General features: G+C 68.4%; 42 protein-coding genes and 5 pseudogenes. 20 read left to right on the forward strand and 27 right to left on the reverse strand.

From position 1 onward, the window contains the following. Window positions 1-462: 462 nt before the first annotated feature. From AB0D94_RS19775 to AB0D94_RS19790, 4 genes are all read right to left on the reverse strand, one after another. Complete coding sequence (locus tag AB0D94_RS19775; protein ID WP_362053240.1) at window positions 463-720, reverse strand: hypothetical protein; 258 nt, start codon at window positions 718-720, stop codon at window positions 463-465. A 370-nt stretch (window positions 721-1,090) separates the two neighbouring features. After that, window positions 1,091-1,609 carry an RDD family protein gene (locus AB0D94_RS19780; RefSeq protein ID WP_362053243.1) on the reverse strand — a complete coding sequence of 173 codons (519 nt, stop codon included), beginning with the start codon at window positions 1,607-1,609 and terminating at the stop codon, window positions 1,091-1,093. Window positions 1,610-1,754: 145 nt separating this feature from the next. Continuing rightward, window positions 1,755-1,892 (reverse strand): hypothetical protein, encoded by a 138-nt coding sequence (locus AB0D94_RS19785; RefSeq protein ID WP_362053246.1) that lies wholly within the window; start codon window positions 1,890-1,892, stop codon window positions 1,755-1,757. Between the two features lie 424 nt (window positions 1,893-2,316). After that, entirely contained in the window at window positions 2,317-2,472 is a 156-nt protein-coding gene (locus AB0D94_RS19790) for a hypothetical protein (protein ID WP_362053249.1), read from the reverse strand. 132 nt (window positions 2,473-2,604) lie between these two features. Between AB0D94_RS19790 and AB0D94_RS19795 the strand changes: the two genes are divergently transcribed. From AB0D94_RS19795 to AB0D94_RS19805, 3 genes are all read left to right on the forward strand, one after another. Further along, window positions 2,605-2,775: a hypothetical protein gene (locus AB0D94_RS19795; RefSeq protein ID WP_362053252.1), complete on the forward strand. Its 171-nt coding sequence runs from the start codon at window positions 2,605-2,607 to the stop codon at window positions 2,773-2,775. 115 nt (window positions 2,776-2,890) lie between these two features. Next, the gene (locus AB0D94_RS19800) at window positions 2,891-3,553 is read left to right on the forward strand and encodes a hypothetical protein (RefSeq protein ID WP_362053255.1); all 663 of its coding nucleotides are present in this window, start codon (window positions 2,891-2,893) and stop codon (window positions 3,551-3,553) included. A gap of 360 nt (window positions 3,554-3,913) precedes the next feature. Further along, the gene (locus AB0D94_RS19805) at window positions 3,914-4,789 is read left to right on the forward strand and encodes a hypothetical protein (RefSeq protein ID WP_362053258.1); all 876 of its coding nucleotides are present in this window, start codon (window positions 3,914-3,916) and stop codon (window positions 4,787-4,789) included. Between the two features lie 376 nt (window positions 4,790-5,165). On the opposite strand, the gene AB0D94_RS19810 is transcribed toward AB0D94_RS19805, so the two are convergent. Then, complete coding sequence (locus AB0D94_RS19810) at window positions 5,166-6,644, reverse strand: RICIN domain-containing protein (protein WP_362053261.1); 1,479 nt, start codon at window positions 6,642-6,644, stop codon at window positions 5,166-5,168. A 290-nt stretch (window positions 6,645-6,934) separates the two neighbouring features. Between AB0D94_RS19810 and AB0D94_RS19815 the strand changes: the two genes are divergently transcribed. The 4 genes and pseudogenes from AB0D94_RS19815 (at window position 6,935) to AB0D94_RS19830 (ending at window position 12,800) form a co-directional block, all read left to right on the forward strand. Beyond that, window positions 6,935-9,361, forward strand: coding sequence for a helix-turn-helix transcriptional regulator (locus tag AB0D94_RS19815; protein WP_362053264.1), 2,427 nt, complete (start codon window positions 6,935-6,937; stop codon window positions 9,359-9,361). A 977-nt stretch (window positions 9,362-10,338) separates the two neighbouring features. Then, complete coding sequence (locus tag AB0D94_RS19820; protein WP_362053266.1) at window positions 10,339-10,671, forward strand: hypothetical protein; 333 nt, start codon at window positions 10,339-10,341, stop codon at window positions 10,669-10,671. Window positions 10,672-10,738: 67 nt separating this feature from the next. Next, window positions 10,739-11,521: pseudogene (locus AB0D94_RS19825) on the forward strand (ATP-dependent DNA ligase); the annotation flags it as partial. Window positions 11,522-12,653: 1,132 nt separating this feature from the next. Beyond that, window positions 12,654-12,800, forward strand: a complete 147-nt coding sequence (locus AB0D94_RS19830) for a hypothetical protein (protein ID WP_362053268.1) — start codon at window positions 12,654-12,656, stop codon at window positions 12,798-12,800. A 25-nt stretch (window positions 12,801-12,825) separates the two neighbouring features. Here the strand turns inward: AB0D94_RS19830 and AB0D94_RS19835 are convergent, their stop codons facing one another. The 5 genes and pseudogenes from AB0D94_RS19835 to AB0D94_RS19855 form a co-directional block, all read right to left on the reverse strand. Continuing rightward, window positions 12,826-13,134 (reverse strand): hypothetical protein, encoded by a 309-nt coding sequence (locus AB0D94_RS19835; protein WP_362053271.1) that lies wholly within the window; start codon window positions 13,132-13,134, stop codon window positions 12,826-12,828. 18 nt (window positions 13,135-13,152) lie between these two features. Then, complete coding sequence (locus tag AB0D94_RS19840) at window positions 13,153-13,335, reverse strand: hypothetical protein (protein ID WP_362053274.1); 183 nt, start codon at window positions 13,333-13,335, stop codon at window positions 13,153-13,155. A gap of 666 nt (window positions 13,336-14,001) precedes the next feature. Beyond that, window positions 14,002-15,006 (reverse strand): NADP-dependent oxidoreductase, encoded by a 1,005-nt coding sequence (locus tag AB0D94_RS19845; protein WP_362053364.1) that lies wholly within the window; start codon window positions 15,004-15,006, stop codon window positions 14,002-14,004. Window positions 15,007-15,342: 336 nt separating this feature from the next. After that, window positions 15,343-15,516: pseudogene (locus AB0D94_RS19850) on the reverse strand (aldo/keto reductase); the annotation flags it as partial. Window positions 15,517-15,576: 60 nt separating this feature from the next. Beyond that, window positions 15,577-16,269, reverse strand: a complete 693-nt coding sequence (locus AB0D94_RS19855; RefSeq protein ID WP_362053277.1) for an SDR family oxidoreductase — start codon at window positions 16,267-16,269, stop codon at window positions 15,577-15,579. 115 nt (window positions 16,270-16,384) lie between these two features. On the opposite strand from AB0D94_RS19855, the gene AB0D94_RS19860 reads away from it, so the two are divergent. Both AB0D94_RS19860 and AB0D94_RS19865 read left to right on the forward strand, forming a co-directional pair. Continuing rightward, window positions 16,385-17,005, forward strand: a complete 621-nt coding sequence (locus AB0D94_RS19860) for a TetR family transcriptional regulator (protein ID WP_362053280.1) — start codon at window positions 16,385-16,387, stop codon at window positions 17,003-17,005. A gap of 718 nt (window positions 17,006-17,723) precedes the next feature. Then, window positions 17,724-18,455 (forward strand): STAS domain-containing protein, encoded by a 732-nt coding sequence (locus AB0D94_RS19865; protein WP_362053283.1) that lies wholly within the window; start codon window positions 17,724-17,726, stop codon window positions 18,453-18,455. A gap of 126 nt (window positions 18,456-18,581) precedes the next feature. Here AB0D94_RS19865 and AB0D94_RS19870 read toward each other — a convergent pair. Continuing rightward, window positions 18,582-19,061, reverse strand: a pseudogene (locus AB0D94_RS19870) (ATP-binding protein); the annotation flags it as partial. Window positions 19,062-19,536: 475 nt separating this feature from the next. Here AB0D94_RS19870 and AB0D94_RS19875 point away from each other — a divergent pair. Next, window positions 19,537-21,156 carry a helix-turn-helix domain-containing protein gene (locus tag AB0D94_RS19875; protein ID WP_362053286.1) on the forward strand — a complete coding sequence of 540 codons (1,620 nt, stop codon included), beginning with the start codon at window positions 19,537-19,539 and terminating at the stop codon, window positions 21,154-21,156. A gap of 119 nt (window positions 21,157-21,275) precedes the next feature. Beyond that, window positions 21,276-21,506: a hypothetical protein gene (locus tag AB0D94_RS19880; RefSeq protein WP_362053289.1), complete on the forward strand. Its 231-nt coding sequence runs from the start codon at window positions 21,276-21,278 to the stop codon at window positions 21,504-21,506. 339 nt (window positions 21,507-21,845) lie between these two features. Here the strand turns inward: AB0D94_RS19880 and AB0D94_RS19885 are convergent, their stop codons facing one another. After that, window positions 21,846-22,322: a hypothetical protein gene (locus AB0D94_RS19885; RefSeq protein ID WP_362053292.1), complete on the reverse strand. Its 477-nt coding sequence runs from the start codon at window positions 22,320-22,322 to the stop codon at window positions 21,846-21,848. A 124-nt stretch (window positions 22,323-22,446) separates the two neighbouring features. Between AB0D94_RS19885 and AB0D94_RS19890 the strand changes: the two genes are divergently transcribed. Together AB0D94_RS19890 and AB0D94_RS19895 are read left to right on the forward strand one after the other, a co-directional pair. Continuing rightward, window positions 22,447-22,857, forward strand: coding sequence for an SDR family NAD(P)-dependent oxidoreductase (locus AB0D94_RS19890; protein ID WP_362053295.1), 411 nt, complete (start codon window positions 22,447-22,449; stop codon window positions 22,855-22,857). Beyond that, the gene (locus tag AB0D94_RS19895; protein WP_362053298.1) at window positions 22,785-22,955 is read left to right on the forward strand and encodes an SDR family oxidoreductase; all 171 of its coding nucleotides are present in this window, start codon (window positions 22,785-22,787) and stop codon (window positions 22,953-22,955) included. Before AB0D94_RS19890 ends, AB0D94_RS19895 begins: the two co-directional genes overlap by 73 nt. 258 nt (window positions 22,956-23,213) lie before the next feature. Here the strand turns inward: AB0D94_RS19895 and AB0D94_RS19900 are convergent, their stop codons facing one another. From AB0D94_RS19900 to AB0D94_RS19915, 4 genes are all read right to left on the reverse strand, one after another. After that, on the reverse strand, window positions 23,214-23,588 hold the full coding sequence (locus AB0D94_RS19900) for a hypothetical protein (RefSeq protein WP_362053301.1): 375 nt from the start codon (window positions 23,586-23,588) through the stop codon (window positions 23,214-23,216). 363 nt (window positions 23,589-23,951) lie between these two features. Next, window positions 23,952-24,626 carry a PAS domain-containing protein gene (locus AB0D94_RS19905; RefSeq protein ID WP_362053304.1) on the reverse strand — a complete coding sequence of 225 codons (675 nt, stop codon included), beginning with the start codon at window positions 24,624-24,626 and terminating at the stop codon, window positions 23,952-23,954. Beyond that, the gene (locus AB0D94_RS19910) at window positions 24,623-25,807 is read right to left on the reverse strand and encodes a pyridoxal-phosphate dependent enzyme (RefSeq protein WP_362053311.1); all 1,185 of its coding nucleotides are present in this window, start codon (window positions 25,805-25,807) and stop codon (window positions 24,623-24,625) included. The genes AB0D94_RS19905 and AB0D94_RS19910 overlap by 4 nt, the downstream gene beginning before the upstream one ends. Window positions 25,808-25,888: 81 nt before the next feature. After that, entirely contained in the window at window positions 25,889-26,068 is a 180-nt protein-coding gene (locus AB0D94_RS19915; RefSeq protein WP_362053314.1) for a hypothetical protein, read from the reverse strand. Window positions 26,069-26,489: 421 nt separating this feature from the next. Between AB0D94_RS19915 and AB0D94_RS19920 the strand changes: the two genes are divergently transcribed. Both AB0D94_RS19920 and AB0D94_RS19925 read left to right on the forward strand, forming a co-directional pair. Next, on the forward strand, window positions 26,490-27,911 hold the full coding sequence (locus AB0D94_RS19920; RefSeq protein ID WP_362053317.1) for a hypothetical protein: 1,422 nt from the start codon (window positions 26,490-26,492) through the stop codon (window positions 27,909-27,911). 188 nt (window positions 27,912-28,099) lie between these two features. Then, on the forward strand, window positions 28,100-28,621 hold the full coding sequence (locus AB0D94_RS19925; protein ID WP_362053320.1) for a heavy metal-responsive transcriptional regulator: 522 nt from the start codon (window positions 28,100-28,102) through the stop codon (window positions 28,619-28,621). Here AB0D94_RS19925 and AB0D94_RS19930 read toward each other — a convergent pair. Next, entirely contained in the window at window positions 28,598-28,786 is a 189-nt protein-coding gene (locus tag AB0D94_RS19930) for a hypothetical protein (RefSeq protein WP_362053323.1), read from the reverse strand. The two genes, AB0D94_RS19925 and AB0D94_RS19930, sit on opposite strands and share 24 nt — an antisense overlap. An 83-nt stretch (window positions 28,787-28,869) precedes the next feature. Between AB0D94_RS19930 and AB0D94_RS19935 the strand changes: the two genes are divergently transcribed. The 3 genes and pseudogenes from AB0D94_RS19935 to AB0D94_RS19945 form a co-directional block, all read left to right on the forward strand. Continuing rightward, entirely contained in the window at window positions 28,870-29,190 is a 321-nt protein-coding gene (locus AB0D94_RS19935; protein ID WP_362053326.1) for a hypothetical protein, read from the forward strand. Window positions 29,191-29,321: 131 nt separating this feature from the next. Continuing rightward, window positions 29,322-30,292: pseudogene (locus AB0D94_RS19940) on the forward strand (bile acid:sodium symporter). 139 nt (window positions 30,293-30,431) lie between these two features. Then, window positions 30,432-30,533: pseudogene (locus AB0D94_RS19945) on the forward strand (S24 family peptidase); the annotation flags it as partial. Window positions 30,534-30,867: 334 nt separating this feature from the next. Here AB0D94_RS19945 and AB0D94_RS19950 read toward each other — a convergent pair. The 6 genes from AB0D94_RS19950 to AB0D94_RS19975 all read right to left on the reverse strand — a co-directional run bounded on the left by AB0D94_RS19950 (window position 30,868) and on the right by AB0D94_RS19975 (window position 37,212). Beyond that, window positions 30,868-33,645: a hypothetical protein gene (locus tag AB0D94_RS19950; RefSeq protein ID WP_362053329.1), complete on the reverse strand. Its 2,778-nt coding sequence runs from the start codon at window positions 33,643-33,645 to the stop codon at window positions 30,868-30,870. Between the two features lie 500 nt (window positions 33,646-34,145). Continuing rightward, window positions 34,146-34,694: a DUF6262 family protein gene (locus tag AB0D94_RS19955; RefSeq protein WP_362053331.1), complete on the reverse strand. Its 549-nt coding sequence runs from the start codon at window positions 34,692-34,694 to the stop codon at window positions 34,146-34,148. Further along, a complete protein-coding gene (locus AB0D94_RS19960) occupies window positions 34,691-35,206 on the reverse strand; it encodes a hypothetical protein (protein WP_362053334.1) in 516 nt (171 codons plus the stop codon). The genes AB0D94_RS19955 and AB0D94_RS19960 overlap by 4 nt, the downstream gene beginning before the upstream one ends. A 101-nt stretch (window positions 35,207-35,307) precedes the next feature. Next, on the reverse strand, window positions 35,308-35,823 hold the full coding sequence (locus AB0D94_RS19965; protein WP_362053337.1) for a hypothetical protein: 516 nt from the start codon (window positions 35,821-35,823) through the stop codon (window positions 35,308-35,310). A gap of 116 nt (window positions 35,824-35,939) precedes the next feature. After that, entirely contained in the window at window positions 35,940-36,347 is a 408-nt protein-coding gene (locus AB0D94_RS19970) for a hypothetical protein (RefSeq protein WP_362053340.1), read from the reverse strand. 409 nt (window positions 36,348-36,756) lie between these two features. Further along, window positions 36,757-37,212 carry a hypothetical protein gene (locus tag AB0D94_RS19975; protein WP_362053343.1) on the reverse strand — a complete coding sequence of 152 codons (456 nt, stop codon included), beginning with the start codon at window positions 37,210-37,212 and terminating at the stop codon, window positions 36,757-36,759. A 683-nt stretch (window positions 37,213-37,895) separates the two neighbouring features. Here AB0D94_RS19975 and AB0D94_RS19980 point away from each other — a divergent pair. Continuing rightward, a complete protein-coding gene (locus AB0D94_RS19980) occupies window positions 37,896-38,264 on the forward strand; it encodes an RICIN domain-containing protein (protein WP_362053346.1) in 369 nt (122 codons plus the stop codon). Between the two features lie 353 nt (window positions 38,265-38,617). Here AB0D94_RS19980 and AB0D94_RS19985 read toward each other — a convergent pair whose 3' ends face one another. The 4 genes from AB0D94_RS19985 to AB0D94_RS20000 all read right to left on the reverse strand — a co-directional run bounded on the left by AB0D94_RS19985 (window position 38,618) and on the right by AB0D94_RS20000 (window position 44,139). Further along, window positions 38,618-39,631, reverse strand: a complete 1,014-nt coding sequence (locus AB0D94_RS19985; RefSeq protein WP_362053367.1) for an ATP-binding protein — start codon at window positions 39,629-39,631, stop codon at window positions 38,618-38,620. 86 nt (window positions 39,632-39,717) lie between these two features. Beyond that, entirely contained in the window at window positions 39,718-41,766 is a 2,049-nt protein-coding gene (locus AB0D94_RS19990; protein ID WP_362053349.1) for a Mu transposase C-terminal domain-containing protein, read from the reverse strand. A gap of 59 nt (window positions 41,767-41,825) precedes the next feature. After that, window positions 41,826-42,590 (reverse strand): TnsA-like heteromeric transposase endonuclease subunit, encoded by a 765-nt coding sequence (locus AB0D94_RS19995; RefSeq protein ID WP_362053352.1) that lies wholly within the window; start codon window positions 42,588-42,590, stop codon window positions 41,826-41,828. Between the two features lie 154 nt (window positions 42,591-42,744). Continuing rightward, complete coding sequence (locus tag AB0D94_RS20000; protein ID WP_362053370.1) at window positions 42,745-44,139, reverse strand: DNA-binding protein; 1,395 nt, start codon at window positions 44,137-44,139, stop codon at window positions 42,745-42,747. Between the two features lie 995 nt (window positions 44,140-45,134). On the opposite strand from AB0D94_RS20000, the gene AB0D94_RS20005 reads away from it, so the two are divergent. After that, entirely contained in the window at window positions 45,135-45,602 is a 468-nt protein-coding gene (locus AB0D94_RS20005) for a hypothetical protein (RefSeq protein ID WP_362053355.1), read from the forward strand. Window positions 45,603-45,917: the final 315 nt, after the last annotated feature.

Below are 45,917 nucleotides of genomic sequence, written 5' to 3' on the forward strand. Positions count from 1 at the left end.
TGCTGGGGGAGCCGTGCGGGGTGACCCACGGGTTGGGGGACCCGGCGGCTGGTGCCGCGGACCGGAGCTGCAGGGCGGGCCGCCACCCTCGCCGGGGTGGCGGCCCGCACTGGTGCTCTCAAAGTAGGACCTGAACCTGACGGTCAAAACCGTCAAGTTCTCTCAGGACTCCTCGGGGTCGGGACTCCAGACGGCCTGCCCGCCGCCGCGCCACTCGATCAGCAGCGGATCGTCCAGCCGGACGACGTCGGGGTCCAGGCCGGCCCGCCGCAGGAACTCGAGGAGGTCGCCGGATTTACCGAGCGTTGACGTGTTCGGATGGGGTGTGAGCTGGGGCTTTGCGTCACGTAGGCGTTCATGACGTTGGGAGCATCGACGCGCCTGGACAGTCGGAGCGCGCGAAGGCCCCACCAGCGGAATCTGGCGGGGCCTTCACATATGTGGTTGCTCTACTGACCTGAGTCAGTGGTTCGGAGTCAGGTAGAACGGCTGGCTACCGTCAACGCCCTCGAGATTCACCCGGCGGATGGCGGGGCTGACCGGCCCTGCGGTGCCAGCGGTGCCAGCGGTGACGAGGGCGAAGGCGCGGGCGAGGTCGCCCAGGGCAGCGGACGCCTGGCCGGGTTGCGTCTCCACCACACGCTGAGCTTCCTGGTCGATGGCCTCCAGGAGCCTGTCGCGGGCGTCGGCGACCGCGGGTGGCTGCTGCACCTGGATCACTGCGGGGGTCTGTGATGGGGCTCGCTGAATCTCCCCACCCGACGCTCGGGGGTCGGCCAGACCTGCTCACCGGGATTCCCCACCCCAGGCATGGCCGACCTAGACCGCCGCTAAGGCCCGCCGCCGGCCTACAGCGACGACGCCTATGGCCCACCCCAGCCGCGGCGGCGAGGTCGTCCAGCAGCGTGATGTCACCTCGGCCTCGGGTACTGGTCCTCGGTGCGGAGCGCTAACCGGCCGCTGCCCGTCCGCTCCGTACGAGGGCGAGCGGCGCCAACTGGTCGAGCTGGTCCGCGCGGGCCTGGTGGTCAGCCTCAGCCAGGCCACCTTCTCGCTGCCCCCGGCGTCGCCGTCCGCCCTGACCTCGCCGTCACCGGCGGTGGATCACCGCGCTGCCCGAAGCCTTGTCGTGCATGCCGCGGCGGTCCTTGCTGAGGTTGATCGAGGAGACGTTGGCGACACACAGCACCGGGATGCCGGTCACCACGAGGTTCGTGAGGTGCCGGGCGACGGCCGAGCCGTAGCCGATGCGCTCGCGGGTCTCGAAGTGCACTACTTCGAGGCGTAGGGCCCGCTTGCCCGGAGTCGCGCCCCAGCGTGACACGCTGAGCGGGGAATAGAGCAGGAAGAAGGCCGTGACCCAGAGGGCGGCGGTGGTTCGCCAGATCACACCGGCTTCACCGTCGGCGACAGCGGCGGCCGTGAGAATCCGGTCGAGACCGACCAGCGGAACGAGAATGACCGCGACAGCGATGACCAGGTCGATGGCAGTTGCCGCGCAGCGCGGCAGGAGACCCGCCGGAGAACCGGGACGGGCGTCCGGAGCCGCCTGGAGCCGACCGAGGTCGCTGCCGGAGGCCATGGAGTTGAACATGTCGATTTCGCGCATCGGCGGAATCCTACATTCCGTTGGTACGGAGAGTTCCCCGGCGGGGGCCGCCGTGGCCACCGCGGGGAATGCGATGGCCGCGGCGGCGTGATCATTTTTGCGATCGGTTCTTCCTGATCAATTCTTCTTGATCAGTCGTGCTTGGTCAGGCCGTCCGTCCAATCCCAGCCAGCAGCAACTGACTGAGGAACGAAGAGCAGCCCTGGGGAAAATTCGAGATCCGCATCATCTGCTGTACTCCCTCGTCTGCGGTGTCCGTGGGGGCCGCTTCACTGCTGGTCACGCGCCCTCCTTGAGCAGGTCTGTCGGCGTTCCGGCTGGTTTGGCCGGGTGTCTCGGCTAAGCGAAGCTGCTCGACTACGCATAGCGATAGAGCGGAATCGGGTCACGGGATCCGGCCATCCTGGACACGTGGCTGATTGAGGACTCGGCTTCGAGGCCGCGATCCGCTTGTCGGCAAAGCGGAGATTTGATCGAGCACCTTCAAGTCGTTTCGCCCGGAGTTGCCTGGTCGAAGTCGCGGATCTGCCCCATGAGCTCGCCGATCCGCCCTCGTCGACCATCTGGGCCGACGCCCAGTTCCCGACCTCCTTGGCCACCCCGACGCGGCCCCAGCGGCATCGGCACGCGGCGCTCGCCCTGGGCATCCGGCGGATTGACGACTACACGCGGGGCATGGCTCATCCCCTCACCCTGCCGGTACCCGGTCACTCCAGCACCCCGAGAGCGGTGTCGGGCTGGCAGTGGATACAGGCGGGCACGCCCTCGGCCGTGGCAAGGGCTTGTTCGGCCCGGCCGAGTTCGCCGCGCAGGTATGTGACCAGCGTCCGCAACCGAGGAAGGGCGGGCTGCAGGACGGACACGGTTCAGCTCCCGTACTGCGCCCGCCGCGCGGCCTTACACGCCTCGCACAAGGGGCTGGCCCCGACCCCATAACGGCACGTTGGAGCATGGCTTCTCTGCACCAACGCCGGTGAGGTCAGCTCAACGAATCGGTGGACGCGAAAGGACGTCAGCGCGACCCGCTGCTCCGGCTCGCGGAGAAGACCGGCAAGACCGCCTACATCAAGCACGCCACCGCCGTACGCAAGGCCGACGGCGAAGACACCGCTTACTCCACCCGGATGCGGCGGGGCGATCGAGTGAAGCGACGACCGCGCCCGTGATCAAACCGTCCCCCGGTGCGTTCCTGTCGTGCAGGCGTCCCGCGTGTACTGCGCCCCCGTCGCTTCGCGGGCGGAGCCGCAGCACGGCGACCTTCACACGACAGGAGAGACCATCATGGTCACGCACACGTTGAGGCGGCGGATGTCCGCCCTCGCCACCGTCCTGGGACTGGGTATCGCCCTCCCGTTCGCCCTGGGGGCGACCCCCGCGTCCGCCGCGGCACAGATCGACATCACGAAGACGCATTCCGGCAGCTTCCCCAGAGGCGGGCAGGGTGTCTACACGCTCACGGTTACCAACACAGGCGATCAGACGACCGTCGGCGGGACGATCATGCAGGACACCATCCAGCATGAAGGCGTGACCTTCGTCCAAGGGGAGACGGTCATCGACTCGGATGTGCTCATTTCGTGCGCCTTCGAGGGGGACAACAGGATCAACTGCGACAGCGATCCGCTGGGTCCCGGTGAGGGCTACACGCTCACTCTCACTGTCAACGTCGCCGAGGAGGGCCCGTGCCTCGTCGACAATTTTGCCGTGGTGCTCGTTCCCGGAAGCAACATCGCGGACAGGGTCAATGACCCCACCACCATCACCGGCGGTACCTGCGGCGGAGGCGACGGTGACGGTGACGGAGACGGGGGCCCCGTGTCGATCCTCCCCGTCAACCTCAACGGCGTCATCCCGATGTTCAACAACATCACCACGAACAACAACATCAACAGCCCCGACGCCAGCAACGTCAGCCGCCAGGATTTCGGACTGAACGCACCCTGACCGAGCAAGCCCTGCCCCGAGGCCTGGAACGCCGTACGTTGACCGTCCCACGTCTCGGGGCGCCATCAGCATGTGGATCGCCACGACCAACTTCCTCGCCGACCGCATCAGCTCCCTACACGCCTCGCCCGCGCGCTTGAGGAGTCCCGTCTCACCGAAGGTTGGTCAGTCTCACCGAACCTTGACCACTCGGCTGTTGTCTCATCGAACTTTGACCGCCGCAGGTCAAGGGCAGATCGCCCCGGGCCAGGCCGGCGCTACCTGGCCGGCTGACGCGCTGTCGCCTGCGGTCCCCGTCCTCGAGACGGTCCGGCTCGCTGTGGCCTTACGAACTCCTTTGCCGGGTCCTACCCTTGAGTCATGGACACTCAGCATCCCGGCTCGCTTGCGGAAGTTGTGTTACCCGTGACAGCCGGATGGCGGCTGCTGTTCGTGCGTAGCAGGGCCCGCGAGCTGGCTGCCGCGCTCGGCGGGAGCATCATTGTCCCCCCGGTGGTCGCAGCCCCACTTCTGCTGGGCGCTCTGGTGGCCGCCGTGATCTCGGGGAGCTCATTCGTCTGGGGCAGTTTCTGGGTCCTACTGACACTCACGGTCGTCGCGGTGGTCGTGCTCGCCGCGGCCATGCTGTTCGCCACGGTCTCCCTGACCGTGCGGTGGGTCGAGCTCCGCCCCCTGGGAACTCCGGCCCAGTTCGTGATCGCCCGCTTTCTGCGTTCGTCGACCACGGCGATGGCTGATCTGCAGCGAGTCGTCGTCATCGAGCGACTCAGTCTGGGACAGCGACGGTCGATCAAGGTGGTGTTTCACACCCGCAGCGAGACGGTGGAGTGCGAACCGGCGCAGTCCGCACCGCTCTCCCGGGTCGACGCACAGGCGCTGACCGACTGGTTGAGCGAGCAACTCGGCCAGGTCCAGGTGGCGGTGGAGCGTCAGACGGAGGTCAAGCGAGACTTCCTGCGTCCGGACGAGTGGTGGACCCCATTCCACACCGCAGAGCTGTGGAGGGTACCGGTCGGCGAGGTCGACGGCATAGCCGCCCAACGCGGCGTCGAAATCTATCAGTACACGCCCCGGGCAAACGCGATGTACAGCCCTGGCACTTCGGTCACCGTCTACGACCCGGGCCGGGCCTACGAAGTCGCCGAAGAACTCCGCGCGGAACGAGCCGCCGGCCAGGCCACCGACAGCACGGCAACCCCCGGCCCAGCCGAGGACGATGCACCGGATTCCCGCTGACTCAGTCGGGCCGGTCCTGAAGCTGTCCGGGGCTACCTCGCGCTGAACCGCGCCAGCGGCTCCGGTGACCCCTGGGCTTCCCCGGCGGGCAACTGCCTGCTGCTGGACCTGCGGACCGGCTGCTTCGGCGCCTCGTGCGGCACGGAGGGGGCCGACTGGGCCGCGCCCGCCACGGCCCTGGCCGCCCTGGACCGCACCGGCACCACCCAGCCCCGGCGGTTCGCCACCCCCAGAGCGCGACGGTGTACCTCTTCCTCGCCACGGCGCCCCGGCCCGCGCTGACGGTCGAGTACCGCTGGCGGACACGGGAACGGCCCGGTCCGGCACCACCCTGTGCGGTGCCGGACCGGCCGTCCGGTCGTATGTCGGTCCGCCGTCAGCGCTTGGGGCAGGCGGCCTGGGTGACCTTGCCGGGCCTGGCCGTCGACGTGCCGGGGTCCAGGGTCAGGCACTTGCCGGTCCACTGGTTGATGAAGTAGTAGCCGTGGGACTGGCCGTTGCTGTCGGTGTTGGTTGGCATGACGTTCCACAGCTGGCTGCCGGAGAACCACTTGGTCTCGCAGGGCCACCAGAAGAGCTGTGTGCCGTCGCCGGGCGGGGTCCCGTTGTTGTACGGGACGGTCAGGCAGGAGCCGTTGCCCGCCTTGATCCAGTAATAGCCCTTGCCGTCGTAGTTCGGCTTGGTGGCCGTCCACTGGTGGCTGCTGGGCGCCGGGTCCGCGCAGGCCCGCTGAGTGACCAGGCCGCCGGAGCCGTCGGGGAACTCGTCGCCGCGCACCATGCAGCGTTTGGTGCCGTAGGTGCTGACGTACTGCTTGGCGTCGTTGACGGTCCACACCGCCGGGTCGGGCTCGAAGACGTAGTTGTCGCGGTTGAGCTCATCGACCACCGACACGGGCGTGAGGCCCGAGTTGTCGGAGAGCTGGTAGTAGTCCACCGCGACGAAGTTCGGGTTGCGGCCGCCCGCGGCGGGCCGGCACGACTTCTCGATCCGGCTCTTGAGCTGGGTGCCGTTGTCGATCTTGGCGTAGGCCTTCGGGTCGGGGTTGTCCGAGCTGAACTGGTTCATGGTGAACAGCGGGGTGAGGCCGGTCGTCCCCGGCATCGGGTTCGTGTTCAGTGTATTGCCGTTCCGCGACTCGCAGCCGAACGGCTGCCCCAGGCCGTAGCTGTACCGGTTCTCCACGGTGTGCGACCAGGTGTTCATCAGGGTGCCGGAGCCGGCGGCCACGTCACCCCAGCTGTCCTGGAAGATCACCAGGCGCTGGTTGGCGGAGACCATGTCCTTCAGCCGCGGCCAGTTGCTGCTGAAGATGCCCCAGTCGTTCTGGTCGAAGAGCATCTTGCCGGCGCCCTTGGCGTCCAGCAGGTCGGTGACCGTCTTGCTGACCGTCTCCTTGCTGGCGTAGTTCTCCAGGAACAGGGTCACCACTTCCTGCGGGTTCTTCTGCAGGAAGTTCACGACGGTCAGGAGCCCGGCCTTGAACTCGTCGTAGCACACGCGCACATCGGGGCTGGTGCCGTGGCACATCTGCACGGGCCCGGTGCCCCGGGAGTCGTACGTGTCGAGCATCAGGCCCCGCACGCCGCCCTCGAGCTGCTCCTTGATGCTCTGCGACTGGTTCGGCGGCACGGGCCAGTGCATGTCGCTGTTGGCGTAGGCGTTGTGCGAGGTCACGAACGACCATTGGTGGTAGCGCGCGTTCCCGTACTTGCTGCTCGCCGCCGCCGCCCCCGTGGGAGCCGTCAGCACCGAGGCCAGGACGAGGAGCGCGAGCGCCGGCAGGGCGAGCAGGCGCAGCAGGCGAGCACGCCGGTCGGCGCCCGGACGGGGCGCGGTACCACTGGTTCTCATTGTGAAATTCCCCTGGTAGAAACGGCCGCCGGCGTCCGCGGGCGCGGTACGGAGGCGACCGGGTGTACGGAGGTCCCCCGCGCCCGGCGCGCAGCCGCATGCGGAGCGGTGACGGACCGGCCCCGGGCGGTGGCTGGTCGGGCTCACTCCCGGGTCGCCCCAGCCAACCGCGGCCGGCCGATCCGGACCAGGCAGTTCCACCGGCAGAAGTACGGTCCGGCATACTTTTGCCGGATGAAAGGACCGGCGGACCGGCCGGTCCGCGCAGCACCGGGGGGACACACGCGGGCATGGGGACGGACACACCGGTCACCGGCGGGTTCGGCGAGCATCTGCTCCGCCTGCGCACGGACGCGAGGCAGAGCCAGGAGGAGCTGGCGCACGCGGCGGGGGTGAGCGTGCGGGCCGTGTCGGACATGGAGCGCGGCCGGTCCCGGGGGCCGCAGCGGCGCACCGTCGCGGCCCTGGCCGCGGCGCTGGGGCTGGACGCGAGCGGCACCGAGGAACTGGAACGGGCCGCCAGCCGGGGACGGCCCCGCGCGCGCCGGGCCGGAGGTGAGTCGGCGGCCAGCTCGTATGCGGGCGCTGGCCCGCCGGAGGAGGCCGGTGGGAAGCCGGCGGTCGGGCCGTCTGAAGGCGCCGGCCCGGCGGGCGCTACCGCCCCGGACCGCTCCTTCCGCCACACCCTCGCGCTCCCGCGCGACCTGCGCGACTTCACCGCCCGCGGGCCCGCCCTGGCGCGGCTGGCGGCCCTGGCCGAGCAGTCCGACCCCGACCGTCCGCCGGTGGCGGTGGTCTGCGGGCAACCCGGCCTGGGCAAGACCGCCTTCGCCGTGCACGCCGCCCACACCCTGGCACCCCACTTCCCCGACGGGCAGTTCCACCTCGACCTGCGCGGCATGGACCTGCAACCCACCCCACCCCGCGACGCCCTCGCCCGCCTGCTACGCGCCCTCGGTGCCACCGACGTACCCGCCGACACCGATGACCGCAGCGGCCTCCTGCGCTCCCTCCTACGCGACCGACGCGTCCTGCTCCTGTTGGACAACGCCGCGGACGAGGACCAGGTGCGGCCCCTGCTGCCCGGGGAGGGCGCCTCCCTCACCCTCATCACCAGCCGCCGCGCCCTCGCCGGCCTCGAAGCCGTCCACCGCACCGAACTCGCCCTGCTCCGCCGCGAAGAAGCCGTCGAACTCCTCACCCGCATCATCGGCGCCCACCGAATCACACAAGAAGCACAAGCCGCCCGCGACCTCGCCGAACTCTGCGGCCACCTCCCCCTCGCCGTCCGCATCGCCGGACAACGCCTCGCCGCCCGCCCCACCGAACACATCACCAAACTCGCCACCCAACTCGCCGAACAAGGCGGTCGCCTCGACACCCTGAAGGCCGGTTCACTCGAGGTCCGGGCCGCCTTCGCCCTCTCCTACCGGCAACTGAGCCCGCAGGCACAGACCGTCTTCCGACGCTCCTGCCTGGCCGACGGCCCCGACTTCAGCCCCCAGACCGCCGCCCTACTGGCCGACCTGCCCACCCGCACGGCCGCCCGGTATGCCGAGGACCTGGTCGACGCCGGCCTCCTCCAGTCCCACCCCACCGCTGACCGCTACCGCTACCACGACCTCCTGCGCCTGTTCGCCGCCGAGCAGTTGGCCGAGGAGGACGGGCCCGAGGAGATCGCCGCCGCCGAGGACCGGGCCGCCCGCTGGACGCTGCGCCGGGCCACCGCCGCCGCCCTGCACTTCGAGGCCGAGTACGGGTCGGCCGCCGAGCAGGGTGACACGGAATGCGACCCCGACCCGGCCACCGCGCCGGTCGGCCGCGACCGGGCCCGGGCCTGGCTGGAGGAGGAACGGGCCCAGTGGCTCGGGGCCCTGCGCCACGCCCAGTCGACCGGCCGTCACCGGCAGGTTGTCGACGCGGCGGAGGCGATGCACTGGTTCTCCGACGCCACCATGGACTGGGAGCTGTGGGCCGAGGTGTTCCGGCGGGCCGCTGACTCCGCCCGGGCGCTGGGCAGCACCCGTGAGGTGGCCGTGCAGCTGAACTACCTCGCCTGGGCCCGCAACATGTGCGTCTTCGACTACGTCGGAGCGCTGGCCGCCGCGGACACCGCTCTGGAGGCGGCCCGGGAGGCGGGCGACGAGCTCCAGGTGGGCTGGGCTCTGGGGTACGGCGCGGGGGCGCTCCAACGGCTCGGTCGGATCGGGGAGGCCGTCGCCCGGCTGAGGTCGTCGGTCGCCCAGTTCGCCGGGCTGTCCTGCGGTGATAGCAGGCTGGCCGAACTGACCGCCCTCAATGCGCTGGGCCAGGTCCTGCGCATGGACGGCCGACCTGAGGAGGCACTGGCCATCCACCGCCGCAGCGAGACGCTCTGCCGGGCGGGCATCCCGGGGCGGTCGACCGGAGTGAGCAATTCCTACCTGGCCCTGGTCAGCCAGAACGTCGGCAACGACCTGGCCGCGCTCGGCCGGTGGAGCGAGGCGGAAGCCCCGCTGCGTGAGGTGCTGACCCTTCGTGCGGCGAACCCGATGTCCTTCTGGAGCGAGACCGCCCGGCTCGAGCTGGGTGTCGTCCTGCGGCACCTCGGCCGTCACGAGGAGGCACGGGAAACCCTGACGGCCGCCCACGAAGCCCTGGTCCGGCTGAACCACCCCCGGCAGCTCGAAGCCGCCGCCGAGCTCAGCACCCTGGAAGCCGCAGCCAGCACCGCTTAGTGGACGTCTTATCTGTATGACTGAGCAACACAGAAGGGCCCGTACTCCACGCACGCGCGTGGAGTACGGGCCCTTTCGTGCTTTCAGCCCGGAGCCGGCCAACACCCCGGCACAGGACAGAACGCGGACACCTACCGAGCACACCCAGGCCAAATCGCCAACCAACCCCAGCTTCCCGGTCCCACCGTGCCGGGCCGTGGCGGACCCCGGCCAAAGTTCAGTGAGATCGGTCAAAGTTCAGTGAGACGGGACACGTATGTCTGGTGGCACAGTGCAGTGACGGAGGGGCTGGTCACGCCCTGGGCCGCGCGGCACAGCTCGGCCATGTCCGCAGCTCCCGCCCCGGATGCGGGCCGCACCGGACGCCGGGGTGCGGGTGCGTGGGCGCTCGGCCGGGCCTTTGCCTTGGGCTTGGGCTTGGCGGCGGGGCGCACGTAGCGCCTCGGTGCCTTGCGCGGCTGTGCCGCGGCCGTCCGACGGGGTGCCGGCTCGGCGTGCCTGTCCTGCCGGGATGCCTCGCGGCCAGCGGGGGCTGGTCGGTGGGCGCCGACTGTACGGTCCGTCTCGGGAACGGTGTCGGCCGGGGCGGTGGGGGCGGGTTCGGGCAGGCGGGAGAGGGGCAGCGCCGGCCCGGGGCCCGGCCGTGCGGGGCGCGGTTCGGCGGGTTGCTTGTGGTCCGCAGGCACCTCGGCGGAGGAGACTCCGGCGGGCCGGGTGGGGCCGGGTGGGGCCGGGTGGGGCCGGGTGGGGCCGGGTGGGGCCGGGATGGACGGTGACGCATCCGGAGGCCGCGAGCAGGGCGGCGAGGAGCAGGGGCAGGGACCAGCGGCGCATGCCGCCACCGTGCCGCACATGGGCTGTCCAGTCCGCCAGACGGGCCCGTGGGCCCTTCGGACGGATGACGTTCCGAGTGCCTACAGGGCCCGTTCTGCCCGGTCCGGACGTAGCTCGGCCGGATTCAAGATCGTTGGCTGGGCATGAACAACACCAAGCGCGTACTTGCTGCTGTCGCCCTCGCGGGGGCCGCGTCCCTCGGTGCTTTCGCCTCTTCTGCCAGCGCCGCAACCGATCCCGTCCCGCCCGCTCCGGCTTCGCCGGACTCGATTGCCGTGGCCCCAGTCGCTTCCATCCCGGCCACTCCGGTTACCCCGGACTCGACCAAAGTCGACATGACCGAGCTGGTGAAGACCCCGGGGGACAGGCTGCAAGATGATCCGTTTGATCAGATGCGTACGTCTGTCCACGACAAGATCATTGCGGATGTCCAGGAAGGCCCTGTGGCAGGAGCCAACGAAAGCATCTTTGAGTAGAACTCTCCCAGCGGCCCCGAAGCACTTGTACGTTTGACGGTCGGCACAGTGATCGCACGTTGTCCTCGATGGCGAACTGCTGGTCTGGGATGCCGAGGCGGGCCGGCTCTCGTTCGAGGGGTTGCAGCGCCGGGCGGCGGCCCGGGGCCGCACCGCCCCCGGCCTGGTGGCGCGGTGGCCGGCCTGCTTCGTGGCATTCGACGTGTTGCAGCTGGACGGGGTGGAACTCCTGCCGCGCCCTTACCGGGAGCGCAGGGCGCTCCTCGAGGAGTTGTTCACCGGGCACGGGCTGTCGGCCCCGTGGACGCTGTGCCCGATGATCACCGACCTGGCCACGGCGCGCGAATGGCTGGAGTCCTGGACCGATGTGTCCGGAGTCGAAGGAATCGTGGCCAAGGGCCTGAACCAGCCCTACCGGCCCTCCGCACGCGGCTGGACCAAGGTCCGCCGCCGCGACACCACCGAAGCGATCATCGGCGCGATCACGGGCACCCTCGCGCGGCCGCAGCTCCTCGTCCTCGGCCGCCACGACCCTGCGGGCCGCCTGCGCGCGGTCGGCCGTACCATCCCACTGCGCCCGGAACAGGCCCGGCAAGTGGGCGAGCACCTGGCCGCCGCCGACCCCGGGCACCCATGGGAGGGTGTGCGGTTCGCATCGACGTGGGGGAGCCGTGACGTCCTGGACGTGGTGCTGGTCCGCCCGGACCCGGTCGCGGAGGTCAGCGCAGACCGGGCCGTGGACCGGGGCGGGGAGTACCGGCACCCGATGCGGTTCAAGCGCCTGCGCCTGGACGTCACGGCCGAGGACGTTCCCCGGTTCGGGCAGGGTCCGGCTGCGGCGGCCGGCTGACCGGCGCATCCTGCTGCCGGTCTCCTCGTTGGCCGGGCATGAAGATCCTTGCTTCCTCCACACTCGCTGTCGCGGCCCTGCTCCTGGCCGCCGTTCCCGCCTCAGCCGACGACACCCCCAGCGGGGGGAAGGGCGCTATCGGGCAAGGCAGCTCATCGCTCGGCTTCGGGAGTTCCGACTCCGGGGACAGCGGTGGTGGCCACGTGTCCTCAAACCACCACCTGACGGAGACGGGCGAGCCGGGGGCCCTCTCCGACCTGGTCAACAACCTGAGCAACCCGCAGCCGCAGTGAACTAGTCCTGAGCTGGCCGACGGCGTCGACCGTCGTCCTGCGGCCCGCCTGAGCGGGCTTCTCCGATAACCCCCAGCGCGGGCCGCCACCATCCGGTGGCGGCCCTGTCGTGTGTCCGGGCCCGCCTCGGGACACCCCCGCAGGGGTGAATTTTCCCCTCGCGTACGCGTAGGCGGCTTGTGCGGTGTGCCCCCAACTCGCCCCAAAATCATGGCTATTGACAGCAAACGGGATCTGTGACCGAGGATCGTAGTCGGCAGGTGAAGCTCTCTTCGGTGCAGGTCGCCGGCAGGTGGAGGGAGCTGGTTGGCGGATCTTGAGGGCGATTGTTGGCGGGGCCGGGCTCCGTCTTGGTCACGATGCGTGACTGATGGTGACGACCACCTGTCTGGCGTGCTCCTCGAGGGCCGTGCAGAGCCAGGAGGCGGGGACGGGTGGTTCTTGCGATTCCCAACGCCTGAGCTTCTTCGTCAGGTGTGGCATATCTAGCGAGAGTGTTCGGTCGTGGGGCCGCATTGGTGGCTGGAAGACTGGTGCGAGAGCGAACTCGCTTCCCGTGATGTAGCTCCAGACGAAGGCGGATGCGCACTCTCGGGTGTGCTCCTTCGGCTTCCGACCTCGCCCTGGAGGGCCCGAGCCGGGTGCCCCTCCCGGAACCCCGTCTCGGCCTCCAGCACATGCGCAGCCCGCAGCCGGGCCCGCTCCACCTGATCCTCGGTCAGGTCGACCAGTGTCCTCGGCTGCCGTGAGACCGGAGCCAGCCGCCCAGGCACTTCGGCCGCCGGAAGGAGTCGCAGGTCGGCGTGGTTGATGAGCCAGCGGAAGGAGCGGGTCTCAGCGTGACCGCCGCCATCCACGAGCACGAGCCGGCCGTGCTGGCCGTGGACATCCTCAACCGTCCACTCGACACCGTTGAGCGCGCCCCGCCTGCCCGGCGCGACCGGCAAAAATCCCCTCGCCGCCATCACATCCCCCCAGATCAGTGAGGTGTCGCGCAAGGGACTGCCCAGATCAACGCCTAGCTCGCGCTGCCAGAGCAGCCGGACGATGTTGGCCCCGGCCAACGGAAGGCACGCTGGTCGCGTCCGCCAGCGCGGAGAACGTCATCACGCGCCCCTCCCGGCCGCCGATGATCGTGAGCAGCTGGTCCCGCATGCCCAGCAGATCCCTCACCGGCCGACGACGCGAAGACAAGTGGTCAAGGACGCTCCAGACATGCGGGCGCCAGCCCGCGATCACCGAGTACTGCCAGCCGCAAGCCGCCGCCATCTCCCTGGCCGCCGCGAACTTCAGCGCGTCCTCGTCCTTGATCAGTCCCATCGGGCGTACGTCCATCAGTCACATCCCGCCACCGATCGCGGCCAAGTGGTCCGGGATGTGCCAGGACGACCCGCTCTTGTGTCCGAAGTCCAGCCGGAACGGCTGCGACAGCACTTCCGACGCCCCCACGAAGTCCAGCGCGACCAGCAGCCGCACTTCCTCCAGCGACTCGAAGCCGTGCCCCCTGCCCGTGGACGCCATCACCTCCAGGCCAGGACGATGCCGCTGCTTCGCCCGCCATGTGAACCCCCGCATCGGCCGCGACGACAGCACCGGAACATGAGCCATGTCGCGGACTGGCCAGCAGACTTCACCGGCGCCCACGCGCCACGTCGAACTCCACCGACAAATCCAGCCATCCGTGAGATCGAGTTCATCCCGAAATGCGGCATCACCGCTGTACCCCGCGACAAGCTCGTCGAGGCGACTCGCCTCCGACCGGATCCTTGCCCTGGCTATCTCGCTTACTCACCCAGAGCATCACCACCCGCATGGCGACAGGGCCCGATTTTCGGCACTGATCACATGAGACTGAGCACGATAGGTGTCGTCATCCTTCCGTCCCGACCTGCCCTTTCGATAAGCTCTGAGCGCGATATCTGTCGCCGAATTCGCATCGTTCCTGACGTGATCCGCACTCTTCGCAGGCAAGTTGTCGTCCGGACCGTGCTGCCGGTAGGCGACGTCCACGCCCTGCACGGACACGGCGCGGGTCGGCGCGTTCTTGTACGACGACGGGGTGGGCGTGGGGGAGCTGGACGGTGCGTTCGCGATCGGGTCCTGGTGTGGGAGAAAGGAGCGTGGGGCGGGTTCTTCTCGTTGTGGCGGGCGGCGTTCTCGGCGTCCGGCAGGGCCGTTGCCCTGGGTTCACGTCATGGAGACGACGACCTTGCCGGCTTTCGCGCGGCCTTTCTCGACGTACTCCATGGCCTGAAGGGTCTCGTCGAAGGGGAAGACCCGGTCGACGACGGGGCGGATCTTCCCGGCGTCGATGAGGGGGGTGAGTTCGCGCAGCTGGTCGCCACTGGCCTTCATGAACAGGAAGGAGTACGTGACACCGAGACGCTTGGCCTGGCGCCGGGTCTTGGCGCTGAGCGCGGCGATGCCCAGGCGGAGCACCAGGTTCGAGCCGAGTTCGCGGGCGGTGGCCGGGTCGGGCGGGCCCGCGACGGAGATGGCCAGGCCGCCGGGCTTGAGGGTGCGCAGGGACTGGGCGAGGCTCTCGCCGCCGAGGGAGTCCAGGACGAGGTCGTAGCCGGTGAGGAGTTCGGAGAAGTCCTGGGTGCGGTAGTCGATGACCTCGTCCGCGCCGAGGTCCTTGACGAGGTCGATCTTGGCGGTGCTCGCGGTGGCGGCCACGTGCGCGCCCAGTGCCTTGGCCAGTTGGATGCTGATGGATCCCAGGCCGCCGGCGCCCGCGTGGATGAGGACCTTCTGGCCCGGCTGGACGTTCGCCCGCTCGACCAGGGCCTGCCAGGCGGTCAGCGCGACCAGGGGGAGGGAGGCGGCCTCGGTCATGGTGAGCGTGGCGGGCTTGGGCGCCAGGTCGTCCTGGTGGACGGCGAGGAGTTCGGCGAAGGTGCCGATGCGGTCCTTGTCGGGCCGCGCCCAGACCTCGTCGCCCACCGCGAAGCGGGTGACGGACGATCCGACGCGGACGACGGTCCCGGCGAGGTCGTTGCCCAGGACGAGCGGGAGGCGGTAGGGCAGGATCTGCTTGAGGTCACCGTCGCGGATCTTCATGTCCAGCGGGTTGACACTCGCCGCGTCGATCCTGACCAGGACGTCGTCGGCGCCCACCTGGGGGTCGGGTATCCCGGCGGCACGCATGTTGGACGCGTCACCGTACTTCTCGACCATGAAGGCCTTCATCGTCATCTCCGTTCGTGTGGTCTCCCGTCCAAGCGGGAGGGGTGTTCTGCCCATGAGAGGTTTGTCTCGTTACAAGACGATTTGTGGTGTCTTCTGGTCCGCGCGCTCCGCGTCGGCACGGCAGTGGCCAGTGCCTGCGCGGAGAGCTTTGCGTCGGCCGTGTTTCCGGGCTCAGGCCACCGGCACGACCGGGGCGATGACGCTGCTCGCGTCGCCGCCCTGGAGGTGTCCCAGCGAGCCCGCGATGCCCTCGTGCGGTACGCCGAGCGGCATGGCGCTGACCTTGTCGAGGCGCGCGTACTGCTCGTCGGTGAGCTGGACGTCGAGGGCTGCGAGGTAGCTGTCGGCGCTGTCGAGGAAGGTGCCGCCGGCCTCGGCGAACCGGTCGAAGATCCGGCGGGCCTCGTCGGGCTCGGCGCCGGCGCCCCAGCCGGTGCCGAAGTTGGCGGTGCCGAGCGCGTACTCGGAGACGCGCAGTCCGGTCTTGCGGCCGAAGGCCGTGTAACGCATGAGAAGTCCTTGCGCAAGGGGGCCTGGAAGGCCGTCGTGCCGTGGTGGAGGGGGTGAGCGTCAGCCCGCGTTCGGCTGGGGCGCCGCGGACAGGCTCTGCTTGACGTACCTGCTGGTCTCGTCGGCGAGGATCTCGGGCAGGCCGGCCTCGATGCCGTAAAGGGCCTGGGCCGCGACGTCGGCGGCGGCGACCTTCTGATCGGCGGGCACGCCGGCGGCCATGTCGGTGTCCATGTAGCCGACGTGCAGCGCCGAGACGGTGATCCCGCGGGGCGCCAGTTCCTCGCGACTCGCGTTGCTCAGCGCCCAGGCGGCGGCCTTGGAAGCCGCGTAGGAGCCGAGGCCGGCCGGGTGGAACCAGGACAGGGCGGACAGGACGTTGAGTACGGCACCGCCGCCGTTGCCCTCGATGACAGGAGCGAAGGCCCGTGTGGCGACGAGCGGGCCGAAGAAGTTGGTCTCCATCTCGCGACGTACCTCGTCCAGGTCGCCGCCGACCAGCGTCGCGCCGGTGGAGACGCCCGCGTTGTTGATCAGAAGCGTCGCGTCCGACGCGATGCGGGCGGCCTCCCGTATCGACTCCTGGTCCCTCACGTCGAGGCGCAGTGGGCGGACGCCCGGCAGGTCGACCGTCTCGGGACGGCGGGCCGCCGCGTAGACCTTGGCACCATGCTCCACGAGCTGGGCGGCCAGGTGCCGCCCGAGGCCCCGGTTGGCGCCGGTGACCACCGCGACCGCGTTCTTGAGTTCCATGCTCGCTCCTGTCCTTCGCAGGCGCCGGCGGAGCACCCGCGTCAATTAGATTGCAAGCACAATCTAAACACAGGGCTATGATAGATGCCAGTCGACATCCAAATGGGAGGTGGCCATGGGCCGCGTATCGCAGGCGCAGGCGGAGGAAAATCGCAGGCGGGTGGTGGACACCGCGTCGCGGCTGTTCCGGGAGCAGGGCACCCACGTCAGCGTCGCCGATCTCATGAAGGCGGCCGGCCTCACCCACGGCGCCTTCTACAAGCAGTTCGCCTCCAAGGAGGCGCTCGTCGACGAGGTCACCGCCCACGCCTTCGATGAGATCGCACGGCGCAATGCGGCCGGGCTCGAGCGGCACGACGGGCAGCGGGATGCCGCTCAGCGGGCCCTGATCGACGCCTACCTCTCCGTCGAACACCGTGACAACGCGGCGGACGGCTGCCCGGTCGCGGCTCTCGCCACCGATATCGCGCGCGGACCCGAAGGCCGCGAGGCGCGCCGTACCTACGCGGAGGGCGTGGCCGACTTCGCCGCGTTCCTCGCCCCCGCCGAGGCCGTCGCGGACGGCGGGGGTGTCGGGGGCGTCGGGGGTGTCGGGGGCGTCGGGGGCGGCGAGGGCGGCCTCGCCCGGCTGTGCACCCTGGTCGGTGCTCTGGTCCTGTCCCGGGCCACCCAGGGCTCCCCGCTCTCCGAGGAGATCCTCGCCGCCGCGCACGCGGCCCTGACGGAAGCCGACTGACCGGGGGCCCGGCATCGGGCGCCGGGCGGCGTGTGCGCACCGGCCGTCGGGCCGTCGATGTGCGATCGGAGTGCGATTCATGGCGCGTTCGGTGCGCGAGCAGTACGACGAGAACCAGGCCGCGGGCCAGCTGCGGGTGCCTCTGGCGGCCTGGCGGTGGGCGGCCGGCTCGGGCCTGGTCCCGCCGGCGGATGCCGGCCCGGGGCGGTGGTCGCGGGCGGTGCTGGAGGCTGCGACCCGGAGCAGGTGCGGGCAGAGCTGCGGGGGCCGATCGGTGCGGGGGTGGCGGCGGACCGGCTGTCGGAAGTCTGCGGGCGCCGTTGCGGTGCCGGCCGCGGGTGACCGCCTCGGCGGTCGGCGCTACCTCGCCCGAGCGGGCCTGCTGGTCCGCCTCGGCGGGAACGCCGAGTTCCCCGACGTTCACCCGGACCAGGTGGCTGCCCTCGCGCGCCGCCGGGACCTGCCGGCCCTGCTCGACCGGCATGTCCCCCTCGCCCCGGACCAGGCCGCACGGCGGCTCGGCGTCCGCAGGGTCGACTTCGACGCCGAGGTCAAGCGCGGTTTCGTCTCTCCGGCGAGGCTCGGTGGAGATCGACTACAAGCGACAGGGTGGCGTCATAGTCGTCCCGCTCCTGGCGGACCCCGTTTGAGTGGTGATCGGAGCTGATTAGCGGAGTCTCAGGCGGAGGCTGCTTCTGGCCCGAGGCAGGCTCAGCGCATGAACGGTGGACCTAGCTACTTCCGGGTGTCGGTGGTGGACTCCGAGGACCGGACGACGGTGGTGGTGGGCGGCGAGCTGGACGTCTACTGCTATCAGCGCCTGCGCACAGTGCTTGAGGCTGCGATCACGGGCGGTGCTCACCGTGTCGAGGTCGACTTGCGGGACCTGTCGTTCTCCGACATCTCCGGGTTCGACATCCTGTTGCGGGCGAGGGAACAGGCCCTACAGGCAGGGTGTGGCTTCGAGATCGTGGGGCCGCTTCAACCGCGCATCCTCAGGTTGTTCAAGTGGATGGCCCGGGACATGGGGCCGCCCGTTAGCCCGCGCGCGAATCCCTCCTCTCCGAATGACGCAGACGGTGGAAGCTGCCAGTTGCGGGTGTCTCTGGTGGACTCCCGGGATCGGACGACGGTGGTGGTGGGCGGCGAGTTGGACGGCCTCACTGGGGCGCCCCTGCGTGCGGTGCTTAGGGGTGCGATCACGCGCGGTGCTGACCGCGTCGAGGTCGACTTGCGCGACCTGTCGTTCTGCGACTTCTCAGGGCTCCGCGTCCTGTTGTGGGCGCGGGAGCGTGCCCTGCAGGCAGGCTGTGGCTTCGAGCTCGTGGGGCCGATTCAACGGCCCGTCTTCAGGTTGCTTCAGTTGATGGCCCCGGTCATGGGGCTGCCCGTTCGTCCAGCTGCGGATCGCTCTCCTCCGAATGACGCAGACCCGCCACATAGCCCTTGATCCACCGGCTTGGCGGATGGAGTCATGGCTGTACGGCCAGACGGTCGGCGGGTCGCTTCTCCGCGATTTTCCAGCGGCTCGAAGACGACTGATCAAGCCCTCGACCGCCGGGTGCGACGCGGCCTGTCAGGCCACGTCTGTGTCCCGCTCGATGGCCTTGAGTCGGTTCTTGAGGCGGTAGCTGGGGCCGTTGATGGAGATCACGTCGCAGTGGTGAAGGAGACGGTCGAGGATGGCGGTCGCGAGGACTTCGTCGCCGAACACCTGTCCCCATTCGCTGAAGGTCTTGTTCGAAGTGAGGATGATCGAGCCCTTTTCGTAACGCTTTGAGACGACCTGGAAGACCAGGTTCGCTTCTCCGCGTTCGAGGATCTCGTAGCCCACTTCATCGACCACGAGGACGCCCGGCCGCTGGTAGGTGCCGAGCTTGTTGGCCAGGCGCCCGGCGGCTTCGGCGGCTTTGAGGTTGCGGACCATATCGTCGAGGCTGGTGAAGTAGACCGAGTATCCAGCCCGGCAGGCCGCGAGGGCGACGGCGATGTGCGTCTTGCCTACTCCCGGCGGTCCCAAGAGGGCGGCGTTCGCCTTGGCCTCGACGAACGAGAGTATCTGAGCACAACAACGCGGCTGTGGCCCTGGACGCTGGTCCGGGGGCCACAGCCAGCCTTGTCAGGTCCGGCTGCTGTTCGAACGCTGTCTGCGGCTGTTGATGCTCTTCGGTGCGGTCTTCGGCTGTGGCGGCGGAGGGGACCAGCGCAGCCGCCACCACTCGAGCCGGTCAGCTGATTCCTGAGGCATCATCAAGTGCAGGGCGGCCACGAGTACTACTGCCGCCTCACCCATCACCACGGACCACCAGGGCGCGCCTGCGAGAGCGGCAATGCTCCCGGAGCCAACCACACCAAGTCCCGCGGCTGCTCGTACGAGGGGCTGACGGACGGTCCGGCTTCGCGGCATAGGATTTCCTCCGGGGGTTCGTTGGGGCTCGGCTGTCCTGATCATGCTGGGGTTCAAGGTGTTGCCGCATGCGCACCCTGTTGCGGACCCCCCCGCAACACCGCAGCGCACACTGGAGGGCCAGATGGAAGAGGGCGAAGTAGCTGACATCTCGGCTGGAGAACTTGTGCCCCGGCCTCGGGGGCCACGCACGATGGTGTTCCAGAAAGATGTCGACCGAGACGAAGTAGGAGACGAACGCCACGCACTCGCAGTCACACTTCGGTCGCTGGCACAGCGTGTAGGGGTCTCTCTGAACCGCTACTCAGCCAGGGTCCATTGGGACCGCTCCACCTTGTCCCGGTACTTCAGTGGGGTGCTGGTTCCGCCTGCAGGCTTCGTTGAGCAGCTCATCGATGATGGCAACAGGAACCTTGAAGTTGTACTGACCCCTGAGGCGACCGCCGCAATTCGGCGCCTGCATCGAAACGCCCTTCGGGCTACGAGCCCTGCTGCTGCGGACCTCCAAGATCTCCGTGATCAGCTAGCCGCAGCAGACCATGAGAGCGAGCTCCTACAGCAGGAAGCGAACTTGGTCCGGGAGGTGCTCGCCAGCGCCACCACCCGGGCGAAGGAACAGGAAGCGAAGTTCCGCTCTCTTGAGCATCAAGCTATCTCTGCTCGAATCACTCATCGGGCAGAGCTTGCGCAGTGGAAGGACGACTATGAATCAGTGCAAGCGGAGCGCGACAAACTGAGAGAGCTCGTTTGCAGGCTGGAGCGAGAACTTCGTGAAGCCGACCGACGCGCCACAGAAGCTGAGGGGCGATGCGCTGAACTCGAAGCCACTCTAGAGACAGCCGAGGAAGCCGCCGGCGAGGCTGAAAAGGTTGCCAGCCAGGCCGAAGAGGCCGTCGGTGACGCCGCCGAGGTCAGCCAGCCGAAAGAGCAAAGCGACAGCGACAACGCCGCTTCACCAGGCTCTGACAGCCCCTTCTCATCGAACACGCTCAGCCTTGGTTTTGCGCAATATATGGGCTCCCGACTAACCGAGCTTCTGGTGGATCAGCAACCCAAGCGACTAACGAATAGAAACCTTAACCAGCTGCGCAGCATGCCCGGCGTCTTCATGCTGTATAAAGACTCGGAGCTTGTGTACGTAGGAAAGGATGAGCGCTCCATTGCGATACGGCTAAGAAATCTTCGCATGAAACTTCAAGGGAGAATGCAGATCGATCTGGATATATTCTCCTTCGCTCATGTATTCGTCGAAGATGACATGCAAGCCATCGCCCCCGAAAAGCTCATCCTGAAACAAATGAGATCCATGGGATCCATCCCATGGAATGGGAACGGTTTTGGCAATCTGGATCCAGGTCGATCCCGGGATTTCACTAGATTGAAGCAAAGCCACTTCGATGTCTTGTATCCGATTGATCTGAATTACCCAATCAGATTTAACGGGCCGAGCAAAAACGTACCTCTTCAACAGCTGGCAACACTGTTGAAGGAAAACCTCCCGTACAACTTCAGGTCATCTTTGCCTCCTGCCGGAACAGAAGACAAAAACGTGTTGCTCCCACACGGGGTGCTCACGGCAGATCAATGCTTCAGGCTGATGGCACAGACGCTGGGACGCAGCTGGCAGATAACTGCGCTCCTAGGGTACGTAGTCGCCTACAATGAAAAGAATTTCTCGTACCCCAGTGCCACCCGCTACTACACAGGTAGAGAAATCACGGACGTACAACCGGAGCTTCTCTGACGGGCCCCAATCTGATCTATGGCCTCGAGTTGGCCGCCCAAGAACCGGTGACCGCTGTTTGAACGAGGCGTCGACAGCTACCGTGTTGGACAACGACCCATCACTGCCAGGAGCCAGTCATGAGCCATCACGAGCAGCCGCCGGCCACAGGAGGCCGGGCGGCCTCCGCAGGAGCCGACTCCCTACGTGCCTACGCCGCCCGTACTCGCGCGAGGGCGAACGACCTGGCCGCGTTCCTCGAGGAGGTCGCCGCCAACGGAGTGCCCCGCCCGGAGGAGACCACCTCGTGGGAGGTCGTACGCGACCGCCGCCTGTCCGAGCTCGACGCCGAGCGCGGACACGTCGCCTGATGGCCCGACACCCCGGCCGACGAGCACGCATCGCCTTCAGCGACAGCGCAGATGATGTGCGTGTGTTTGTCAGTGGGTGTTCGGCGTTGAGGTGTCAGTGTCCTGTCTGGGGGTTGTTGCTGGTCGAAGGGGTGTGGCTTGAGTTTCGCCACTGACAGTCCTTGCCGATTCCGCGCTGACATTTTTGGCGTAGTGCCTGGTCACTTGGGTGCAGATCGGGATCACACGCTGGGTGTCGGTGTCGGTGTCGGTGTCGGTGTTGGCTATGGCAGGCGCGCGTGATGTGTCAGTTGCCGTTCTGTGGGCTGTGTCTGGGTGCCTGGCGGTGTTCGTTTGGTGCTACTCCAGCATGCGCTGTGCGTCGTCTGGAACCCATGGGAAGGGGACGTTGGGCCACTGGGCGGAGGCCCATGCGTCGAGGTCGACAGCGAGAACGGCATCTATGAAGGCCTGCGGAGGTCGGTAGCCGTGGGCGGTGATGTAGTGCGTGATCAGGTAGGGCGCGGCATAGGCGATTCCGGGCTCGCCCGGGATCCGGACCTCGCCGTTCCCTTCCGGCGCTTCATTTTTAGGGCACAGGTCGCACTCGTGTACTCCGAGGCAGACGTTCATCCATTGGATCTCCTGAACAGCTTTCAGCTTGTCCACGAAACCTGTGGGGACCGTCCCTTTCGGGTACGGCTTACTGGCTTCCAGCCACCCGACGTTCAGGCGGGTGTACCCCGGGCTGTACCAGAGTGCGTAGAAGGCCGACTCCCTGTCCGTGAACGAATCCTGTTCCTGGTAGTCGTACTTGCTGAGGTCTTCATAGAACACCCGGACATCATGGCTGCCCCATCAAGATGCCCCTGGTGTGGGGTAGGCGGGTGTGGACCTTATATGTACCCCCGCATCAGGGGCTGGTGCGGGGCAGGTACGAGCGGGCTGCGTTGGAGTTGGGGTGCGGGCGTCGGGAGCGGGGCAGGTCACGCACACCAGCAACGAGCAGTTCGACCATGTGATCCGCTGGAACCTCTACTCCACCTTCTGGGCCACCCGCGCCGCCCTGCGCCTCATGCAACCCGCCCGTACCGGTCGGATCATCAACATGTCCTCAGTGGAAGGCAAACACGGCAAACCGGTACTGGCCCCATACGTGGCAGCCAAGCACGCCATCAACGGCTTGACGAAGAGCCTGGCAAAGGAAGTAGGCCCGCTCGGTATTACCGTCAACGCCATATGCCCCGGCCTGGTCCTCACCGAGGGCATCTCGCCGAGGGCCCACGTGTCGCCGCCAACATGGGGCTCGACTTCGACGGATTCGTCGAACTCTTCACCCAGGAAGCCGCCCTCAAACGCACCGTCACAGTAGAAGAGGTCGCAACCGTGGCCGTCCTCCTGGCCAGCGATGAGGGTGCTGGCATCACCGGATCCCTCATCAGCGTAGACGGCGGCACAGCAGGCTACTGAGCCCCCAGGACACGACTGTTCGACAGCGCTTCCTGACCTCCTCAACCGTGGCGGCCTGACCACCAACGCGCCGGCCTGGGGAAGGGGTGCACTGGGGGCGCGCGGTGGACTTCGGCAGGGTGCCCGGGGCGCGGCCGGGCTGTAAGCCGTAGGGGTAGGCCGTCCGGGCCGCAGCTGGGGACATTCGACTCAAGAGTCTGCTGTCGACGCGTCGTTGTCGGCGCCCTGCGCTACGGTCGTCTCACTCCCGTGACCTACTCAGGCCCTCAGCTTCCTCAGTCTCTTCTTGCGGATGGCGCGAGCCACGCCCAGCACGACAGTCATGACCAGACAGACAGCGGATGCCATGGCTAGACCAGCAACGGCCGGGTTGACCCAGGAGGGGACGAGGTCATGCTCCGCGTTGCACCAGTTGTGCAGCGGGAACAATGGATCGTCGAGGTGCTGCGCAACAACCCCGGGGTCATAGGAATCACCGCACGCCTCGCCGATGTGCAAGCCTCCCCATCCGGCGACGGCCCCGACCGCGAATGCCACAGCAGCGAGCACCGCAGTCGCGATTGACAGCAGCAGCCACCACAAGGGACGGGTCCACAGTTCCTCCCGAACCTCACGCCACACCATCTGAATCACAGTTCACTCACCCCCGATCGCTGGAAGCGGGTCAGCCCATCCGCTCTTACGCGTTTCCTGACCCGTGATCTTTCGGAACGTAGCAGCGAAACCCAACACGAACGGAGTCCCGCCGCCCGCAAGACGCGGCGAGCCTCTGCTGCTCCTCCGAAACGGCCTGCGGCCGAACCGGGGCCCGGAGACGGAATGGCCCTATCCCGGTGCCCTGGCGGTCTTGGTGGCGGAGTTGGCCGGGCACCCGGTCGCGGGGGCTGCCGTTCTTCGCTCCCGAGACGGTGACCAGCGACCACCGCGCCGTCTACAAGAGCCACCAATTCGTCCAGGCCGCGGCGACACTCGGGATCGGTCTGCTGCCGGGTATGGCTACTTCGTGTAGTTGTAGACGGTCGCCCGGGAGACGCCGAGCTGGTCGGCGATGAGCTGTGCGGAACTGCGGGTCTCGAAGAAGCCCTCGCGATGCAGCCGCCGGACCAGCTCGCGCTTCTGGTCACGGTTGAGGCCACGCGGGGTGTTGGAGCGCTGCGCCGCGAAGGAGTCGATGGCCGACCGGAGTTTGCGTCCGCTGCGGTCGCGCAGCGTCTCCAGGGCCTCGCCTTGGTGTTCGACATCCGTGGCGACGAGGTTGGCCAGGGTCAGGGCCAGCGGGGACAGCGCGCTGACGTCCAGGTTCAAGCACAGGGCCGCCACGTAACGTCCCTCGGCGTTCCTGATGCCGATCGAGGTGCTCTTGGCCGGGCGTCCGTCGGGGAACTGGTTGCTGTAGTTCTGGATGACGCTGGGGTAGTCGGGGTCGGCGATGCGGCGCAGGCCCAGTTCGGTGGCGGAGTCTCCGACCTGCCGTCCGGACAGGTTGTTCTCGATGGTGCGGATGGCGCTGTCGGGTCGGCGCAGATCGTGCAGGACGACCTCGCATAGACCGGCGAACATGCGCCCGACGGCGACAGCGATGCGCTCGGCTTCCCGCACGAGGTGCTCGTCTTGCGGTACGGCGGGCTGGTCGGCGCGTTTGTCGTCCGGTCGGCCGGTGGGGTGTGTCATCGAGCGCTGCTCGATTCCTGAGCGCCGTCACAGGGCCCGGCGAACACCGCGGCCATTTTCTCGGCGGACTTCAGCCCCGCACCGGTGAGCACGACCACGGTCGTCTCGTCCGGAGCGATCTCTCCGGTCGCGATGAAGTGGTCGAGGGCTGCCGCGGGGACGCTGCTGGTCGGCTCGGCGTACAAGCCTCGCGCGCTCAGTGCGCGGACCGCGGCGCGGATCTCCGCCTCGGGGACGGCGTAGGCGGCGCCTTCGGAGCGGCGGATGGCCTCCACCGCCTCGGGCAGCCGGACCGGGTGGGCGATGGACGCGCCCTCGGCGATCGTGGGCACCCGCTCGCCGCGGCCGGCCGGGTCGATGCCGTTGAACGTGTCGGCAATGGTCGCCCAGTGCTCGGGCTGCCCGACGAACAGGCGCGGGCGCCTGTCGATCTGGCCTGCGTCGAGCAGTTCGCCGAACGCGAGGTCGCACCCGATGATGTTGCTGCCGGCCCCGGCCACGAGGACTACGTTGTCGGGCGCGGTGAAGCCGAGGGTCTCCCACATCTCGTAGGCGATGGTCTTGGTGCCCTGGATGAACATGGGGTGCCAGTTGTGGCTGGCGTAGGAGATCTGCTCCGACTGCCGGATCGCCTCGTCCGAGACCTCGTCGCGGGTGCCGTCCACGAGCTCGATCTCGGCTCCGTAGGCGCGAGCCTGGAGGATCTTGGCCGCCGAGGTGGCGGCGGGAACGATGATTTTGGCGCGGATACCGGCAGCGGCGGCGTAGGCGGCCACCGCGGAACCGCCGTTGCCTGAACTGTCCTCGAGTACGCGGTCGGCGCCGTGCGCCGCGAGGTGGGACATCATCACCGATACGCCCCGGTCCTTGAAGCTGGAGGTCGGGTTGAACCACTCCAGCTTGAAGTGGACGCGTCGGCCGGCCCAGTCGACCGGGACCATCGGCGTACACCCTTCGCCCAGGCTCACCCGGCGGGCGGCCGGGACGGGCAGGGCCTCGTGGTAGCGCCACAGGGACCGTTCGGCGGTGTCGATCTGCTCGGGACGCAGGCCTGGCAGTGCACTGACCGCGAGGGGGCTGCCGTCCTCGCCCCGCCAGCGAGGGTCGTCCAGGGAGTAGCGCTTTCCGGACCGGTCGTACAGGTCGGGGGTGGCGACGGCTGAGTGCTGTTCGGCATTCATGGGCGGTTCCGGCTTCTACTCGCTCGACGTGCTGTCGTATCGCTGGGTCTCGTGGCCCGGCAGGCACGCTGCCATCCCATGTTAGACGTCATATCCAGATGTATACAAGAAGTCTAAATGTGGGTCGATGCGCCGCACTGCGCCGACCGGGAACTGACCGAAGCCGGCGAAGTCCAGCAGAGTGATCCAGGCCGGGACGGTGAGCAGCTCCGACTGCACTGACTGGCCCACGGCGAGGATCGGAACGGTCAGTAGCGACATCTGGCCGATCTTGATTCCGGTTCGATGGCTCGCCCTGTTGCCGCTTGCGATCTCTCGGTTTAGGGACAGTGGTGTGAGAGACAGTGGTCTCTTGGGGCAGCCCCACGAATACCATGGCTGGCCCTGCTGGGACCGGAACCCGGAGCCACTTCAGGCCTGAACAAGCGCCGCTTCAACCACAGACGTGGGGCCAGCCCAGACCGAAAATCTGGGGCCATTTGGCGCCGTTAACGCCACCCTGGACCGAGCCGGCATCCTCGCACCGCCACCCCCGCGCCGGATGGTCCCGCCGCGCGGAACCGGCCCCACCCGCCAGGGCGGACAGCGCGACCCTGAGCTGCGGGGACAGTGCACACACTGTCTGGCCTGGGCGAACCACCGCCCGGTCCTGTGTGTGCCGTGCACCAGCTGGTGCTCCGAGATGCGCAAGCGCGGCGCCAACGAAGCCGAGTGCGGCCGCTGCCACCGCACGCTGATGCTCAGCGCCGGGATGTGCCGCATGTGCCGGATCGTCTTCGCCGAAACCGAGGTCGACACCGCCCAGATCGCGATGAAGAACGGCGATCAGCTGTGGTTCGCCGGCCCTCATACCGCCGGACTGGCGGTCGGACGCTTCCTGCCTGGCACCGCGGCGCCCCAAGGCCGCTTCGCCCTCAAACGACGACGCGCCCGCGCCCGGGCCAAGTCCGAACGCCAACTATCCGAGTACCTCGTGGACCCCGCCCAGCTGGTACTGTTCCCGTCCCCGCCCCGCGACTGGACCCGTCTGGATACCAGCACACCGCCGGCCCTTACCGCGGCAGCAGACAGCCTGATCACTGACTTCACCGCGTACATGCGTGGCCGCGGATGGAACACCGACTTCTTCAACGGCAGCACCCGAACCCTGCGCATCGTGACCGGGCACCTCGGCGCCGAGGCTCCCATCCAGGAGAGCGACATCCGGGCCCTGGCCTCCATGAGAGCCAACCTCCAGGGCGCCCGCGTCATCAACTACCTCCGCCAACGCGGCCTGCTCGCCGCGCAACCGCCCAGCGACCCCTGCATCGCCCGCGCCCGGCACCACGCCACCGCCTTCGCCCGCCCGGCCTTCTCCGCCGCGGTGCACACCTTCATCGACGTACTCCTCGGCCAGGGCAGCACCTCCAGCCGGGCCCGCAGCCCCAAGACCGTCGAGAACTACGTGGGCGCCATACTCTGCACCTTCGAAGCGTGGATCGCCGACGGGCTTACCGACCCCCGTGAGATCACCAGGAAGCACATCGAGGACGTCCTGGACCCGCTCCCGGGCGACCAGGCCCGCCGCCTGCACACCTCACTGCGCTCCTTCTTCAGGGCTCTCAAACGCGAACGCCTCGTCTTCCAAGATCCTGCCCGCAGCATCTCCCTCACCAGCAGCCGATCCATGCCGACCGCGCTGCGTTCCGACCGCGTCGCCGGTCTCCTGGACCGCCTCGACGACCCGCGCGACCGCCTCATGGTTGCCCTCGTCGCCATCTACGCCCTCCTCCCCGGACAGCTTGTCCACCTCCGGCGGACCGACCTCGACCGCAGCAAGGGCCGCCTGCGCCTGCGCCGGACGGGTCGCATGGACCACGTCATCTACCTCGACGCCTTCACCCTGCGCCTGACCACAGCATGGGAGCTCCAGCGCCACCGGCGCTGGCCCGACAGCTCCAATCCCTACTTCTTTGTCACCCGCAACACCGCCGTCGACGACTCCGGCCCGCCCATCAGCGCCGGCGTGGTCCAGCAGCTCTTCCAGCGAGTCGGCCTGCCGGCCGGCTGCACGTGGACCGAATCGTCGACGAGGCGCGTCACAGCGCCGACCCCGTCCGGCTGATGGAACTCTTCGGCCTGTCCAACCTCTCCGCCACCGGCTACGTCCTGTCGGCACACCCGGAGAAGAAAAACGGTCCCATCGCCCCGTAAAGGCCCACCGGCGGCCAGCCCGGAACGAGCGGAGTCAGATACGGCCCCGCAGGTCAGGGCTTGACCTTCCAGTCGGGTCGAAGGTTTACCGTCGAAGGCATGACGAGCTACCGCATCTCGCAGCTGGCCGAACGCAGCGGCGTGCCGGCGACCACGCTGCGCTTCTACGAGGACGCCGGTCTGCTTCCCGCGGACCGCACGCCGTCCGGGTATCGGATGTACGGCGAGGACGCGGTGGAGCGCCTGGCGTTCATCTCCTCGGCCAAGCTGCTGGGCCTGGCCCTGGATGAGATCCGCGAGCTTCTCGACGTCCGTGAGGAGGGGGTGTGCGCCTCGGTCCGGGCGCGGATGCTGCCGCTGGTCGCGGACCGGACCACAGAGACCGACGGCCGGATCGCCGAGCTGCGTGCGTTCTCCGCCCATCTGGCCGGTGTCCACGCCGAGCTGTCGAGCCCAGCACCCGCGGGGGCGTGCGGGCCAGACTGCGGCTGCACCACGGCTGGCTCGGCACCGGCCGGGCCCGTGGCGATCACGCTGTCGCCCACCCGCTCCGCCTCGGCTGCTGAGCCGTGGCGGGACGTCCCGGTGGCTTGCACGCTAGGCGGCGCCGAACTGGGCTAGCGCACCGAGCAGTGGCAGCAGCTGGTCGGCAAGGCCGAAGGGCGCGAGCAGATCCCCGACGGCATCCGTCTGTCCTTCCCCGCCGGTGCCGAGCTGGCCAGCGAGGTCGCGGCGCTCGCTGCGGCAGAGCAGGGCTGCTGCGCGTTCTTCGACTTCACCCTGCACCTGACCCCGATCGCCCTCCAGCTGGATGTGCGGGCGCCCGAGTCTGCCGCCGGAATGCTGGCAGACCTCTTTGGAGCAACCGCATGACCACCCCAGCCCCCACGTCCCGCCCGTCCGGGCCTTGGCGCATGCTCGGCGTCGGCGCGGCCGCGGTCGCCGCCTGTGCGGTGTGCTGCGCGGGCCCGATCCTCGCCGTCCTTGGCGGCATCGGCGTCACCTCCGCGATCGGCGCCCTGTGGATGCCCACCCTCGGGGTGCTGGCCGTGGCCGCCGGACTCGGCGTCTTCGTCGTACGGCGTCGGCGCCGGGCGACGGCCTGCCACACGGCCCAGGCACCGGCCGACCTCGGCATGCCGACCCTCGGCCCGCCCCCGGACACGGACGGGAGAGGGACCGCTCGCTGAGCGGAGCCGCACGTCAGGCCGCACACAGTGGCCTGCGAGGATGAATCGCGCGGCTGCCACGGGGTGGCCGGGAACAGCACGAGGGCGCAGCTCGGGTGTCGCAGCAGGGACCGCATGGCCTGGTCGAGCGGATGGAACATCACCAGGTCGTGATCTACCTGGCGGCGATGGCCGCCGGTGGACTGCTCGCTGGACAGCGCCCGGCCTTGGACCGGGGCTGGAGCACGCGATCAACCCGGTCCTCGGCGCCCTGCTGTTCGTCACCTTCCTCCAGGTCCCCGCCGCCGAACTGGTCCGCTCGCTACGTGACGGCCGGTTCATGTCCGCCGCGGTGGTGGTGAACTTCGTCGTGGTCCCGCTGGTGGTTACCGCAATGTTCGCCTTCCTGCCCGCTGACTAGGCGGTCCGCCTCGGCGTCCTGCTGGTGCTGCTCTGCCCGTGCGTGGACTACGTCATCGTCTTCTCCGGGTTCGCCAACGGGTCCAGCCGCCGTCTTCTCGCCGCGACCCCGGCGCTGCTGGTCGCGCAGATGCTGCTGCTGCCGGGGTTCCTCTACCTGTTCATGGGCTCGGAGCTGGCCGACATCGTCGAGGTCAGTCCGTTCGTCGAGGCGTTCATCGTCCTGATCGTCATCCCGCTCGTCCTCGCGTGGGCCCTGCAGACGTGGGCGGCCCGCCGTCCGGCCGGACAGAAAGTCTCCGACGCCGCGACCACCACGATGGTGCCGCTGATAGCCGCGACCCTGCTGGTCGTGGTTGCCTCCCAGGTGCCCAAGCTCGGGGACAGCCTCGCCGATGTCGCCGCCGTCGTCCCGTTCTACGCGGCGTTCCTCGTGGTCATGGCGTTCGCCGGCAAGGCCGTGGCCCGCCTGTTCCGCCTGGACGCTCCCGCGGGTCGGGCGATCGTCTTCACCGGCGCGACCCGTAACTCCCTCGTCGTCCTGCCTCTGGCTCTGGCCCTGCCCGACAACCTGGCCGTCGCCGCTGTCGTCGTGGTCACCCAGACCTTGGTCGAGGTCCTCGGCATGGTCGCCTATGTCCGGCTGGTACCCCGCCTGGTCCCCGCCGCCTCCCGCGGTGAAGACATTCCCGTCGCGCCGTGACGGTTGGCCGAGCAGGAGACGACAGACGGCCGCACGGTTGTAGCGAGCGAACCCACGCCAGGCTCAACCCCGTAGAAGAAGAACCGCGACCGGTTCCCGGGAAGAGTCCTCTGAGATTCGGCGAACCCGTCGGTTTCCGGTCGTCGGAGACAGCATGATCGAGGCCGCCATCTGCGACGGTGACATCGTCACCGTCCGGCGCCAGGACAGCGCTGACCACGGCGACATAGTCGCTTCTCTGGGACTGGCGGTGTGGCGCGAGGCGAGATGAGACTTATTTGCGCAGCTCAGCGCCGGTGCAAGTGACAGTATCTTGTGCAACACCTGTGGTGCTATCGCTCGTTCGAGTGGTCTCCGCCGAGGGGAGGAGATCGGCTCAAGCGCGTCAGCTGGCGGCCGGGCGCTTGCTAACGCATCGGCAGGGACCCATCGACGCGGCTGATGTGGCAGCCAATCGCGCGACGTCGTGGTTCACGTAGCTGCGAGGGTCGGACCTGCGGAGAGGCCAGGCGAGATGCCGCACCGTGGACGCAGTCTCCCGCGAACAGGTATCTGGCTGGAGGGGGCGACCGCGGTCAGAGGCCCCAAGCGTCGCGGAAGGTTGTGAGGCAGCCGACTGAGGTCCAGGGGCTGAGGGAGAGGGCATGGCGGGCGTCCGCGAGCTTGGCCAGAGACTGACCGCCCGCCGGCTTTGCTGCCTGCTGGAGACGGTCCGAAGTCAGGGTGCTGCCGAAGAAGTCCATCACGGTTGCGGCGAAGAGCAGGAAGGTGGCGAGTTCGCACCCCATCCGCGTGGCCGCGGGCATTGACGACCCGTCCGGATTGCGGAGTCCTGCGAACTGCCGCAGGCACCACTCAGCCAGGTCCTCGTACCACTCTCGGAACTGGTCCGCGGAGGCGCCCGTGGGGTCGATGAGTTCGATGCGGCCAACGAGGGCGAGGCCGGCCGGTCCGCATGCCTCCCGGAGCAGGCCGTGGCGGACGGCCCCGAGTCGAGCGGCGGCCTCGTGGCGCATCAGCTCCGGCACGGCTTGCAATAGGTCGATGGTGCTCTTCTCGTCGTGTTTGCCTACCAGTTGGCGCGCGCTGCGCTGCAGTTCCCGAGGGAGGCCGCCGGAGAGTACGTAGCACAGAGCGACGAAGGGCTCCCTCCACCCGAGCAGCAGCCCGTAGAGGATCTTCCGCCCGGTGTCGAGCCCCAGGCGCTGGAGGGTGAGGACATCGTCGAAGCAGCTGTCAAACACGTCGCGGAAGGGTATGCCGCGCCGTTCGAAGCTTGCGGCCGCCTCCTCCGAGACGGAGACGAGGAAGAAGCAGCGGCTGGCACCGAACACGCCCTTGATGTCGTTGAGGAAGTTCTCGACGTCCTCCGCACTTCGCAGCTTGTCCAGCTCGTCGACGGCGATGATTAGTTGGTGCTTCTGGCTGACGGTCTCCAGGAAGGCCCGGAGACCGGACACGATCTCGGGGTAGGTCTTCGTCCGTTCCGCTAGCGTCGTACCTTGCTTGGACCCGACGTCGACACCGACGGGAAGTTGCCGCGCGCCACCGAGCCTGAGCGTCATGGAGTGCTCGTTGCTGAGGGTCTGCTGGTAGCGGATCTGCCGGAGCTGGTCGAGCGCGAGTTCATGGAGCCCGGCCTCACTGGAGTACGTCGTGGTTTCGGCAGCCCTCGTAGGAGGAAGGTGCCAGAGGTTCCGCAAGACCCGTGCATAATGTTTCCTCCCCCGGGAGAGCAGAGTCGCACCGAGGACGACCGCAGCCGTGCCACCCAACAGCATCCAGGTGCCCCGCCCCAATCCGCCGGACACCGTAAGTAGAGACAAGCCGATCGCTGCGGTGAGCGAGAGGATGGGCCAACCCCAGCTGAATTTCCGCACGGCCTTGTAATAGAGCCAATCCTCGGCTGTCGTCACATCAATCGGATCCCAGGTGGTGAATCTGGTCCGGAGGCCGGGCACTGCCAGCCGCACGGTACCGAGGAGGAGCAGCACCAGCAGTCCGACCGCAATGGCGGTCATCACCAAGCCCGCATAGGTCCATGCGTCATCGGGTGCGCTGAGGCGCCGGGCGGCAACGGCGACAAGAATGGCGCCCCCGGCGAGGCACACGGCACCGGTAGATGCGACGCCCACTGCCGTGAGGACACTGGCAGCGCGTCTCGGGGTCTGCTCCACCTCGACCTCGAGCATCCGGTCCGCGTTGGGGCCGAGCAGCGCCCGGCAGACCTCGGCGTGTAGGTGCAGGACGAACTCACGCGACTCGTACGCGACGGGGGCCGCCACCGAAACTCCGAGTCGCGATCGTTCCGGTGGCTCCCGCGGCGGCTCCCCAAGAGCCATCGTGTGGGTACCGGATGTCGTGAAGAACTTGATGAGCGCCGACTTGCCGACACCACGCGGGCCCGCGATGCCGAAGCTTCCCTCGCCATGCCGGTCGATCATCGACTCCAGCCGCTCGAAGGACGGGGTGATCACCACCTTCTCGTTGGTGATCGTCTCACGCAGCCCTTTGAGGGAGCGGATCTGCATGCTCAGGGCGAAGTGCGCGGCCACGGCGCTGTTGAGCGCGGTGAGAACCAGCCCATGAATCGTCGATTCCGCCATGGACCCTAGATCAGCCCGGGCCGCCTTCCACTCTGTTTCCAGGTTCCGGAAGTCCGGCCGCTCACTCGCCTGGTCCCTCTGCTCGGTCATGTGGCGCTCCAGGCTTGCCTGGATTCGGAGCAGATCGTACGTGACGCTGACGATCTCATCCTTTACGGCAGCTCGGGGCGGGTCCGGCCACTTTGGTGGGCCTGCTCGGTTCCTGCGTTTGGCTTGTTGAGCCCAGACGAAGGCCGGGCTGGTTCGGGCCGGCAAGAGACGAGCAGCCGCTGTGCGTCGCTCCCAGGCCGCGGTGAGGAGGGCGCGCACTTTCGTGCCATCATCGACTCCTCCTGGCGGCTCCTGACTCACGTCGAAAAGCGCCTGCGACACGTCGCGAAGTCCGTCCGCCGCTTCGGAAAGCTTCGTGAACGCGGCATGGCGACCCGGATCCGACGCTATTTCCGTTACTAGCAGCTCATGCAGGCGGACGCCCAACTGGCGGGTCCGCTCGAGCTGTTCCGCCAGGTTCATCTCGATGACGCCACGCTGGTCGTCTACCAGATGCTCGAGCTGTGGTGGTTCCTGAAGTACCGCCAGCTGCTCGGCTATCTCCGGCCGAGCACGTACAGCGGTCAGCGCTTCCTTCACCAACTGGCTCTCGTTGACGGCGTACGGCCCCGCAGTACTACTTTGGAGGACGGACGACCACACCTTGGGCTGCCCCGTGAGGGGGTCCTGCGAACGAATGCCGCTGGGAAACGCCACGGAGATCACCTCTGTGTCGACGGTCAGCCAATTCCCCACCCCGAACGCCACGTAGTGGGCCAGCTGGACGGTGTTGCGCCCCCGCTGTGGACATGGGGACGGTGACCGTGTGTCGAGTGCCGAGATCCCCTCGGCGCCACGGGTTCCCGGGCCACCCGATAGCCAGACCGTCGTTCAGGCGGGTCAGGAACTGTCCAGGGTGGCCGCAAGGCCGGCCCGGAGCGCCGTCGTAGGTGCCCTGGACGTGGAGCTGATGATGTAGTTCGTGGGGGTTTGCGCGGCCGCTGACACCCACCGCGTAGGACTCCCCTCCAGGATTGTCCGAACCCCCGAAAGGGGCAAATCGGCGCCTTCCCTGCTCGGCGGCGAGGGGAACTTACTTCAACGTTCACCGGCACGGGACAAAACGTTCACCGGCACGGGACAATGGGCTCCTACGAGCCGCTGAGGGCCGGGTGGCAGTCGACGAGTCCCGGGAGGTGGCCGCCGCGTAGGCCGGATCACGACGCCGTGGTGTCTGCCTGCACGCGCTGGTTGAGCGCTCGGGTCAGTTCGCGGTTGGCTTCCCGGGCAGCGCCCAGATCCGCTTGGGACTCCTCCAGGGCGGAGGTCAACTCGACGTTGCGCTGTTCAAGCCGGGTGAGGCTGCGTTGGAGCTCGTCGATGTCGGTGGGCACGCCCAGCCCTGACTCCCGCCACGCCTGCTCGCCAAGCTCGCTGGACAGGCGCTTCTCCAAGAGCTGGATCCGCGCGGCAAGCCGGGCGTTGCGGGCCTGCGCGTTCGCGAGGTCGACCTGGAGCGATGCCCGACTTACTGCGGACGCGCCAGATGCAGGGTCTTGCTCGGACGGCTCGACCTCCGCCGCATGGACCAGCGCGAGCAGATCGCGATGCCGGTAGAGAAAGGTACGGTCCACCCCGGCCTGCCGGGCGATGCCGGAAACACTGATCCGGCCCCCTCTGTGGGTGGCGGCGTTGACAGCCTTCACAACACGCTGCCGACGCCGGTCAGAGTCCGCCTTGCGGCCGTCGCTCATTGCCGAACTCACGCCGTCCTCCTCGGCCGGACATCGGGCAGGGGCTGACCGATCCGCGGCATCCCCAGCATCACGCTCCGCCCGCGGCGGACGAGAGCAACGGCCTGCTCGATCTGCGCGCGGTCCTTGGCGGTCAGCTGGTCAAGGTCGGTAGTGACGCGGTCGATGAGCCGGCGGACCCGGCTGATCTCCTCGTTGCTGGGTATGGCCTGCGTGCGGGCCCATTCGTCGGCCTCGAAGGCGGACATCAACCGTTCCCGGCTGCGCAGCAGGTCGGCGAGGTGGGCTTGCAGATCCGGCAGGTAGGAGACATCTGTGTTGAAGTGCTCGCAGCCCAGGCAGCGGAACCGCAGCGGGCAGGCGTGGCCGCCGGCGGCGACGTTGGACGGTTCGCGGCACACCCCGTACGGCGTGGCGACCTCCCCGATCGCGTGGCGGACGTGCTCGGAGTCCAGCAGGCTCTGCGCCGCACGCCAGACCCGGGCGCCGTGCCGGTCGAACTGCAGGGCGGTGACCCGGTCCACGGCCTCGCGGCGCCGCTCGGCGCCGATTAATGGTGACGTCGGGTATTGGAACTGTCTGAATGCCCTCCTTCAGAGGCCCGGTGGAGCTAGTTGCGGTGGCGTCAGTCGTCCGCTGAGACGAGGAGAGTGAGCGTCGCTGCCGGGCGGTCGATGAGGACGAGTTCGTGGTAGTCGATATGGATAGGGCCGTAGTCGTGGAAGGCGTCCTCCGGAAGCTGTCCCAGCAGGTATCTGCTGGTCGCCTTGCAGATCGGGGTGTAGATCTCCTGACGCAGGCGTGATGCGAGTGATTCTGGGACGGCGCCATGCTGGTTGGCCCAGAAGTGGATGGTGTCGACGGCCGTAGCGGCATCGACGGTCTCGTAGGTATCAGGGCGGTCGAGCCACCACTGACCGTGCCGTGGCCAGTCTTGAACGCCGGCGCCGTCGTACGTGTCCCGAAACTGAGGGTGCGCGATCAAGGCAGCCAGCGCGTCTCGGTCGTCCAATGCCTCGGACGACAGCTGGAAACGCTTGACGTTGACCCAGCGGTAGCCGTGGGAGCGCTCCCCGAAGTCGAAGTCTCGGAAGTTGATGAAGGGGCTGTCCAGGTGGACGACGGCGGAGACTGGTTCCATGGTGGTCATCGTAGATCTCGCCGGTATACCCATTCGTCGGCGACCTCCGGCCTGACCAGCGAGTATTCCTGCCGGTGTCCATGCCCAACACCGGTCTTTCCCCTCGAATGCACGGCTCACGAGGTCGTGCGTCGGCTGACTTCGGCGGCGTAGGTGGCCCAGTCGCCGGCGGAGAGACGCTGCCAGGCGACAGCGACGTCGGTGTGGATCCCCAGGGTGCGGGCGAGGATCGCGGCGGGGATCTCGGTGGCGAGCTGGAAGAGTGCGGTGCTGCGGGCCTGGTTGGGCCGGATACCCAGGTTGTTCAGCCGCTGCGTCAGCTGTGTGGTGCTGATCGGACGTCCTGGCTGGCCGCCGGGGAAGAGCCAGGGCGATGGCGCCAGGGCACCGATGGTCGCGTGGCCCTTGCGGTTCGCGGCGACCACGCGGGCCAGTTCGGCGACGGGCTCGGGCAGCTGAACGGGGGCATCGCCGAGGTGGAGACGTACTTCCTGATTGCCGACCTCGACGTCCTCGATGGACAACCGGTGGATCGCCGATGGCCCTTGTGCGTAGAGGAGAAGAAGCAGTCCCGCGAGGCGGTCTTCGGGTTTGAGGGTGTCGTCGTGCAGGAGCCGGCGTGCGACGTTCCAGCGATGTTCGTCGTCGAGTGGCTGAGTGGGGCCGTTCCAGCGGATAGCGGGGACGTGGACGGTGGTGAGCTTGTTGGTGCGGGCCCAGCGGATGAAGTCCTGCCGTCTGGCGGTAGGTGGCGGAGTCGTCGGTGAGCCACCGGTCGAGGTCGGCCTGCTGACAGGTCCCCCGGGTGAGGTTGTGGGCCGTCAGCCAGTTCAGGAAGGCGACGGCCGCATGAGTGCGTTGACGTGCGGATATGAACTGCTGCGGGGTGATGGGGCGGCCGCTGTTGCGTCGGCGGAGTCGCCGGACCAGGTGTCAGATCGCGTACCGGTGCAGGACTTTGCGTTGCTCAGGGTCCTGTTGGGATGCGAGGAGGCCGGTGAGGAAGCGTTCGAGGCGGACCATGTACTCGTCGCGCTCGGGCAGGGCGCCGACGGCAACGAGGACCTGGCGGAGGTGGGCGACGGGCGGGCTGTCGGGCAGTTCATCGAGAGCCTCGTGGGTGAGAGCTCGTCGGCCGGCCGCGAGGTCGGCCAGGACCGGGGAGACGGACGGTTTGTTCAGCCACCGCCTGGCGGTGATGGGGTGCTCGGTGGTGGCGATGTTGTGCCGAAGTGCTTCGAGGCCGGGGTGGAGGACATCGGACGGAGGGCCGAGCAGTTCGTTGAGGCGCCGGTTGATGAGGCAGCGCGCGCACTGGCCAGGGTGCGGATGGTCTGCATCGTTGCAGGTGGGACAGGTATGCCAGACCTCCGGGGCGGTGCAGTCCACGCAAAGGGGCTGGCCGAGCGTGCCGGAGACGACCGCCGCGAATTCCCCGCATCCCGAGCATGATGCTGTGCGGCCGGGGTCATCGACGCGACATCGATGTACTCCTGATCCACCGTGATCGCCGAGACGCTCTTGAGCGTCTCCACCCGAAGACCGCCCAGCTCCACCTGAACCTGGTGCGTCACGACCGCATCATCCAGCATGTCTGCCCCTCACGTCTGATGTCACAGGACGACCGTCCGCCCGTGATCATGGACATCGTGGCAGCCGGCATCTGCAACGAACACAAAGCTCACTCCTGCGGGTGAATCGCTTCAGGTCATTGTCATGCGCGGCTCAGGAACAGGGACTAAAATGATCATTGTCTTGCGTCGCCAGGATAATGTGACGCAAAGCGGTCAAAAGTTCAAGAATCATATCATTGGGGGGTTTTGTACATGCGAAAGACCTTTGCCCTGGTCGCCGCCGTCGGCAGCCTGATAGGGGCGTTCGCTGTTGCACCCAGTGCTGCGGCCTCGACCCCGAGCAGCCCGGCCTCCGTCGTGACGACATACGACTCCGAAGCGCCTGTCCCTGAGGGGGCCCACAGCCTGTCGGAGACGGCAGGTGCAACAGGGGCCACGGCCGGAATCATCGCCGTGTGGGACAAGAACTTCCTCAACCGCAGGGACCAATCGAAGTGTGTGGACGACAGTGCCAGCTACGGGCTGAGGGTGCACACCTGTAGCAAGGCGAGCTTCGACAATGGTTTCCAGAAGTTCACGGCGATCCAGTACGACGACGGCTACATCAACTTCCAGAACGTGGCTACGGGGGAATGCCTCGACGGCAGCGCCGCCCACGGCGTCCGTACCCACGCGTGCAGCACCGCCAGTTACGTCAACGGCTACCAGCGTTGGTTCGTCAACGACCAGGACGGCGTCTACCAGTGGGTTTCCTTCCGGAACGTGGCCACCGGAAAGTGCCTGGACTACAGCCCCACCTATGGCCTGCGCCTCCACGACTGCAGCGCTGCCGCCCTCCAGAACGGTTACCAGGGGTGGAACTACTGAGCCAACGGGATGGCGCCACTTTCCCCTAGGGGTAGGGCGCTGACCACAGCCGGTATATCTTCGCGATCAACTCGCGTCTCCTAGATGCCCGGGTCGCCGACGCTACCGATCGCGATTACACGGGCGGGCCGGACCCGGGATCTGCCCGGGCCCGGCGGGACGGTCCGGATCCGGCTGACGCTGGAGGGGGTGGTGGTTGGTGTGCTGGCTGTTGGCTGGCCTGGGGTGTTGTGGGTTTGTTGAGAGCCCGATCGGACGGTTCCCGGCGTGGGTCTTGGGTGTGTGAGCTGGGGCTTTCTGGTCTGTGCTGAGTGTGGCGTGGTCTGTTGTGGATGGTTCTAGCGTGTAAGGGCTCAGCCAGCGTTTGTGCTGTTCAGGGCCCTTTCGTGTTGTCGGGGTGGTGTGTTAGCGGGTTCGGGTGGGGGGGGTTCGGCGAGGTGGTCGAGTTGGACGGCGTCGAGGGTGGCTTTGGTGATGCGTTCGGTGCCGTCGCCGATGGCGGTGATAGCGGCTTGACGGATGAGTCGGGTGAGGGATCCGATGCGCCCGGCGGTGCGTTGGTGGAGGTAGGGGGCGTGGCGGGGGAGGGTGCCAGGCCGGTGGTGGGTGAGGTCGAGGGCGTTTTCGATGTCGGTGATGACGTCGCGGAATGGCTGGCGGGTGCTGTGGCGGGCGGGGAGGGGGCCGCAGGTGACCAGGGTGGCGCGTCCGGCGAGTTGGGCGCCGCGGGTCCCGGTGAACAGGGGTGTGTCGGTGACGTTGATGCCGGCGTAGACGAACGTCGCGGGGAGGCGTTCGGTGAGGTCTTTGATGAGGTCGGCGGTTTGGGCGCCTGTGGTGGTGCGGGGGTTGAGGCGGTGGATCTCGTCGATGAGGACGAGTTGGACACCGGCGTGGGTGTAGGTGTGGCAGACGGCTTCGGTGATCTGGGTCTGGGTCATGCGCGCGGTGACGGGGACGGCGAGGTAGCGGGCGAACTCGGTGATGAGGGTCTTCGCGGTGGCGCCGGGCGGGACGAGGACGTAGGCGACGGGTACCGCAGCGTGGGCTGATCCGGGCGGGACGGGGTTTTTGCGGTGGTGGGCGAGGTGGCAGGCGCGGCCGACGTGGAGGAGGGCCGTTGTTTTCCCGGCCGCGGCGGGCCCGGTGACGATCAGGGAGGGCCGTGCGGTGGCCTGCTGGTGACGGCCGAGGATCATCAGGGTGCGTACCTGGGTGGCGAGGGTGTCGATGGCGGGTGTGCGGATGGTGACGAAGCGGGAGTGGTAGGCGAGGCGTTCCTCAACGCTGCGGGGCGGGTCGCCGGGCTGGGGTGGGGCCGGGGGGTCGGTGGTGGCGAAGCGCTGCCAGCCGTTCCAGGTGGTCAGCGGCCAGGACGCCTCGACCGCGCTGCTGCCGTCTGGACGGATCGATGTTGTGCTGCTCGGGATCGGTGTCGTGGGGTGCGGGTTGTTCACCACTTGGCGGCTTCCTCGTGTGCGTCGTAGAGCCCGAACCCACCTGCCTGCGAGGCGGGCCGGCTGTCGTCGGGCAGGTCTTCGAGGTCGTCGATGCTGTCGTCCTCGCCGTGCTGCGCGTGGTCGCCGGTGTGGTGGCCGGTGCCGGCGTGGTGTTCTGAGGGTCGGGCGGCGGGCACCGGGACGGTGGCTGTGCGGGCGATGACGGCCCGTTCGGTCTTGGTGGCGTGGCCGCTGTGGACGCGGCGCATGAGCTGGTCGAGGGCGTCGGCGAGGTCGGCTTCGTGCTGCTCGGCGTCGCCGTGGTTGCTGTGCAGGGCGAGGGATCTGATGTGCTGCCAGGTGTGGTCGTTGAACGGCTGGTGGACGTGGTCGCGGTGGATCCAGGGGATTTCGGTGAGTTCGCCGTCGGGCAGGCGGACCCAGATCTGGCGGACGTCGTGGGGGTTGTAGTGGACCTCCCATTTGCCGTTGCGGCTGGGGTGGGGGGAGGTCTGGCCGCGGTAGGGGGCGAGGAAGTCGTGGTCGTAGGTGCGGTGGTGGATGCGGATGCCGGAAGCGGTGATGGCTTGCCACCGCAAGGGCAGCAGTTCGAGGTAGTCGCCGCCGGTGAGGGGGACGGGCACGTAGCCGGCGACGGCGACGAGGGCGGCCCACATCTGGTTCGGGGTGAGTGCTTTGCCCGGCATCATCGGGTGGCGCAGGCCTTCGTGGGGCCGGTGGTGGTAGTGCACCAGCCATTCGTCGAGGAGGTCCTGCAGCTGGGCGACGCTGTAGCAGGCTTCGTGCTCGGTGTCGGGACCGCGGCGGGTGACGTCGGATCCGGTGTAGCCGGGCAGGTACTGGCACCACAGCGCGTTGATGGTGCCGAAGGCGCGTTCGACGATGCCTTTGGCGGTGGGGGCGTGGGGCGGGGCGGGCTGGACACTGATGCCGAGGCTCTCGCAGGCGGCGGTGAACGCGCGGGAGACGAAGACTTTGCCCCGGTCGACGACGATCGTCTCGGGCAGGACGACAGGCCGGGCCGCGGCCCCCGCCAGGCGCTCGTCCAGCGTGGCCAGCCGGTGGTGTGGCAGGGCGAGGGCCTGGTTCATGCGCAGGATGTCGGGCCAGGCGGGGCGAGCGGGGTGCGGGACGGCTATCTCCGCGAGCAGCAGGGCCGCGTCGACGGCCTTGGTCGCGCTGGGGCACAGGACGGCCGCGAGGACGGCGCGGGTGGCGACGTCGATGGCGATGGTGAGTTCGGGGCGGGCGAGGGTGCCGTCGTCGAAGAGGGCCAGGACGTCCAGGCGGGTGATGTCGACCTGGACCTGCTCGCCGGGTCGCAGCGCCGTGGCCGGAGTGAAGGCCCGCCCGTCGAAACTTGCGGGGATCTGGCGGACTGGTCCGGTGGGCAGTTCGCCGGGGCGGGCGAGAGAGGTGACGAGACGGTACAGCGTGGCCTGGGACGGGGCGGGCACGTTCCCGGGGCCGTGCCGGTTCTCCAGGATCTGGGTGATCAGAGGGAAGAGGCCGTTGATGGTGCCCTTGGAACGGCCGCGGCGGCGGCGCAGCGCTTCGCGGACGGCGGCGACGACCCGTTCGTCGGCCCGCCCGGTGGGGCTGGAGGCGCGGGTGGTGCGGTGGTCGAGGAGCCCCCACAGGCCCTGCTTGCGGTAGTCCAGGCGCATGCGCTGCACCGTGGTGCGTGAGACACGGCCGAAGCCGAGCGCGGTCAGCTCCTGGGCCTTGGCCTGTTCCCGCTCGGCCAGCGTGTGCCGCTCAGGGTCGTACTGCTCCCGTACGACTCCTTCGCTGCCGGGCCCGCCGGGCAGCCCGCATTCGACTTCCCTCACGTGCCGTTGCCAGGCCAGCGCCTTCTCGCGCGCCGCGGCAGGGGCGGTCTCGAACAGCCCCCACTGCGGCGCCGCCTGGGGAGCGTCGGCTCCGATGACGGTGAAGCCGGGGTCGGCGAACAGGTACCCGGCGAGCACGGTCTCACCGCCGCCGTCCGGGCCGACGAGGCGGATGTCCTGCCCGGACAGGGCGACCACCTGCCACTTCACCCCACGGAAACGGACATGCGCCCCGACCTTCACAGTCGGCCGGGCATTGCGCCTCACGGTCACCGGATACCTCCTGGCTCGCCGGAACGGCTCGAGCTCCCCGGGCCGACGAGGACGCGTTCGTGCAGAGGGCTCTGCAGCGGTGTCGTCAGCTGTCCGAGCCACAGGGCGTGGAAGACGACGGGAAGAACCTCGATGGGGTCGCCGGCCGCTTCGGCGCCTTCGATGAGCGGCCGGGGCTGCGCGAACGCGCCGAGCACGGCCGCCATCAGGCCAGTACGCCCCTGGTTCCGGGGATGGCGGTAGCCAGCCAGCCATTTCAGATTGGCGGCCGCCACATCGTCGAGCGGCGCAAGGCGCCGGTAGGTCCAGCCGATCTGAGCACACGCCTCACTCACCGCTACGGCCGCCTTCACCGCACGCTCACCACCGGCTTCCAGGTGGCTGGGGCAGTCGGCCAGCAGCGCGCTGCCGTCGCTGTACCGGGCGAAGAGCTGCGGCACCCACGAACGCACCTGCCCACGGTCGCTGCGCCACAGCAACCGCACCGGCCGCCCCGCGAGCCCGATCACCCGCGGATCCCGGTCCAGGATCATCAGCTGGGTCCGCATCGCGTTCGACCCCGCGGCCACATGCCTCCCGGTCGTCGACGACCACCACAAGCCCGGCCCCCACCGGCGCCCCGGGATCACCGGGAACGCCGACACCGGCTCCAATTCCTCGAACGCCACAGCAATGGCGGCATCCGCCCAGCGCTGCTGGACCGTCTGCCCGACCGGGTCAAGGAAGACCGCCTCGAAGGCGCTCCCAGGATCCACGGCCACTCGTCCTGCCCGGCTTCCGGACCGGGCCCCTCCTACGCTGGTCACCTGAACCAGCCAAGCCCCTCCCGCCGATGGGCCCCGCTGTTTTCAGGATTCCTGCCACAAACGAGTGCAGTATCAGCGAAAAGCCAACGCACCCGTCCGCCCTGCGCTTTCAACCGCCGTCTTGCTTGCCCGCCGTCAGCATGCTCCTGAGCTCCGCGGCGGGCATGTCCACCCACCGGGCCACCTCCTCCAGTGGCACCCCGCCGTTCACCGCCGCCACCGCGGTCCGCTTCCAGGCCGCCTCGACCAGGCCGACACTGTGCCCGAGACCGCGCAGCAACTGCCGGGCGACCTCGGCCGTCGGCCCGCTCTGCACGCCGCGCAGCTGGACGAGCTGCTCCTCGGCACTGTCGATGAGGCTGCCGATGAGTGCCCGCTGCTCGGGCGGCACCACTGTCCGCCATATCGTCCCCGCACCGGGCGCCTTCTTCTCCTTGCCCAGCACTCGCAGCTCTCCGGCCATGGACGCCGGCTGATGCTCCTGACGCACCCACCAGGGATCGCTGTCGTATCCGGGCGGGCCACCGGCTCCGCGGCGCTGGCGGATGACGCCGCCCATCCAGGACGTCAACGGACCGCCGTAGTCGATCGCCGCCAGAGGCCCCAGCCATCCCCGCCCGACCCGCTCACCGAGCCGGCGGCAGAACATGCCGTCGGCGGGCAGCGCCCGTGGCCGCCCGGCACCGCTGTCCTGCCACACCAGCTCGACCATGCCCGGGTCCAGCAGCGCGTCGGCGACCGCCACCACCTCGGGGAAGACGACCACGTCCCGCCCCACGATCCGCCACCGCTCCAGATCACCACCGGCATCACCGCCCGCGACCTGATGCAGACGCCGCGGCCAGACCGTCTCCCGCTCCCAGCCAAAGGCCTGCTCCCACCAGCGGGCCACCACCGCATACGCCAGCGCGAACACCCTCTCCGGCACGACCCCGGCCCGCACCGCCCGCCGCGCCACCCCGGCCCACTGCCGCTGCGCAGCGCTCACCTCCGGCAGCTGCAGCACGTCCAGATACTCCAGGGGCTGGTCGGCATCCGCGTCCAGGAGCCACCGCCCGTGCCGGACACACACCCGCTGCCAACGCGGCGCGTACCGCACGACCCGCGCCACCGTCCCCGTGCGCCGGGCCGTACACAGGCGGCAGCCGAACGCCACCGGCCCGGCGGCCGCGCCACCGATCCGCCACACCGCCGCTGGCACTCCCTCCTCCTCGGCGGGTAGCTTGGCGTCGCCCTGCTCCCAGGACGGCAACGCCCGCGCCAACACGTCTTCCCTGACGCCGCACAGGCTTGCCAGGAGCTGCCGCCCGGCCGCGTTCAGCAGCACTTCGGCGTCGGCCCGCCCACCCCCGCCGTCGTGCACAGGTTGGGAGTTGCGCCATTGCCACCAGGACCTCAACGCCTTCGCTTCCATCCCGTAGCGGCTCGCGATGCGGCAGATCAGCGACGACGTCGTTTCTCCCTGCAGAGGAGCGGTCCGCAGGAGGCCGGGGTGATAGGTCACTCCATCACGGTCTCGTGTTTGCAGTCCCCGGGCGGGCACTTTCGCACCGATGCCCAGTGGATCAAGCGAACCGGTGACGATCTCTCAGCTGAAGCTGCCCTGCCCGTCGTCTGCGGTGGAGAAGAGCTCGTCCAGGGACAGGGGTTCATCGGCTACGGGGAGGCTGAGCGTTCCCGTGATGTCAGCTCGCCGCGCTCATCGAGGTCCATTAGGCGGGGCATTGCCGCTGCCTGTCCGGCCCGGGGCGGGAACACGGCCGCAGAGCCGCTCGCAGGATCCTCGCCACTTTCCAGCACGCGTTGCCTCTCTCCCCGCCGAGCACTGGACAGCACAACTGGCCGCCCCGATTCCAGGTATCCCAGCCCTTAGGCATCCAACTGACCTGTATCGGCATACGACTGACAGCACCCACCGCCATCCGGTACAGCCAAATGGGGCCGGCACATGAGAGGTATGAAGGCCAGTCAGGGACACGACTCCACTGGCGAGCCAGGCCCCAGCATGGAGTACCCCTAGCCCAGTCTCAATCCAGCGAACAGAATGAAGCACCAAGGCTGACCGACCTCATCGTGAACCACGAGGCTGCCCGTCACCTGGCTGACAGGAATCGGCATACAGATGACAGTGGACTTCGTCATCCGCTACAGCAGCACCGGTGAGTCGCAGGCGGCGTTCAGACCCGTCCTGGCCAGCACCGGGAGCTCCGTAAGCCAGGAGTCGGCCGTGACACCCCCATCAGCTCCTCGCTGCCAGCCGCCCGCGGAGCGGGCTGGTCCTGGAGGCGGAGCCGGAAGGGCCCGGGTGGGGGAGCGGAGCGGACCCACCCAACGGGCCGTAGGCCCGGACCCCGTGAAACGGGGTCACCCAGGCCTGCAAAGCAGGCCGTTCGGGGTGGCAGCGATCCGGCGGAATCGCTGGACGTCCCGCCGCATTGGTGCCATGATCAAGTCTTATGACTGCATTCCGAAAGGCTCATGCCGCGTAATCGGCCGGGAGTGCTGCGCGCGCAGCGGGTGCCGCGACAGGTGTACGCGGATACCGGTTCATGGGGCGTTGGATTGCCCAAGCGTTGGCGCCCGTCCCGGCGGATCGTCTCCGCGATCCGCCGGGAGGAATACCGGCGCCCGTTCGGCGAAGGATGGTGGCCGGGGGCGGCTTTGGAGGCCATCGATGCCTATCGGGCCTTCCTCGCGCGCCCGGGCAAGTACCTGTACCTGCTCCTGTCGATTAGCGGTAGTCAGGACCAGGAGCTCTGGGAGAACGTTGCGGTGGCCCGGGACCTCCTCGAAGTGGTCGTGCGCAGGCTCCCCACGAGTGCCCGCCGCGATCTGGAAGCGCTGCTGGCGGAAATGGATGATGAACTGCGGCGTAGGACGCTCCCCGACCCGCTCGCTTACCGCCAGCCGTACCGTAGGGGAGGCTGGTGGCACTGGCGTCTCTATCACGAGACCAACCACCTCTGACACCCGGCGGTTCCCTGGTTGTTGCTGCCGGCGCCCGCGCAGCGGGCTAGTCCTGAAGGCGAAGCCGGAAGGACCGGGCGGGGGAGCGAAGCGGACGCGCCCAATGGGCCAAAGGCCCGAACCCCGTGAAACGGGGTCACACAAGCTCGCGAAGCGAGCCGTTCGAGACCGAGCGAAGCGAGGTCTCGAACCCGTCCGCAGCGAAGCGGAGGACTCTGGCCCGAAGGGCCAGCTCTGGCCCGAAGGGCCAGCCGAGCGCAGCGAGGCCGGTCTCTCCTGAGCGCGCAGCGCTCAGGTACCCGCGGAGCGGGTACC

This window comes from Streptomyces sp. NPDC048255 (assembly GCF_040652415.1).
Lineage (GTDB): Bacteria > Actinomycetota > Actinomycetes > Streptomycetales > Streptomycetaceae > Streptomyces.

Coding starts and splice junctions, on each gene's coding strand:
- AB0D94_RS19780 (WP_362053243.1), bottom strand. CDS start 1,609: ATGCGCGAAATCGACATGTTCAACTCCATGGCCTCCGGCAGCGACCTC.
- AB0D94_RS19800 (WP_362053255.1), top strand. CDS start 2,891: ATGGTCACGCACACGTTGAGGCGGCGGATGTCCGCCCTCGCCACCGTC.
- AB0D94_RS19805 (WP_362053258.1), top strand. CDS start 3,914: ATGGACACTCAGCATCCCGGCTCGCTTGCGGAAGTTGTGTTACCCGTG.
- AB0D94_RS19810 (WP_362053261.1), bottom strand. CDS start 6,644: ATGAGAACCAGTGGTACCGCGCCCCGTCCGGGCGCCGACCGGCGTGCT.
- AB0D94_RS19815 (WP_362053264.1), top strand. CDS start 6,935: ATGGGGACGGACACACCGGTCACCGGCGGGTTCGGCGAGCATCTGCTC.
- AB0D94_RS19820 (WP_362053266.1), top strand. CDS start 10,339: ATGAACAACACCAAGCGCGTACTTGCTGCTGTCGCCCTCGCGGGGGCC.
- AB0D94_RS19835 (WP_362053271.1), bottom strand. CDS start 13,134: ATGGGACTGATCAAGGACGAGGACGCGCTGAAGTTCGCGGCGGCCAGG.
- AB0D94_RS19840 (WP_362053274.1), bottom strand. CDS start 13,335: ATGGCGTCCACGGGCAGGGGGCACGGCTTCGAGTCGCTGGAGGAAGTG.
- AB0D94_RS19845 (WP_362053364.1), bottom strand. CDS start 15,006: ATGAAGGCCTTCATGGTCGAGAAGTACGGTGACGCGTCCAACATGCGT.
- AB0D94_RS19855 (WP_362053277.1), bottom strand. CDS start 16,269: ATGGAACTCAAGAACGCGGTCGCGGTGGTCACCGGCGCCAACCGGGGC.
- AB0D94_RS19860 (WP_362053280.1), top strand. CDS start 16,385: ATGGGCCGCGTATCGCAGGCGCAGGCGGAGGAAAATCGCAGGCGGGTG.
- AB0D94_RS19865 (WP_362053283.1), top strand. CDS start 17,724: ATGAACGGTGGACCTAGCTACTTCCGGGTGTCGGTGGTGGACTCCGAG.
- AB0D94_RS19875 (WP_362053286.1), top strand. CDS start 19,537: ATGGAAGAGGGCGAAGTAGCTGACATCTCGGCTGGAGAACTTGTGCCC.
- AB0D94_RS19880 (WP_362053289.1), top strand. CDS start 21,276: ATGAGCCATCACGAGCAGCCGCCGGCCACAGGAGGCCGGGCGGCCTCC.
- AB0D94_RS19895 (WP_362053298.1), top strand. CDS start 22,785: ATGGGGCTCGACTTCGACGGATTCGTCGAACTCTTCACCCAGGAAGCC.
- AB0D94_RS19905 (WP_362053304.1), bottom strand. CDS start 24,626: ATGACACACCCCACCGGCCGACCGGACGACAAACGCGCCGACCAGCCC.
- AB0D94_RS19910 (WP_362053311.1), bottom strand. CDS start 25,807: ATGAATGCCGAACAGCACTCAGCCGTCGCCACCCCCGACCTGTACGAC.
- AB0D94_RS19915 (WP_362053314.1), bottom strand. CDS start 26,068: ATGTCGCTACTGACCGTTCCGATCCTCGCCGTGGGCCAGTCAGTGCAG.
- AB0D94_RS19920 (WP_362053317.1), top strand. CDS start 26,490: ATGCGCAAGCGCGGCGCCAACGAAGCCGAGTGCGGCCGCTGCCACCGC.
- AB0D94_RS19925 (WP_362053320.1), top strand. CDS start 28,100: ATGACGAGCTACCGCATCTCGCAGCTGGCCGAACGCAGCGGCGTGCCG.
- AB0D94_RS19935 (WP_362053326.1), top strand. CDS start 28,870: ATGACCACCCCAGCCCCCACGTCCCGCCCGTCCGGGCCTTGGCGCATG.
- AB0D94_RS19965 (WP_362053337.1), bottom strand. CDS start 35,823: ATGGAACCAGTCTCCGCCGTCGTCCACCTGGACAGCCCCTTCATCAAC.